The sequence below is a fragment of the Streptomyces sp. NPDC031479 genome (genome assembly GCF_055581065.1).
In genome coordinates this window covers 1-40,387 of sequence record NZ_JBVIKC010000064.1, presented here as the reverse complement: position 1 = coordinate 40,387, position 40,387 = coordinate 1, and the positions used below count along the sequence as shown (strand labels likewise).

35 protein-coding genes and 3 pseudogenes are annotated in these 40,387 nt (G+C 72.6%); 22 read left to right on the top strand and 16 right to left on the bottom strand.

Annotation, left to right across the window (positions count from 1 at the left end; genetic code table 11):
• Nucleotides 1–1,175, top strand: a pseudogene (locus ACZ5D2_RS38025) (hypothetical protein); the annotation flags it as partial.
• Nucleotides 1,172–2,047 (top strand): immunity 49 family protein, encoded by an 876-nt coding sequence (locus ACZ5D2_RS38020; RefSeq protein ID WP_371677296.1) that lies wholly within the window; start codon nt 1,172–1,174, stop codon nt 2,045–2,047. The pseudogene ACZ5D2_RS38025 and the gene ACZ5D2_RS38020, both read left to right, overlap by 4 nt.
• Before the next feature lie 254 nt (nt 2,048–2,301).
• Here the strand turns inward: ACZ5D2_RS38020 and ACZ5D2_RS38015 are convergent, their stop codons facing one another.
• The gene (locus ACZ5D2_RS38015; protein WP_371677297.1) at nt 2,302–4,584 is read right to left on the bottom strand and encodes a S9 family peptidase; all 2,283 of its coding nucleotides are present in this window, start codon (nt 4,582–4,584) and stop codon (nt 2,302–2,304) included.
• A 55-nt stretch (nt 4,585–4,639) separates the two neighbouring features.
• Entirely contained in the window at nt 4,640–5,308 is a 669-nt protein-coding gene (locus ACZ5D2_RS38010; RefSeq protein WP_371677298.1) for a DUF4097 family beta strand repeat-containing protein, read from the bottom strand.
• Nucleotides 5,309–5,569: 261 nt separating this feature from the next.
• Here ACZ5D2_RS38010 and ACZ5D2_RS38005 point away from each other — a divergent pair, with 261 nt between their 5' ends.
• Entirely contained in the window at nt 5,570–6,334 is a 765-nt protein-coding gene (locus ACZ5D2_RS38005) for a GbsR/MarR family transcriptional regulator (protein WP_371677299.1), read from the top strand.
• Nucleotides 6,335–6,398: 64 nt separating this feature from the next.
• On the opposite strand, the gene ACZ5D2_RS38000 is transcribed toward ACZ5D2_RS38005, so the two are convergent.
• Entirely contained in the window at nt 6,399–6,761 is a 363-nt protein-coding gene (locus tag ACZ5D2_RS38000) for an ArsR/SmtB family transcription factor (protein WP_030241747.1), read from the bottom strand.
• Nucleotides 6,758–7,204, bottom strand: coding sequence for an SRPBCC domain-containing protein (locus ACZ5D2_RS37995; RefSeq protein WP_371677300.1), 447 nt, complete (start codon nt 7,202–7,204; stop codon nt 6,758–6,760). The genes ACZ5D2_RS38000 and ACZ5D2_RS37995 overlap by 4 nt, the downstream gene beginning before the upstream one ends.
• A 141-nt stretch (nt 7,205–7,345) precedes the next feature.
• Here ACZ5D2_RS37995 and ACZ5D2_RS37990 point away from each other — a divergent pair, with 141 nt between their 5' ends.
• Complete coding sequence (locus ACZ5D2_RS37990; protein ID WP_371677301.1) at nt 7,346–7,978, top strand: pentapeptide repeat-containing protein; 633 nt, start codon at nt 7,346–7,348, stop codon at nt 7,976–7,978.
• 281 nt (nt 7,979–8,259) lie between these two features.
• Here the strand turns inward: ACZ5D2_RS37990 and ACZ5D2_RS37985 are convergent, their stop codons facing one another.
• The 4 genes from ACZ5D2_RS37985 to ACZ5D2_RS37970 form a co-directional block, all read right to left on the bottom strand.
• The gene (locus tag ACZ5D2_RS37985) at nt 8,260–8,715 is read right to left on the bottom strand and encodes an ATP-binding protein (RefSeq protein WP_371677302.1); all 456 of its coding nucleotides are present in this window, start codon (nt 8,713–8,715) and stop codon (nt 8,260–8,262) included.
• Between the two features lie 368 nt (nt 8,716–9,083).
• Nucleotides 9,084–9,992, bottom strand: coding sequence for an acyl-CoA dehydrogenase family protein (locus tag ACZ5D2_RS37980; protein ID WP_468935945.1), 909 nt, complete (start codon nt 9,990–9,992; stop codon nt 9,084–9,086).
• 5 nt (nt 9,993–9,997) lie between these two features.
• Nucleotides 9,998–11,152 carry an acyl-CoA dehydrogenase gene (locus tag ACZ5D2_RS37975; protein ID WP_371677303.1) on the bottom strand — a complete coding sequence of 385 codons (1,155 nt, stop codon included), beginning with the start codon at nt 11,150–11,152 and terminating at the stop codon, nt 9,998–10,000.
• On the bottom strand, nt 11,152–12,339 hold the full coding sequence (locus tag ACZ5D2_RS37970; RefSeq protein WP_371677304.1) for an amidohydrolase family protein: 1,188 nt from the start codon (nt 12,337–12,339) through the stop codon (nt 11,152–11,154). Before ACZ5D2_RS37970 ends, ACZ5D2_RS37975 begins: the two co-directional genes overlap by 1 nt.
• Before the next feature lie 154 nt (nt 12,340–12,493).
• Between ACZ5D2_RS37970 and ACZ5D2_RS37965 the strand changes: the two genes are divergently transcribed.
• From ACZ5D2_RS37965 to ACZ5D2_RS37945, 5 genes are all read left to right on the top strand, one after another.
• Nucleotides 12,494–14,047 carry an AMP-binding protein gene (locus tag ACZ5D2_RS37965; RefSeq protein ID WP_468935940.1) on the top strand — a complete coding sequence of 518 codons (1,554 nt, stop codon included), beginning with the start codon at nt 12,494–12,496 and terminating at the stop codon, nt 14,045–14,047.
• Between the two features lie 305 nt (nt 14,048–14,352).
• Nucleotides 14,353–14,616, top strand: coding sequence for a hypothetical protein (locus ACZ5D2_RS37960; protein WP_371677306.1), 264 nt, complete (start codon nt 14,353–14,355; stop codon nt 14,614–14,616).
• 185 nt (nt 14,617–14,801) lie between these two features.
• On the top strand, nt 14,802–16,430 hold the full coding sequence (locus ACZ5D2_RS37955) for a CHAP domain-containing protein (protein WP_468935937.1): 1,629 nt from the start codon (nt 14,802–14,804) through the stop codon (nt 16,428–16,430).
• 180 nt (nt 16,431–16,610) lie between these two features.
• On the top strand, nt 16,611–17,867 hold the full coding sequence (locus tag ACZ5D2_RS37950; RefSeq protein ID WP_371677308.1) for a transglycosylase family protein: 1,257 nt from the start codon (nt 16,611–16,613) through the stop codon (nt 17,865–17,867).
• A gap of 675 nt (nt 17,868–18,542) precedes the next feature.
• Nucleotides 18,543–19,994 carry a CHAP domain-containing protein gene (locus ACZ5D2_RS37945; RefSeq protein ID WP_468935933.1) on the top strand — a complete coding sequence of 484 codons (1,452 nt, stop codon included), beginning with the start codon at nt 18,543–18,545 and terminating at the stop codon, nt 19,992–19,994.
• A gap of 56 nt (nt 19,995–20,050) precedes the next feature.
• Here ACZ5D2_RS37945 and ACZ5D2_RS37940 read toward each other — a convergent pair whose 3' ends face one another.
• Together ACZ5D2_RS37940 and ACZ5D2_RS37935 are read right to left on the bottom strand one after the other, a co-directional pair.
• Nucleotides 20,051–21,313 (bottom strand): maleylpyruvate isomerase N-terminal domain-containing protein, encoded by a 1,263-nt coding sequence (locus ACZ5D2_RS37940; RefSeq protein WP_468935930.1) that lies wholly within the window; start codon nt 21,311–21,313, stop codon nt 20,051–20,053.
• On the bottom strand, nt 21,313–21,873 hold the full coding sequence (locus tag ACZ5D2_RS37935) for a sigma factor (protein WP_371677311.1): 561 nt from the start codon (nt 21,871–21,873) through the stop codon (nt 21,313–21,315). Before ACZ5D2_RS37935 ends, ACZ5D2_RS37940 begins: the two co-directional genes overlap by 1 nt.
• A 267-nt stretch (nt 21,874–22,140) precedes the next feature.
• On the opposite strand from ACZ5D2_RS37935, the gene ACZ5D2_RS37930 reads away from it, so the two are divergent.
• Nucleotides 22,141–22,662, top strand: coding sequence for an EF-hand domain-containing protein (locus tag ACZ5D2_RS37930; RefSeq protein ID WP_371677312.1), 522 nt, complete (start codon nt 22,141–22,143; stop codon nt 22,660–22,662).
• 121 nt (nt 22,663–22,783) lie between these two features.
• Here ACZ5D2_RS37930 and purU read toward each other — a convergent pair whose 3' ends face one another.
• The gene (gene purU, locus ACZ5D2_RS37925) at nt 22,784–23,662 is read right to left on the bottom strand and encodes a formyltetrahydrofolate deformylase (protein ID WP_468935925.1); all 879 of its coding nucleotides are present in this window, start codon (nt 23,660–23,662) and stop codon (nt 22,784–22,786) included.
• A gap of 14 nt (nt 23,663–23,676) precedes the next feature.
• Nucleotides 23,677–24,123, bottom strand: a complete 447-nt coding sequence (locus tag ACZ5D2_RS37920) for an SCO4402 family protein (protein WP_371681196.1) — start codon at nt 24,121–24,123, stop codon at nt 23,677–23,679.
• A 197-nt stretch (nt 24,124–24,320) separates the two neighbouring features.
• On the opposite strand from ACZ5D2_RS37920, the gene ACZ5D2_RS37915 reads away from it, so the two are divergent.
• Complete coding sequence (locus ACZ5D2_RS37915) at nt 24,321–25,757, top strand: ABC transporter substrate-binding protein (protein ID WP_468935922.1); 1,437 nt, start codon at nt 24,321–24,323, stop codon at nt 25,755–25,757.
• A 13-nt stretch (nt 25,758–25,770) separates the two neighbouring features.
• Here the strand turns inward: ACZ5D2_RS37915 and ACZ5D2_RS37910 are convergent, their stop codons facing one another.
• Nucleotides 25,771–27,390, bottom strand: coding sequence for a hypothetical protein (locus ACZ5D2_RS37910; RefSeq protein ID WP_468935919.1), 1,620 nt, complete (start codon nt 27,388–27,390; stop codon nt 25,771–25,773).
• Nucleotides 27,391–27,467: 77 nt separating this feature from the next.
• Nucleotides 27,468–28,850 (bottom strand): transcriptional regulator, encoded by a 1,383-nt coding sequence (locus tag ACZ5D2_RS37905; protein WP_468935916.1) that lies wholly within the window; start codon nt 28,848–28,850, stop codon nt 27,468–27,470.
• Nucleotides 28,851–29,065: 215 nt separating this feature from the next.
• Between ACZ5D2_RS37905 and ACZ5D2_RS37900 the strand changes: the two genes are divergently transcribed.
• From ACZ5D2_RS37900 to ACZ5D2_RS37860, 9 genes and pseudogenes are all read left to right on the top strand, one after another.
• Entirely contained in the window at nt 29,066–29,752 is a 687-nt protein-coding gene (locus ACZ5D2_RS37900) for a bifunctional DNA primase/polymerase (protein WP_371677317.1), read from the top strand.
• A gap of 112 nt (nt 29,753–29,864) precedes the next feature.
• Nucleotides 29,865–30,695, top strand: a complete 831-nt coding sequence (locus ACZ5D2_RS37895; protein ID WP_266840863.1) for an ABC transporter ATP-binding protein — start codon at nt 29,865–29,867, stop codon at nt 30,693–30,695.
• Nucleotides 30,692–32,335 carry a transporter gene (locus ACZ5D2_RS37890; protein ID WP_468935911.1) on the top strand — a complete coding sequence of 548 codons (1,644 nt, stop codon included), beginning with the start codon at nt 30,692–30,694 and terminating at the stop codon, nt 32,333–32,335. The genes ACZ5D2_RS37895 and ACZ5D2_RS37890 overlap by 4 nt, the downstream gene beginning before the upstream one ends.
• A 257-nt stretch (nt 32,336–32,592) precedes the next feature.
• Nucleotides 32,593–33,856: pseudogene (locus tag ACZ5D2_RS37885) on the top strand (RHS repeat-associated core domain-containing protein); the annotation flags it as partial.
• A gap of 412 nt (nt 33,857–34,268) precedes the next feature.
• On the top strand, nt 34,269–34,697 hold the full coding sequence (locus tag ACZ5D2_RS37880) for a hypothetical protein (RefSeq protein ID WP_468935908.1): 429 nt from the start codon (nt 34,269–34,271) through the stop codon (nt 34,695–34,697).
• A 169-nt stretch (nt 34,698–34,866) separates the two neighbouring features.
• Nucleotides 34,867–35,685 (top strand): hypothetical protein, encoded by an 819-nt coding sequence (locus tag ACZ5D2_RS37875; RefSeq protein ID WP_468935905.1) that lies wholly within the window; start codon nt 34,867–34,869, stop codon nt 35,683–35,685.
• A gap of 47 nt (nt 35,686–35,732) precedes the next feature.
• Nucleotides 35,733–36,791 carry a hypothetical protein gene (locus ACZ5D2_RS37870; protein ID WP_468935903.1) on the top strand — a complete coding sequence of 353 codons (1,059 nt, stop codon included), beginning with the start codon at nt 35,733–35,735 and terminating at the stop codon, nt 36,789–36,791.
• A 45-nt stretch (nt 36,792–36,836) separates the two neighbouring features.
• Nucleotides 36,837–37,403, top strand: a complete 567-nt coding sequence (locus tag ACZ5D2_RS37865) for an RNA polymerase sigma factor (RefSeq protein ID WP_468935900.1) — start codon at nt 36,837–36,839, stop codon at nt 37,401–37,403.
• On the top strand, nt 37,400–38,410 hold the full coding sequence (locus ACZ5D2_RS37860; protein WP_468935897.1) for a CU044_5270 family protein: 1,011 nt from the start codon (nt 37,400–37,402) through the stop codon (nt 38,408–38,410). Before ACZ5D2_RS37865 ends, ACZ5D2_RS37860 begins: the two co-directional genes overlap by 4 nt.
• A gap of 58 nt (nt 38,411–38,468) precedes the next feature.
• On the opposite strand, the gene ACZ5D2_RS37855 is transcribed toward ACZ5D2_RS37860, so the two are convergent.
• Nucleotides 38,469–38,885 (bottom strand): ATP-binding protein, encoded by a 417-nt coding sequence (locus ACZ5D2_RS37855; protein WP_468935895.1) that lies wholly within the window; start codon nt 38,883–38,885, stop codon nt 38,469–38,471.
• Between the two features lie 195 nt (nt 38,886–39,080).
• Between ACZ5D2_RS37855 and ACZ5D2_RS37850 the strand changes: the two genes are divergently transcribed.
• Together ACZ5D2_RS37850 and ACZ5D2_RS37845 are read left to right on the top strand one after the other, a co-directional pair.
• Nucleotides 39,081–39,926, top strand: coding sequence for a helix-turn-helix domain-containing protein (locus ACZ5D2_RS37850; protein WP_468935892.1), 846 nt, complete (start codon nt 39,081–39,083; stop codon nt 39,924–39,926).
• Between the two features lie 12 nt (nt 39,927–39,938).
• Nucleotides 39,939–40,121, top strand: coding sequence for a DUF397 domain-containing protein (locus tag ACZ5D2_RS37845; protein ID WP_468935889.1), 183 nt, complete (start codon nt 39,939–39,941; stop codon nt 40,119–40,121).
• 96 nt (nt 40,122–40,217) lie between these two features.
• Here ACZ5D2_RS37845 and ACZ5D2_RS37840 read toward each other — a convergent pair.
• Nucleotides 40,218–40,387, bottom strand: a pseudogene (locus tag ACZ5D2_RS37840) (ABC transporter permease); the annotation flags it as partial.

The following is a 40,387-nucleotide window of genomic DNA, read 5'->3' as shown; positions in this document are numbered from 1 at the left end:
GCGGCGCCGCGGACAACGGCGCCCACAACAGCCACACCGAACCCGGCGGCACCACCCCCGGCCACGGCGGCACCGACACCACCCCCACCGGCGGCACCGCCCACGGTGGCGACGGCGGCGGAGTCCCGCACCAGGGCGACGGCGGTGGCATCCCGCACCAGGGCGGCGGCGGTCTCCCGCACCAGGGTGGCTCCGGCCTCCCCGACAACCTCGGCCACGAGCCGGGCCACGGCGCCGACGGCACCGGCCCGGTGGCTCCCGGGCACGGCGAGCGCCCGGAGCTCCCGCCGCACCGGGACAACCCGCACGACTACACGACCGCCGAGCGCAAGCAGATCATGGAGTACCAGGTCCACCGGGCGAACGACCCGGCCGACGGGTACCGCCAGCAGTACTACAACAAGCTCGGACACCGGCTGAGGGTCGTTCCGGACCACACCGGACTCGTCCCGCCGCAGTTGGTCGAGGTCGAACCGGGCAAGTGGATTCCGAAGTCGGAGCTGCCGCCGCCGATCCCGCCGGACTACCTGGCCGACGCCAAGACGGTCGGCCATGACCACCCCACGGTCACCAAAGAGATGACCGACAAGCTCGACAGCGCGGCGAAGGACCGCTGGGACGCCATGCAGGCGGACCGCAAGCCGCACACGGACTACGCCGACGCCAAGGCGGCGCACAAGGCGGCGGGTACCGACGAGACCCTGGCCGCGATGGAACAGGCCAGGGCCGACCACAAGCCCTTCCACGAGGCGCTCTCCAAGAAGAGCGAGGCGTTCGGCGAGGCGATCGCCCGCGAGCACGCGATACCGAAGGAGTTCCCGGGCGCCAAGGAGGAGAAGGTCTTCGGTCCGGCGAACGGCAACGACCAGTTCGACCAGGTCTACAAGCACGGCGACCGGTATGTGGTGGTCGAGGCCAAGGGCAACGTCGGCACCGAGCTCGGTGAGCGGCGCATAGGCGGCGACCGGGTGTCGCAGGGCACCCGTGCGTACTTCGAAGACATCCTCGCGCAGATGGAGAAGCGGGGTAGAACGAACCCGGCGGAGAAGGCGCTCTTCGACAAGCTCGATGCCGCACTGAAGGCAAACAAGATCGACTACGTGGTGGTCAAGGGCGCCGACAACGCCGGTACGTACACCGGGCATACGATTCAGCGCTTTGACATCGGCAAGTGACAGGGGAAGAGATGACGGTCATCGTGGAGAGCCACGCCGGCCCCCAGCCCGAGAGCGCGGACTGGGTCAGGGGCCAGGACGAGCGGCTGGTCGCGAACATCGACGAGCTCGCCGTGCTCCCGGGTCAGCTCGGGCGGGTCTGGAGTCAGGCTGACCTGCACGTGCAGTCCCGGACGCTGGTCGATCCGACGGCCGAAGAGCTGACGACGTGGGAGACGGTGGTCGACGCCGCGCAGTTGGGGGCCGCGCTGTTCCGTACGGCGGGAATGACCGAGGGTGCGACGCAGGTGCGCATCCACCACGAGATGCGCACCCTGCCCGCGACGGGTCCGAACCACCACGCGCGCGCCTCGGCGTGGGTCGAGGCGTTCTGGTACGCGATCATCACGCGTGACCAGGCGCGGATGACGGAGCTGTGCGAGTTGCCGGTCGACGTCCTGCGGGCGTCGGGTGCGGACCACGACGACTACCTGTACCACTGGGTGGCGACGTTGCAGGCGTACTGGCTCAAGCGGCCCGAGCTGGTGGAGGAGCTGACGGCCACCTTCGACAGGTCGCACCCGGACGTCGCGCTGATCGCCGGACGCGAGTACATCCAGCAGGTGGCGTACCCGCCGATCAACCTCTTCTACAAGTTCCTGCGCAAGGACGAGGAGGGCTTCCACGCGGCACTCGTGGAAGCCCTGGAACTCCACAAGCGGTACTGGACGGCCACCCCCGAGCGGGCCGAAGACATCGAGGGCAGGGTGCCGGTCGCGCTCCTGGCCGTGGCCTGTCTCGCCTACGACGGCGGGATCCCGGTCGACGTCGAGTCCCCGTACCTGCCCGTACACCTGCTGAAGCGTTCCTGGCTCGGTGAGTTCGAGGTGTGAAATGAGCCCGGCGCAGGTCTGCCTTGACGTCTACCTCGACGGGATCAGGAACGGCTTGTCCCAGAGACCGTCTGGGACGACGAAGGTCGCCTTGTCCGCGACTGGCATCGCGCATAGGGCCGGGGTGCACGGGGGGGTCCCTCCCCTGATGGTCCCGCCGGCGCCACGATGACGGGTTCGAGCCGACCGGTAGCCGCCTTCGCGGAGGCGGAGGCGGAGGCGGCAGCGGCAGCGGCCGGTCGGGGGACGTGCTGTCAGGCGAACAGGTCCGCGAGCATGGCCGGGCTGATCGCGATCGGGGCCGGGCGGTAGGCGGGGGGCTTCGTGTCCGTCAGTTCGCGGACCAGGAAGTCCCAGCAGCGCTTGCGGACGTAGGACAGGCAGTCGAGGAACGTGTGCTCGGCGCCGGGGACGATGAGCAGCTCGAAGTCCTTGTCCGCGGCGAAGAGCCGGTCGGCCAGGCGCAGGGTGTGGTCGGGGTGGACCTGGTCGTCCATTTCGCCGTGGATGAGGAGGAGTTTGCCTTCCAGCCGGTCGGCGAGGTCGACGTTGGAGGTGCGGGCCCAGGCTTCGGGGTCGTCCGCGCCGTCGTAGGTCTCGACGAAGCCCAGGTTGAAGTGGCGGGCGTCGTGCGGGCCGGAGAGGGCGACGCCGGCCTTGTAGACGTCGGGGTGGTCGAGCATGGCGCGGGCCGCGGCGAAGCCGCCGCCCGAGTGGCCGAGGACGCCCGCGCGGTCCAGGTCCATCCACGGCCGGGTCCGGGCGAGCTGCCGCAGTGCCGCCGCGTGGTCGGCCAGGGAGCCGGCGTCGGCCAGGTTCCCGTACGAGGCGTCGTGGAAGGCCTTGCTGCGGCCCGGGGTGCCGCGGCCGTCCAGTGCGATCACCACGAAGCCGAGTGCGGCGAGCGGCTCCGCGTCGAGGCCCATGCCGCCGGGGTCGAAGCACGGGGCGACCCGGGTGACCTGCGGGCCGGGGTAGAGGTGGTCCACCACCGGGTAGTGGTGGGCGGGGTCGAAGCCGCGGGGGCGGTAGAGGATGCCGTAGATGTCCGTCACGCCGTCGGCGGCCTTGACGCGGAATCGTTCCGGCGCGGTCCAGCCGGTCGCCGTGAGCCTGCTGACGTCGGCGCGCTCCAGCTCGGTCAGGACGCGGCCGGACCAGTCGAGGACGCGGGTCACCGGCGGGGTGTCCACGGTGGACGCGGAGTCGATGAAGCAGTCCCGGCCGGGCGCGAGGGTGACCACGTGGTCGAGTTCGTCGTCGGTGACCTTGGCGAAGCCGGAGCCGTCGAGGGCGGCCCGGCAGACCGTGCGCCGGTACGGGTCCTCTTCGACGAGCCCGGAGGCGGTGAAGTACACCACCCGCTCTGTCTCGTCGACGTGCAGGATCTGCCGCACGACCCACTCGCCGGAGGTCACCTGCCCCAGGAGCGCGCCGGTGCGCAGGTCGTAGCGGTAGAGGTGGCCCCAGCCGTCGCGCTGTGAGTACCAGAGCACCTCGTCGGCCAGGATCTCGACGATGGGCGGTTCGTACGCCCACTGGTTGGGTTCGACGCGGGTGGTACCGCTTTCGCTGAGGACGGTGGTGACCTCGCCGGTGGCCGGGTCCATCCGGTGCAGGGTGAGGGTGCGCAGGTCGCGGGGCCGGTCCAGGTAGTACACGGCCGAGCCGTCCGGGGCCCACCGGGCCCACTTCGTCGCGATCGGCGACAGCTGCGGCATGAGGAGCGGGTCGGCCTGGGCGCGGACGACGGTGCCTTCGGCGACGTCGAGCACGACCAGCCGGGCGAGCGGCACGTGCTCGTCGCCGGGGTAGGCGTAGCGCTGGGTGTGCAGGAGGGGCGCTCCGCCGTCGGCGGGCCGGGCCTGTACGAGGTGGGTCTCGCGGACGTCGCGTTCGTCGGTCTGGTGCGCCAGTACCTTCGTGGAGTCGGGCGACCAGGCCAGCGCGGGCGGCAGGTACGGCAGGCCGATCTTGGCCAGCAGGGTGGTGTTGGCGGTGCATTCGGGGCCGGGGCCGTACTGGTTGCCGGGCTCGCCGTCGGTGGTCAGCGGCCACTCGCGGCCGTCGGACAGCGAGCGGGCCCACAGGTCGTGTCCCCGCCGGGACACCGCGACCTTGCCGTCGGGTGAGGGGACTTCCAGGGGGCTGCCGGGCGGGGTGAACCCTGCGCGCTCGCAGACGTAGCCGTCCAGGCCGCAGCGCCAGTACTCGCCCAGCGCGAAGAACTCGACCGCGTTCGCGGCCGGCTGGAGGTCGATGGCCGCGAACGGCAGGGCCTCGGGGTCGACCGGCTGACCGGAGGCGTCGGCCAGCGCGGCGGCGAGCCGCGCGTGGTCGAAGGCCGGCTCGCGGGTGCCCGCCGTCGGGTCGACCAGGACGAAGCGCCTGCCGGCGCCGTCGCTCACGGCGTACCAGAACCGGGCGCCCCCGTCGATCCACTGCGGCCTGACCTTGTCGGCGGTGACGAGCTCGCCGGGGCGGGCGGGGCGGCTGAGGAGCTGTTCGGCGGCCCGGTAGTCCTGATCGGTGGTCATTCTTGGTGCCCTTTGCCTGAGTTGGAGTCGCTGAAGGGGGGAGAGGGAGTGGTCGTCACAGGCTGCGGGCGGTGATGTCCCCGTAGTCGGTGGTCGCGCGGATGGTGAGGCCGGCGGTGCCCTCGGTGTTCTGGAGGCCGTTCTGGATGCGGCCGTGGCCGGTGCCGGCGTCGAGGGAGGCGGAGACGCCCCGGGCGGCGCCGACGCTCACGTCGCCGGCGCTGGTGCGCAGGGTGAGGGTGCCGTCGTGGGCCTCCGCGACGCGGATGTCGCCCTTCTGGGTGCTGATGTCGGCGTCACCGCGCAGGCGGCCGACGGAGATGTCGCCGGCCAGGGCGGCGAGGCGGGCGCCCGCGGCCTCGTCGAGCTCGATCGAGCCCTGGGAGACCTCGAAGGCGACCTCGCCGAGGGGTCCGACACCGCGGAGTTCGGCGGCGGCGGCCTTGGCCTCGACGCGGGAGCCGGCGGGCAGCTGGACGGTCACCTCGATGGAGCCGGTGGCGCCCAGGACCTGGTTCTTCGGCGCCGGGGTGGCGATCCGCAGGACGCCGTCGCGGAAGTCGACGGTGGTCTGCTGCGCGGCCTTGACGTCGCGGCTCCTGGAGGCGTGCGAGGGCAGGATCTCGACGGTGGTGTCGTCCCGGTCGGTGGCGATGAAACGGACGCTCCCGGCGGGGACGTCGAGGACGGTGGAGATCGGGGCGGGGGTCTGGAACTTCTGCATGATGTTTGCTTCCTTCGACCGACTGCGTTTTCTGACATCGCAAAAGCTACGTTGCGTTCGCATGTCAGGCAACAGGTTCGTTGCGAAGTAATGGTATATCTGCAGGTCAGATACCGAATATCGTTGCAATGATCTGGAGTTTAACGCAACAGTCATGGCCATGAACGTTGCAATGAATTGGACGCGAACGCTATGCTGGAGGCACCGGGGCCACGAAGGGCCGCCGAGGGCCGCCGCAGGCCACGCACGAAGGAGACCGCGATGCCGGGAGGCAGGCTCACCCAGCAGGAACGCCAGCAGATCGCGCTGGGGGTGGCCGACGGCCTCGCCTACGCGGAGATCGCCCGGCGCCTCGACCGCCCCACCTCGACGGTCACCCGCGAGGTCATGCGCAACGGCGGCCCCACCGGCTACCGCGCCGACCTGGCCCAGCGCGCCACCGAACGCCGCACGCACCGGCGCGGCCAGACGACGGCCCGGAGCCCCCAGACTCCCCCGCCGGCGCACGGGCGCGACCCCGAGGCGCTGCGCGCGTACGAGGAGACGTTCACCACCGTCCTCGTACAGTCGGGCATGCCGACGATGATGGCCCGGGTGCTGACCTGCCTGTTCACCACCGACGAGGGAAGCCTCACCGCGTCGGAACTCGTCCAGCGGCTCCAGGTCAGCCCGGCGTCCGTCTCCAAGGCGATCAGCTACCTCGACGGCCAGGGCCTCGTCCGCCGCGAACGGGACGAACGGCGGCGCGAGCGCTACGTCGCCGACAACGACGTCTGGTACCAGTCCATGATGGCCAGCGCCCGCGGCACCGCCGTGCTCGCCGAAACCGCCCGCCAGGGCGTCGGCGTCCTCGGCCCCGACACCCCCGCCGCGGTCCGCCTCGAAAACATCGCCCGCTTCGTCGACTTCGTCTCCGAGAGCATCTCCCGCGCCGCCGACCAGGCGCGCGACATCCTCCACCCGAAGCCCGAGGGCACCCCGGCCGACGCCTCCGACACGTCCGCTCCCGGCCCGGACCGCGGATAGCCGGCGGCCGGCGGCCCGCCCGCGCGTGCGTGCGTGCGGCCGAGGCCGCGGAACGCGGGCCGCCCTAAGGGGCGTCCCGTTCCGCGGCCTCGGCCGTCTCCGCGAGGAGCTTGATGCGTGCCAGACGGCGGTCCCAGTCGGCCGCGAGGGCGGCCATCCAGCGGGCCGTCGCGTCCAGCGCCGCGGGCCGGACCGCGTACCGCACCTCGCGCCCCACCCGTCCCCCGCGCACCAGACCGGCGGCCTCCAGCACCGCGAGGTGCTTGACCACGGCCTGGCGCGAGACGGGGACCCCCTCGGCGAGGGCGGTCGCGCTGGCCTCGCCCCGCGCGGCGAGGAGGTCGAGCAGCAGGCGCCGCGTGGGGTCGGCGAGCGCGGCGAGTACGGAGTCCACGCCCTCCGCGCCGCCCGGCCTCGGGTCCGTCACGCCGAGGACTCCTCGGCCCGCTTCTTGAACGCGTCGAGCACCTGCGGCCAGCCGCCGGTGTTGTCCTCCAGTGCCTTGGCGCGCAGTTCCTCGGCCCCGGGGAGCTCCGCGAAGCCGCTCTCGACGACGCGCAGCCGCGTCTTGTCCCCCTCGGGCGTCAGCGTGAACTCCACGAGGGTGGTGTTGTCCCCGCGCAGCTCCTCGCCCGGGAAGGCGCTGGCCCAGCGGTACGCGACGTACGTCGGCGGCTCGACCTTCTCCACGCGCACCGGGAAGTCCCCGTACTGGGGGTTCTTCGCCAGCATCGACTCGCCCTCCCGGGCGACGGTCCCGGCCACGCTCTCCGGTTCGGCCACCCAGAACCCGGGTTCGGTCACCAGCGACCAGACCCGCTCCAGCGGCGCTTCGATCAGGGTTTCGCGTTCGATCCTGTCCTGGATCATGACGAGCCTCTTTCCTCGACACCATTGATGCAACTCCAGGGTTGCACCTGACCCCCCTCTGACGCAACCGGAGAGTTGCACTTCCCGTGGCGGATACCCTCGTCCGGACGACGGGCGGGCCACAGCCAACAGGGGGTTGCCATGGAGTTCCGGGCCGCCGACCCCGAGGCCGCCCACTGGCTGGCGCGCTGGCTGGCGGACGGGAGCCCCTACGGGGCCGACATGACCGAGCTCGACTTCGGCGGCGCGGACCTCGCCGGGGCGGACTTCTCGGGCGCCCTGTTCATCGGCGCCCGCCTCGCGGGCGCCCGCCTGACCGGCACGGACTTCTACCGCTGCCGCCTCCAGGACGCCGACCTCACCGGAGCCGACGCCACCGGCGCCTGTTTCGTCCGGGCCGTGCTGGACGGGGCCGACCTGCGCGGAGCCGTCCTCGACGGGGCCGACCTCGTCCGCGCGGAGCTCTACGGCACCGACGCCCGCGGCGCCCGCCTGCGCGGCGCCCGCATCCTCGGCGCCTCGCTGCTGAACACCGACCTGCGCGGCGCGGACCTCAGCGGCGCGGAACTCCGGGAGAACTCCTTCAAGGTGCTCCTGGACGACGACACCCGCGTGGCGGGCCTGACGGGAACCGTGTTCGGCCCGGCACGACTGGCCGACGGCCCGGACGGGGCGTCAGGGACCCCCCTCGCCGGAGCCGGACTGGAGGACTGGATCCGGGAACGCGGGGGCGACGTACGGGTCATCGAACCCCTGGGTCCGCCCCGCCCCTGACGCCACCGCCGACCGGCGCCCCGCCCGTCGACCGCTCCGGGTCCCCCTGGACGTGCACGTCCGCCCGGACCCACGGCCCCCGGATCCGGGCCGCGCGGGTCGCGCGACCGGGCGGGAACCTGCGGGTGGCGGCGTGCGTTCGTGCGCACCCCGAGCGCGGCACGGCAGCCGCCACCCCACGACCCGCACTCGTCAAGGCAGGAAACACTCCCTTGGCGTCCCCTCGCGACGAATCGCTCAACACAAGGGTGATCAACAGGTGACGAACCGTCAACACCTCGTTAGAGGTACACGCGCGGTTCCCGCCTCCGGGCAAATTCTTGGTCGGGGCGCACGGCGGGGGCCGCCGGTTCCGCCCGGTCGATCTCGCACCAGATCCGTTTGCCCGCACCCTCGCGCTGCCAGCCCCACCGGTCGGCGAGCCCGTCCACCAGCTCCAGCCCGCGCCCGCCGGTGTCCTCGCCGCAGGCCTGCCGGCGGGCCGGCGCCCGGTCGCTCGTGTCGGCGACCTCGACCCGCACGCCCGGCCCGCCGAACAACATCCGCAGCACGGCCGGACAACCCGTGTGCACGACCGCGTTCGTGACCAGCTCGGAGATCAACAGGACCAGCGTCTCGGCGAGCGGCTCGTCGTCCCCTATGCCGGACCACGCCAGCCTGGACCGGGCCCACCGGCGGGCCCGGCCGACCTCGGCGGGATCCGGTCCTACCTCCAGCTGCACCTGAAGCACCTGCACCGCTCACACCATCCGAACCGGCGGACACTTCGCCTCGCGACGGGGCGGGATCACCGCTCGTGATCCCCTTGCCGAGCAGCATGGTTGACATACAGTCACCACAACAAGCGCTTCGGGCATATTCCAGCGCGAAGGAGTAGGCGTGGTGCATACTGTGCGACGCTCACGCCGCTCAACCGCTCGCATTCGTGGGAGCGTACCGGAGCACACCCCTGCCTCCGGCCCGGATCGGGGCGGCCGAAGGACACAAACCGATATCAACTCTCTGTAATCGGACATGCGTCCCACGTCGTTCCTCCCGTGCCCAGCCCCGGCCGGCCCCGGCCCGACCCGGCCCGCGCGGCCCCGTTCCCGTCACAGCCTGCTACCTACGGCAGCACCGCCTCCTCCAGCAGCCGCTCCGCCAGGAACTCCTCCGCCCGCGCCGCCGTGCCCCACTGCCGCGCCCGCACCCACGCCCGTTTCAGGTGCAGGTGCACGTCCGCCTCCCAGGTGAAGCCCATCCCGCCGTGCACCTGGAGACAGTCCCGGGCGCCCCGCAGCGCCGCCTCGTCCGCCAGCAGTTTGGCCGCCGCGACCTCCGCGCCGTCCGCCGTCACCGCCGCCGCGTAGACCGCCGTACGGGCCACCTCGGCGCGCACCAGCATGTCCGCGCACAGGTGCTTGACCGCCTGGAACGCCCCGATCGGCTGCCCGAACTGCTCGCGCTCCCCCGCGTACCGCACCGCCAGCTCCACCGTCCGCAGCGCGCTCCCGACCTGCAGGGCCGCCGTCAGCAGCGCCCCCTCCTCCCGGTACGCGTCCACCTGCGCGCCCCCGGCCGGCTCCGCCCGCCACAGCGGGGTCAGCGGGTCCGCCGAGCGCACCGGGGTCCCGGCGGGGAGCGGGTCCTCCCCGAGCACCGCGTCGGCGTCGCCCAGGTGCGCCACCAGCGGCCCGTCCAGGTCGAAGGCGGTGACCACGGCCGTCCCCTCCGCCGCGCCGGGGACCGCCCCGGCGGCCAGGTGGGTGGCCACCAGCGGCCCCGGCAGCAGGGCCCGCCCGGCCTCCTCGAAGACGAGGACCGCCTCGGGCAGGCCGAGCCCGACCCCGCCCCGCTCCTCCGGCAGGCGCAGCGCGAACAGGCCCGCCCCGCCCAGCTCCCGCCACAGGTCCCGGTCCAGGGCGCCCCCGGCGTCCACCGACGCCCGCAGGGCCTCGCGCCCGTACCGTCCGGCGAGGAGGTCCCGTACACCCGCCCGCAGGTCCCGCTGGTCCTGCGTTGGCTGGAAGTCCACGGCGCTCACCGCCCCTTCGGAAGGCCGAGGATCCGCTCGGCGACGATGTTCCGCTGGATCTGCGAGGTGCCCGCCGCGATCGTGTACGAGAGGGACGAGAGCCGGTCCAGGGTCCACTCCTCCTCCAGCGAGAGGGAGTCCGCGCCCAGCACCTCCGCGGCCGCGTCGTAGAGCTCCTGGCGGGCGTGGGAGTACGCCAGCTTGAAGACGCTGCCGCCCGTGCCGGGGACGCCGCCGGAGCGCTGCGCCTCGCTGACGTTCCACTGCGTCAGCCGCCACAGGGCCCCGAACTCCCCGTTGAGCCTGCCGAGGGTGCGCCGCAGCACGGGGTCGTCCCAGCGGCCGTTCGCCTTCGCGGTACGGGCCAGCAGCGCCAGGGTGCGCCGGCAGGCGACGACCTCGCCGACGAAGGCGGTGCCCCGTTCGAAGGAGAGGGTCACCATCGTCACGCGCCAGCCGTCGTTCTCCTCCCCGACCCGGTTGGCGACCGGGATCCGCACCTCGTCGAGGAACACCTCCGCGAACTCGGCCGACCCGGCGAGGGTGCGCAGCGGCCGGACTGTGATCCCGGGCGCGTCCATCGGCATGGCCAGCCAGGAGATCCCGCGGTGCTTGGGGGCCTGCGGGTCCGTGCGCACCAGCAGCTCGCACCAGTCGGCGACCTCCGCGTGCGAGGTCCAGATCTTCGATCCGGTGACGACGTACGCGTCCCCGTCGCGCACCGCCCGCGTGCGCAGGGAGGCCAGGTCGGAGCCGGCGCCGGGCTCGCTGAAGCCCTGGCACCACACCTCGTCGCCGCGCAGGACGGGCGGCAGCCAGCGGGCCCGCTGCCCGGCGGTGCCCTCGGCGGCGATGGTCGGTCCGGCGTGCAGCAGGCCGACGAAGTTCGCGCCGACGTAGGGTGCGCCGGCGCGTTCGGTCTCCTCCAGGAAGATCAGGTGCTGGGTCGGGGTGGCGCCGCGCCCGCCGGCGTCGACGGGCCAGTGCAGGCCCGCGTACCCGGCGTCGTGGAGGCGGCGCTGCCAGCCCAGGTCGTAGGCGCGGCGGCCGGGCCAGTCGTCCGGGGAGGGCCTGGCGGGCAGCTCGGGCAGGGTCTTGCCCAGCCACTCGCGCAGCCGGGCCCGGAAGTCCCGTTCCTCCTCGGTGTAGGTGAGGTCCATCAGGTGAGGTCCAGGCCGAGCATGCGGATGGCGTTGCCGCGCATCAGTTTGTGGACGGTCTCGGCGTCGAGGTCCTTCACGTGGTCGAGGGCGACCTCCCTGGTGTGCGGGAAGGTCGAGTCCACGTGCGGGTAGTCGGTCTCGAAGGTGGCGTTGTCGCGGCCGACCACGTCGAGCGAGGCGATCCCGTGCTTGTCGCGGAAGAAGCAGCAGTAGATCTGCCGGTAGTAGTACGTGGACGGCGGCTCGGGGATCAGGTCGCGGACCCCGCCCCAGGCGCGGTGCTCGCGCCAGACGTCGTCGGCGCGTTCGAGGGCGTAGGGGATCCAGCCCATCTGGCCCTCGCTGTAGGCGAGGGTGAGCCGCGGGAACTTCACGAGGACGCCGCTGAAGAGGAAGTCCATCATCGAGGCCATGGCGTTGTTGAAGCTCAGCGAGGCCTGGACGGCGGGCGGGGCGTCCGGGGAGGCCGCGGGCATCTGGGACGAGGACCCGATGTGCATGTTCACCACCGTGCCGGTCTCCTGGCAGACGGCGAAGAAGGGGTCCCAGTAGCCGGAGTGGATGGACGGCAGCCCCAGGTGGGTGGGGATCTCGGAGAAGGTCACCGCGCGGACGCCGCGGGCGGCGTTGCGGCGGATCTCGGCGACGGCCAGGTCGATGTCCCAGAGCGGGATGATGCAGAGCGGGATGAGGCGGCCGCCGCTGTCGCCGCACCACTCCTCGACCATCCAGTCGTTGTAGGCGCGCACGCAGGCGAGGGCGACCTCCTTGTCGTGGGCCTCCGCGAAGGTCTGGCCGCAGAAGCGCGGGAAGGTCGGGAAGCAGAGCGAGGCCTCGACGTGGTTGAGGTCCATGTCGGCGAGGCGCGCCTTGGGGTCCCAGCAGCCGCGCCGCATCTCCTCGCGGGTGATGCCCTCCAGGGTCATGTCGTCCCGGTCGAAGCCCACGGCGGCGATGTTGCGCTTGTACGGGAACTTCAGGTCCTCGTAGATCCACCAGTCGGTCGGCGGGCCGTCGGGGTCCATGGAGATGACGTACTTGCCGCCGGTGTAGACGAGCTCGCCGATGCCCGCCGTGAGGGCCTTGGGGCCGCGGTCCCGGTACTTGGCCGGCAGCCACACGTCGAACAGGTGGGCCGGTTCGATGACGTGGTCGTCGACGCTGATGATCCGAGGCAGTTCCATGGTCTCCCCAATCCGATCTGATGGATCGTCAGAAACAAGCTAGCCCCGCCACCCCTGGACCGACAAGCGTCCGAGGCCTACGCTCTGCGCTTGATCTGACTATCCGTCAGACTCCTTGCCCACCGTCCACTGCCACGCCCAGGGGAGGTCCGGGATGACGGACACCGTGACGGATCCGAGCAGCAGCGCCACCCTGTGGGACCTGGTCTCCTGGCGGGCCGCCCGCACCCCGGACGCACCCGTCCTCATCGAGGCCGCCGACGACCCCGCCGACGACCGCGTCCTGACCTTCGGCGCGCTGCGCGAGCGCGCCGAACGCGCCGCGGCCGGCCTGTACGGCCTGGGGGTGCGCCCCGGCACGGTCGTCGCCTGGCAGCTGCCCACCCGTATCGAGACGGTGTTGCTCTCGCTCGCCCTGGCCCGGCTCGGCGCCGTCCAGTCGCCGGTGATCCCCTTCTATCGCGACCGCGAGGTGGGCTTCGCGCTGCGCGAGGCCAAGGCCGAGTTCTTCGCCGTGCCCGGCACCTGGCGCGGCTTCGACCACAGCGCGATGGCCGCCCGGATCGGCGCCCGCGGGGTCTTCGAGGCCTACGGCTCCCTCCCCGACGGCGACCCCGCCGTCCTGCCCCCGCCGCCGGCCGACGGGACCTCCGTACGGTGGATCTACTGGACCTCCGGCACCACCTCCGACCCCAAGGGCGTCCTGCACACCGACCGCTCGCTCATCGCGGGCGGCACCTGCCTCGCCGACGCGCTGCGGCTGACCCCCGCCGACGTCGGCTCGATCGCGTTCCCGTACGCGCACATAGGCGGCCCCGACTACCTGGTGATGCTGCTGCTGTACGGGTTCCCCGCGGTGCTCTTCGAGAAGTTCGCGCTGCCCGACGCACTGAACGGGTACCGGCGCCACGGCGTCACCGTCGCGGGGGGCTCCACCGCCTTCTACTCCCTGTTCCTGGCCGAACAGCGCAAGGACCCGGGGACGCGGCTCATCCCCACCCTGCGCCTGCTGGCCGGCGGCGGCGCCCCCAAGCCCCCGGAGATCTACCACGCGGTGGTGCGCGAGCTGGGCTGCCAGCTCACCCACGGGTACGGCATGACCGAGGTCCCGATGATCACCATGGGCTCCCCGGACGACACCCCGGAGAACCTCGCCACCACCGAGGGCCGCCCCCCGCGCGCGATGTCCGTCCGCATCACCACCCCGGACGGCGCACCCCTGCCCGCGGGAACCGACGGAGAGGTGCGGCTGCGCGGCGAGGCCGTCTGCCGGGGCTACCTGGGCCGCGAGGACTCCGCGGAGTCCTTCGACGCCGACGGCTACCTGATCACCGGCGACCTCGGCCACCTCACCGCCGACGGCCACCTGGTCCTCACGGGCCGCAGCAAGGACGTGATCATCCGCAAGGGCGAGAACATCTCGGCGAAGGAGATCGAGGACCTCCTGCACCTGCTCCCGGCCGTGGGTGACGTCGCCGTCATCGGCCTCCCCGACCCCGAGCGCGGAGAGCGCGTCTGCGCCGTGATCGAGCAGCCCCCGGGGGCGGCACCCCTGACCCTGCCCCAGCTGACGGCCCACCTCCGGGCCCAGGGCCTGTCCCCGCACAAGCTCCCCGAGCAGCTGGAACTGGTCGACGCGCTGCCCCGCAACGACGCCCTGCGCAAGGTCCTCAAGTACCGGCTGCGGGAACGCTACGCGCGCCCCTGACGAGCCCCCGGCCGGGTCTTCCGCCGGCCCTGCTGACACCAAAGTGCCAGGCCCTTTGGTGCCGGTCGAAAGGCCTTCCCCGGGGCTTCCGGGCCCAGCAGGATAGTGATCACCGGAACGGCGGCGGGAAACGAAAACCCGAAGCCGAGGCCCACGAAGGCCGGCCACCCGCCTCCGGGAAATCCATCCACCCACACGTCGGAAGCCCCGGGGCACAGCCATGTCGAAAACCGCTCGCACACACACCAGCAACCCCGCCGCCGGCGACGTCATCGGCTGGGACTGACCCCGTGCTCCTCGTCCGCATGCCCCTCCACAGCGACACCGGGGCACCGGGAACCGAGAGCGGAGCGAGCCTCCTCCAGGACGCCCTCTGGGCCCACGCCGCCCCCCACCACGCACTCGAACACGCCCGGGTCCGCCCCGCACCCCACGGCCTGCACGTCGCACTGTTCGTCCGCGCCGAGAACACCGCCGCCGCCACCGCGAAGGCCCACGACCTCCTCACCCTCGCCCTCGCCACCGGCGCCGCCCGCGGCTACACCCCGGACCCACTGATCCACCACTGAACCACCGCCACACCGCCACACCGCCACACCGACGCACCACCCGACGGCCGCGACCGACCGCTGTTCCTGCAGGGCAGCTGTCCACCGGCACCGGTGCGCCCCACTTCTTCGGCCTGCATCAGGCCTGCCCGCGGAAACCCCGCGCGGCCCCCACGCCTTCCCTTCACGCCCACAGGAGCTCAGCCATGTCCCGGAACCTCAAGGCCACCGCCATCCGCGTCGCCTCCGCCTCCGCCCTCGCCGCGACCGCCGCCACGATGGTCTTCGTCTCCCCGGCCAGCGCCTCGCCGCTGAGCGACGGCATCTCCGCGACGGCCCGCGCCGAGCAGGGCAACGGCGCCTGTGCCCACGGCGGTTACGTGGGTGGCTCCGAGCAGAACAGCAGCTGCAGCGGCGGTCAGAGAACCCACGCCTGGTGCGCCGACTTCGCCGGCTGGGTCTGGGCCCGCAACGGGGTCACCGGCCTCTCCACGCTGTCCGACATGGCCGACAGCTTCTACGACTACGGCGTCAAGTACGGCACCCTGTCCAACCAGCCGCACGTCGGTGACGCCGTCGTCTACAACCACGGCGGCAGCTACTCGGACGACCACGTGGCCATCGTCACCGGGATCTCCGGCAACTCCGTCACCATCACCGGCGGTAACCAGGGCGGCTTCCCCGGCATCGTCAGCACCCACAGCACCACCGACTGGAGCGTGGGCTCCTCCCCGTGGGGCCAGCGCATCAGCGGCTACATCTCGCCGGCCGGCACCACCAACCCCCAGTTCCCGAACCCGTCCTCGCTGCCCGCCGGAACGCTCGTGAAGTCGCCCAACGGCCCCGACGTCAAGGTGATGATCGACGGAGCGGGCGTCCCGGTCGCCGGCTCCGACGTCACCCCCGACAAGTACGACCTCAGCAAGATCGTGCTGATCGACGACCAGGCCTTCCGTTCGCTGGCGAGCGCCCCGCCCACCGGCACGGTCGTCCACGACCAGGCCGGCGGCAACGCCCGCTACGTGATCATCGACGGCGCGGCCCTCCAGATAGGCGCGGCGGACTGGACCGCCGGCGGCTACAACATCCGTCCCGACATGGGCGTGCCGACCGCCTGGCTGCAGGGCGCCGCCCAGCGCAAGGTGGCGACCGGCATCGTCGTGATGGACCAGAGCGGCAAGGACCCGGCCCGCTACGTGATGGTGGACGGCGCGGCCCTGCACATCTCCGCCGCCGAGTGGACCGCCGACGGCTACAACGAGCAGATGCTGATGGGCGTCCCCGGCGAGTGGCTCAAGGGCGCCGCCGCCAAGGCTCCGGGCAACGGCACCGTGATCATGAACCAGTCGGGTGCGGACAACAACCGCTACGTCCTCGTCAACGGCACGGCCCTGCACATCTCGGCGGCCGAGTGGACCGCCAACGGCTATGACAAGCGCTCCCTGATGGGCGTCCCCGGCGAGTGGCTGACCGCCGCCGTCGGCAAGCAGCTCGCCAACGGCACCATCGTCAAGGACGCCTCGGGCAAGGACTCCACGGTCTACGTGATGGCCGGCGGCAAGGCCGTCTCCCTCACCTACGCCGACTTCACCGGCCTCGGCTACGACAAGCGCCCGCTGGAGGGCCTGCCCGCCGAGTGGCTGACCGCCGCCGCCGCGAAGGCCGTACCCGCCGACGGCACGATGCTCCTCGCCCAGGGCAACAACACCGTCTGGCAGGTCACCGGCGGCAAGAAGCGCGCCATGACCGCCGACGAGTTCGGCGCCGGCAAGGCCAGCTTCGACGACGTGGTCAGCGTCCCGGCCGCCCTCATCAGCGCCCTGCCGACCGCCTGACCCACCGGGTCGGCACCGCCCGACCCACTCGGCCGGCGCTGCCCGAGCACCGCCCACACGAGCCGCCCGGTCCCCACCGGCCGGGCGGCTCGGGCCCGCTCCGCCCGGCAGCCGCCTTCGCCGCCCGCCGCCCCGCCGCCCCGCCGCCCCGCCGCTTCCAGACACCCCGAGGACACCGTCATGAGCTCCGCCGCCCGCAAGAAGTCCGTACTCGCCGTCACCGCCACCGCCCTCCTCGCCATCGCCGCCCCGCTCGCCGCGGGCAGCACCGCCTCCGCCGCCTCCGTCTCCACCTGGGACAAGGTCGCCCAGTGCGAGGCCAGCGGGAACTGGTCGATCAACACCGGCAACGGCTACTACGGCGGACTCCAGATATCGATGTCGACCTGGCGGGCCTTCGGCGGCACCCAGTACGCCTCCCGCCCGGACCTCGCGAACAAGCAGCAGCAGATCCTGACGGGCGAGAAGATCCTCGCGGGCCAGGGCCAGGGCGCCTGGCCGTCGTGCGGCCCCGCCGCCGGCCTCGGCGCCGACCACGCCGACCCGTACCCGTCGGCCCCCTCCTACCCGAACCCGGCCTCGCTGCCGGTCGGCACGCTCGTGAAGTCCCCGAAGGGCGCGGCCGTGAAGGTGATGATCGACGGAGCGGGCGTCCCGGTCGCCGGCTCCGACGTCACCCCCGACAAGTACGACCTCAGCAAGATCGTGCTGATCGACGACGCCGCGTTCAACGGCCTGCCGAGCGCCCCGCCGGCCGGCACCGTGGTCCACGACCAGGCCGGCGGAGCCAACCGGTACGTGGTCATCGACGGCGCCGCCCTGCCGATCTCCGCCTCCGACTGGACGGCCGACGGCTACAACGTCCGCCCCGACATGGGGGTTCCGACCTCCTGGCTGCAGGGCGCCGTCCAGCGCACCCTGTCGAACGGCCGCGTCGTCATGGACCAGACCGGCAACGACCCGGCCCGCTACGTGATGGTCAACGGCACGGCCCTGCACATCTCCGCCGCCGAGTGGACCGCCAACGGCTACGACCAGCGCTCCCTGCTCGGCGTCCCGACCAGCTGGCTCGCCGGCTCCGCGGCCCGCCAGGTCCCCAACGGCACCATCGTCAAGGACGCCTCGGGCAAGGACTCCACGGTCTACGTGATGGCCGGCGGCAAGGCCGTCTCCCTCACCTACGCCGACTTCACCGGCCTCGGCTACGACAAGCGCCCGCTGGAGGGCGTCCCCGGCACCTGGCTGACCGACGCCGCGGCCAAGACCGCTCCCGCCGACGGCACGATGCTCCTCGCCCAGGGCAACAACACCGTCTGGCAGGTCACCGGCGGCAAGAAGCGCGCCATGACCGCCGACGAGTTCGGCGCCGGCAAGGCCAGCTTCGACGACGTGGTCAGCGTCCCGGCCGCCCTCGTCAGCGCCCTGCCGACCGCCTGACCCACCCGGCCTCGAAGGTCCGGTCGCCGCGCCCCACGGGAAGCGGTGACCGGGCCTTCGGCGTTCCGGAGCCCGGACGAGCCCCTGAATCCGGACCCCTCAAGTACCGCTCATGAACACGCTGTTCGAGCTCCAGACAGACCCCCGGCCGGGTCTTCCGCCGGCCCTGCTGACACCAAAGTGCCAGGCCCTTTGGTGCCGGTCGAAAGGCCTTTCCCGGGGTTTCCGGGCCCAGCAGGATAGTGATCACCGGAACGGCGGCGGGAAACGAAATCCCGAAGCCGAGGCCCACGAAGGCCGGCCACCCGCCTCCGGGAAATCCATCCACCCACACGTCGGAAGCCCCGGGGCACAGCCGTGTCGAAAACCGCTCGCACACACACCAGCAACCCCGCCGCCGGCGACGTCATCGGCTACACCCCGGGCCCACTGATCCACCACTGAACCACCGCCACGGCCCCGGGCCGTGCGCTCCGGCCGCCGGCCGTCCGACCGCTGTTCCTGCAGGGCAGCCGTCACCACCGGCGACCAGGCCACCGCGCCGTCCGCCCCCCACCCGGGCTCCGGACGAGAACGCGAACCGGCCCACACCACTTGGCAACACCCGCAGCACCCTTCGTCCTTCTTCCCCGGCCCTGACGCCTCGGGCCGCCCTGTCCTCACGGAGACACCACCATGACCGCGCGTCGCTCCTCCCGCATGCTCACCGTCGCCCTCACCACCTTCGTCGCCGCGCCGATGCTGGCCGTCGCCCTGCCCGCCGTCTCGGCGCAGGCCGAGTCCCAGACCGTCGCCTCCATCGCCCGTGGCCAGGTCGGCGGCACGTGCGGCGACTACAACTGCCAGTACCCCGGCGCCTGGTGCGCCGAGTTCACCCGCTGGGTGTGGAACAAGGCCGGCGCGAACACCTCCGGCATCAGCGCGGCGGCCGTCAGCATCTACCAGTACGGCAAGAACAAGGGGACGCTCCACGGCAGCCCGCAGGTCGGCGACGCGGTCCTCTACGACAAGGACGGCAGCCTGAACGACGGCGACGCCGACCACGTCAACATCGTCGTCGCGGTGGACGGGGACAACATCCAGACCGTCGGCGGCAACGAGAGCGGCGGCGTGCGCTTCCGCAGCTGGTTCAACTGGAAGACCAACTCCAGCCCGGTGGGCGCCGGCCGGGCCCTGGCCTTCGTCGGCCCGTCCGGTCTGGCCGAGACCCCCACCGCCCCGGTCAGCAAGGCCGGTGACATCTTCCACGCCACGCGTCTGGTCGACGGCAGCTGGGAGGGCTTCGCCCCGCTGAACGGCGCCAACGGCGCGTCCTTCTTCAACGCCTCGCAGGAATCGATCGCGGCGACCCCCGACGGCTCCACCCAGACCCTGGCCACCGGAAACGACGGCAACCTCTACCACACCATCCGCTACGCGGACCGTACCTGGCAGGGCTGGGGCAAGGTCGACGGCTACGGCGGCGGCGCCGGCTTCGCCGCCAGGGACCAGGCCATCGCCGGCATGTCGAACGGCGACGCCCAGGTCATGGCCATCGGAAACGACGGCAAGATCTACCAGAACGCCCGCTTCCAGAACGGCACCTGGCAGGGCTGGTCCCCCGTCGGCAACTGGCAGGCCAAGAAGATCGCCGTCGCCGGACTCCCCGACGGCAGCACCCAGACCCTCATCATCGGCAACGACGGCAACCTCTACCACGCCATCCGCTCCACCGACGGCACCTGGACCGGCTGGAACGCCGTCGACGGCATCGGCGACGCCACCTTCCAGGCCGGCACCATCGCCATCGCCGCCCTCCCCAACGGCGACACCCAGGTCCTCGCCACCGGCAACGACGGCCTCGTCTACCACAACATCCGCAACGCCAACGGCACCTGGCAGGGCTGGAACAAGGTCGACGGCTACGGCGGCGCCCCCGGCTTCGCCGCCAGCAGCCTCGCCATCACCGGCATGCCCAACGGCGACACCCAGATGCTCGCCGTCGGCAACGACGGCAAGACCTACCACGCCGCCCGCTACGCCAACGGCGGCTGGCAGGGCTGGTGGGCCACCGGAATGGGCGCCCAGAAGGTCGCCATCGCCGGCCTCACCGACGGCAGCGCCCAGATGCTCGCCACCCGCAACTGATCACCGCACCACCCCGTACGCGGCTCCGGTCCCCGGAGCCGCGTACGCGCGTGCCGCTACAGCCGGCTCAGCGAAGCCGCCGCGAACAGGACGTCGCGGATCGCCTCGCGGTCGCCGGTCTGCCCGACGGCGGCGTCCTCCGGGGAGATGTGCCCGGCGGCGAGCTGGCAGAACTCGACGCCGTCCAGCGCGACCTCCGCCACCGTGTGCTCCCGCGACGGCTTCGCCGCCGGGGAGTCCAGGGCGATGTCCCAGGAGCCGCCGCCCGCCCCCTCGATCTCCAGGTGCAGGGTCCGCCCCGGAGCGCCCGCCGCGACGAGGCCGCGCGGCGGCGCCGCCAGTCCCGAGCGGCGCCGGCCCGCCAGGGCGCCGGGGAGCAGCCGCGCCGCGAGGTCGATCATGCGGTGCAGGTGCGGCCCCGACGGCAGCCCGTACGGGTAGTCCACGGCCTCGGCGATGTCCGAGGCGTGCACCCAGCACTCGAAGGCCCGCTCCAGGAACGCGTCGGCCAGCGGCAGCGCGAAGGCCCCGTAGTCGACGGCGAGTTCGGCGGCGCCCCGGCCCGCGAAGGAGACCGTACGGACCAGGGTGTGGCCCTGCTCCCGCCAGGGATCGCGGACCGCTCCGGTGCCCGGATGGGCGCCGGAGCTCCAGAAGTGCTCCGTGCGCCCCTCGGGTCCGCCCGGGGGTGCGTGCGGCCCCAGCGGATCGTCGAGGCCGAGGGCGGCGGCGACGAGGCCGTCCACCGTCAGCAGGTGGCCGATCACCCCGGACACGGTGGTCCGGCGGGTGCGGCGGCGCTCCTCCTCGAACCACTTCAGCCGGACCGGGGTGTCCCACTCCGCCTCGCCGAAGTCCCTCAGCAGCGCGTCGAGGCGTGCCGTCTCGGTGTCGTACGGGCCCGCCCACACCGGTACCGGGATGCGGGCGGGGCGCTTGCCCAGGCAGTCCTCCAGCACGCGCGAGCGCAGCAGCGGCTTGAGGTCGAGGGTGTCCTCGGGGTGCAGCAGCCCCACGGCGTCCCGCAGCCGCAGCGCCTCCTCCGCGCAGGGCGCGCACTCGGTGAGGTGGTCCTCCACGGCCTGGGTCTCCTCGGCGGAGCAGGCGGCGAGCGCCCACGCCCCGAGCAGGGACTTCAGTACGCCGTGCGGGGGCGGCGGCGCGGGCACGGACGTCGTGGTCGGCGCCGGCGTGGCCTCGGGAGCGGGGGCCGGCGGTTCGAGGTCGTCTCCGGCGGGGCGCGGTCCCGGTATCCGCGCCGCGCGGCCCGCGGCGTACTCGTGGGCGTCGTCGGGGGTGTCTTCGGAGGGGCCGGTCATCAGGTGGTTCCGTATCCGCGAGGGGCAGGGTCCTCCCGGGGGAGGACGTTGGCGGTCGACAGCAGCTGGAGGCCGAGCCGCAGCCGGCGGCGCGCCTCGTCCTCGCTGATCTGCAGGTCGGCGGCGGCCTGCCGGTAGTCGCGCCGCTTGAAGTAGGCGAGTTCCAGGGCGGCCCGCAGCGGCGCGGGCATGGAGGTGACGATGTAGTCGGCGCGGGCGGCGGCGTTGGCGCTGCGCACCTTCTGCTCCAGCTCCTCGTGGGAGCCGCGGCCGAACTCGACCTGGCGCAGCCGGGCGACGGCCTGGCCCTGGGTGATCCGGGCGACCCAGGAGCGCATGGAGCCCTGCTTGGGGTCGTAGGCGTCGGGGTTCTCCCAGATGTAGCCGAAGACCTCGCGGGTGATCCGGTCCGCGGCCTTCTCGTCGCCGAGCACCCGGTGCGCCAGGCCGTGCACGAGGGAGGCGAAGCGGTCGTAGAGCTCGCCGAGCGCGGCGGCCTCACCGCGGGCGAGGCGCTGCTGCATGCGACGGTCCCAGCGCGGTGGAACGTCCTTCGCCATGCTTCCTCCCGCCGTGTGCCGACCCGTCAAATGTAGTGCGCAACCGATGGAACGCGCCTGTTTTGGGGGAACCCCGTCCGTGGACCGCGGCCCACGTGCTAGGGGCGCTGTGGGCACTGGTGTACGCGCCCTGCCGCGCTCCCCGTGCGCGGGTTCGATGCGGCCACCTCCTTGACCGCTTCGCTTAACGCTCAGGCCACCGAGGCCTTACGCTCCTGCCTGTCTTGAACTGCACTCCCTCGCACACGTGAAGGCGGAACTCCGCATATGGACAGCGCAGAATACGAGCGCAAGATCGCCGCCCGATTCGCCACTTTCGACCAGGACGGATCCGGCTACATCGATCGGGAGGACTTCAGTACGGCGGCCAGGGCCGTACTGGCCGAATTCGGCACCACCGCGCGGTCGGACAAGGGACAGGCCGTCTTCAACGGCGCGGAGGCGTTCTGGCAGGGAATGGCCGGGATCGCCGACGTGGACGGGGACCAGCGGGTCTCCCGGGAGGAGTTCGTCACCGGGGCGGCGAAGCGGCTGCGGGACAGCCCCGACCGGTTCGCGGAGATCGCGCGCCCGTTCCTGGCCGCGGTGATCGCCGTGGCGGACGAGGAGGGCACGGGCGCCGCGACGCCGGCGGCCGCGGCCCGGGTCCTGCGGGTGCTCGGCACCGCGCCGGACCTGGCCGGCCCGCTGGCGCGGGCACTGGACGCGGACGGCGACGGCCGGATCTCCGAGGACGAGATCCTGGCGGCCTTCGCGGGCTACTGCGGGGTGGAGGCACCCGACGCGTGACACCGCGCGGCGGGCCGGGCGGACGACGCCCGGCCCCCGCGGGTGCGCCGGAGCGACGGCGGGCCGGTCCGGGGCGCGCGGCCGGCCGGGACCGCGCGGCCCGGCGCCGCCGGGCCGGGGCTCAGGCGAAGACGACGGTGCGGCTGCCGTTCAGCAGGACGCGGTGCTCGCTGTGCCACTTCACCGCACGGGCGAGCGCCTGGCACTCCACGTCGCGGCCGATGGCGACCAGCTGGTCGGGGGTGACCTCGTGGCCGACGCGCTCGACCTCCTGCTCGATGATCGGGCCCTCGTCGAGGTCGGCGGTCACGTAGTGCGCGGTGGCGCCGATGAGCTTCACGCCACGGGCGTGCGCCTGGTGGTAGGGCTTGGCGCCCTTGAAGCTCGGCAGGAAGGAGTGGTGGATGTTGATGATCCGCCCGCTCAGCTCCTTGCACAGGGTGTCGGACAGCACCTGCATGTAGCGGGCGAGGACGACGAGCTGGACGTCCTGCGCGCGGACCAGTTCCAGCAGCTGCGCCTCGGCGTCCGCCTTGGTGTCCTTGGTGACCGGGATGTGCACGAAGGGCACGTCGTACGAGCCGACCAGCTCGGCGAAGTCGGTGTGGTTCGAGACCACGGCCGCGATGTCCACGGGCAGCGCGCCGATCCGCGAGCGGAACAGCAGGTCGTTCAGGCAGTGGCCGAACTTCGACACCATGAGGACGATCCGCATGCGCTCGTCGGAGCGGTGGATCTGCCAGTCCATGCGGAAGGAGTCGCCGATCGCGGCGAAGCTCGCGCGCAGCTTCTCGACGGTGACCGCAGACTCGGCCTCGAAGTGCACCCGCATGAAGAAGAGCCCGGTCTCCCGGTCTCCGAACTGCTGGCTGTCCACGATGTTGCAGCCGGTCATGAAGAGGTAACTCGACACGGCGTGCACGATGCCCTGCTTGTCGGGGCAGGACACGGTCAGGACGTACTGGGGCTGGGCAGTGGCCTCGGGGTGCGGGTCGCTCATGACGGCATAGCCTTTCACACCGCGCGGGTGAGCATCCTCAGTACGTCGACCGAGGTGGGCGGCTCGTCCGGATCCTCCCCGTCCGCCGCCGCCATCCGTACGTGCGCCTCGCGCGCGGCCCGTACCGCCTCGGGCCAGGCGTGGTGTTCCAGGTACGTGGACACGGGCGCGTCGGGCCCGGCCTGGTGCAGGATCCGCAACACCCGCAGGACGGCGAGGTCCACGAGGGCGGCCTCCTGCGCGTCCCGGAAGATCGTGCCGACGTACTTGTCGGCGGACCAGCTGTCGAGCCAGGTGTCCTCGACGAGCCGGTACACGGCGTCGGTGACGTCCCCGTAGCCTTCCGCGCCGGTCAGCCAGACCTCCTCCTGGAACACCGGGTCGGAGAGCATGTGCAGCGCCGAGCGCACGTTCGCGCGCCAGCGCCACCACGGCATGTCGTTGAGGGGCATGCCGCCCATGGTGGAGGAGCGGCCGCCGCGGCGGGAAGAGTTCTTCGAACCTTGGGCGAATGTCACGCTTTCGATCGTACGTTCCCCCGTGGTGCGATCTTGAAGCGCCTGCGGACGGTTGCCCCCCCGGCAATTCACCTGGGCGTCACCCGATGTTGTGTACACCTCACCATCCAGTTCCCCGGCGAGCGGAATGGTCGGTGGACATGACCAATCGCCGACGCGCAACTGCCCTATCCCGCCTGCTCCTTGCCTCGGCGGTGGGCGCGTGTCTCACCACCGCGTGCGGGGTGCTCCCCGGGGGCTCGGGGGGCTCCGGGGGCACCCTCACGGTCATGACCTTCGCCCCGATGGGCACCAAGGCGACCAACATGCCGGGAATGCCCGGGATGGCCAAGGCCTACGAGCGCTGGGTGAACGCCAACGGCGGCATCCACGGCCACAAGCTGCGCGTCCTGACCTGCAACGAGAAGAACACCCCGACCGGCGCCGCCGACTGCGCCCGCCAGGCCATCGCCGAGAAGGCCATCGCCGTCGTCGGCTCGTACAGCCAGCACGGACGCGCCTTCATGGCCCCGCTGGAGGCCGAGGGCATCCCCTTCATCGGCGGCTACGGGGTCTCCTCCGAGGAGTTCCAGAGCCCCCTGTCCTACCCGGTCAACGGCGGCCAGCCCGCGCTGCTGGCCGGCGCCGGGCACCAGCTCGGCAAGGCCTGCGCCCAGGTGTCGCTCGTGCGCCCGGACACCCTCGCCGGGGACTCCATGCCGGTCCTGCTGAACGCGGGGCTGCGGGCCAACAAGATGCCGGACGCCTCCGACATCCGGGCCGCCGAGGACTCCGCGGACCTGACCCCGCAGGCGCGCGAGGCGCTGGCCGACGGATCGGCGGGCGGACCGGCCAAGGACACCAAGGAGGCGCCGAAGGGGGGCTCCAAGGACGGCACGGCCAAGGACGCGGGAGCGGGGGCCGGGGCAGGGGCCGGGGCCGGGGCCGGGGCCGGGGCCGGGGCCGGGGCCGGGGCCGGGGCCGGCGCCAAGGATTCCGCCCCCAAGGAGGGCAAGCCCTGCGTCACGGCCGTCCTCGGCGAGCGCACCGAGACCTTCTTCGACGCCTTCCGCCGCCTGGACACCCAGCACCGCGACCCGCAGATCGCCTCCGTCCTCGGCAGTGTCAGCCAGGCCCTCGTCGACCGCACCGGCGGCAAGGAGAGCCCCTTCGAGGGCTCGTTCGTCACCAGCTGGTACCCGGTCTCGACCGACCCTCTGTGGGCCCCGATGCGGAAGGTGATCACCGAGCAGGCGTTCGGCGACGACACCGTCGACCCCGACGACAGCGGGGCGCAGACCACCTGGATCGCGTACACCGTGCTGAACGAGGTCGTGCAGCGCTTCAAGAAGGACGAGGACGTCACGGCCCGCAAGCTGGCCCACGCGCTCAACGAGTCCCAGGGCGTCAAGACGGCCGGCCTCACCCCCGACCTCAGCTGGCGCTACCAGGACATGCGGGCCGTGGCCGGCTTCCCCCGCCTGGTCAACGGCCGGGTCAGCTTCCAGATCGTCCGGGCGGGCCGCATCGTCGACCAGCCCGGCGAGCCCGCCCAGGACATGACCTCGACCCTGGAACAGGCTCCCCGCTCGGCCTGAGCGCCCGGTCCGGTCACAGCTCGGACGTGTCGCGGCGGGTGAGGCCGTACTTGACGGCGATCGGGTTCCACAGGGCCGCCGCCGCCACCTTGGACTTCGTGGCCTCGCCGCTCGACTTGTTGCCGTCGGAGGCGTTGTCGGTGGCCTTGGCCTTGCCGTCCTTGCAGCCGCCCTTGTCGTGGCCGGCGTCGTCCGCCCAGTCCGCATAGCTGTTGTCGGCGTCCGCGGAGGCCTTCCAGGCCTTGGTGAGGGCGGCCGAGAGCTTCGCGTGGTTCGGGAGCAGGTCCGTCTTGAGCTCCTGGAGCCGGGTGACCAGTTCCTCGCGCTGGCGGGCCGCGTCGCGCAGGTCCTGGGCCGCCTGACCGAGGTTCTTGCAGTCCTTGATGTCGTCCACGGCCTTGATCACCGAGGCCCGGCTGTCGTTGCTGTCCGCGAGGAGCTTGTCCAGCTGGACGGCCTGTGGGCGGGCCGGGTCCACGGGGGCCTCCCCCACCGGTGCGCCCGAGGCGCCCGAGCCGGTGCTCGCGGGGGCCACGGCGCCGGGGTCGCTGTTCGAGGCCTTGCCGTCGCTGAGCAGCGCACCCACCCCGAGTCCCACCACGGCCAGTCCGACGACCCCTGCCGCGATGACGGCGGGCGGCACCCGGCGCGGGGCCGGGGCGGAGGGCGGCGGGGGCGGGGGCGCGTACTGCTGCTGCTGGTGGTGGTGGGGCGGCTGGGGCTGCTGCTGCCGGCGTGGCGCGTACTGCTGGGGCGGCGCGGGCGGCGGCGTACGCCGGGGGGCCGGACTCTGGACGGGGGACATCTGCTGGGTGGGCGCCGCGGCGATGCCCTCGTCGGCCCGGAACAGCGCGTCGAAGCCCTCGACGGGCGGGGGCCCCGGTGCCGCGGGGACGGGCGGTATGAACTGGGTCGCCGCCTCACCCGGGTGCGCGCCGTCGGCCGGGACCGGCGGTATGAACTGGGTCGCCGCCTCACCGGGATGCCCGCCCGTCGCGGGGACGGGCGGTATGTACTGGGTCGCCGCCTCGCCCGGGTGCGGACCGGCGGCCGGGACCGGCGCGATGTACTGGGTCGCCGCCTCACCGGGGTGCGCGCCCGTCGCGGGGACGGGCGGTATGTACTGGGTCGCCGCCTCACCGGGGTGCGCGCCGGCCGCCGGGACGGGCGCGATGTACTGGGTCGCCGCCTCTCCCGCGTGCGCGCCGCCTGCCGGGACCGGCGGGATGTACTGGGTGGCCGCGTCGGGCAGCGGCGGGTAGCCGTAGCCGTGCGGCTGCCCCGGGCCCTCGAAGCCCGGACCCACGACGTGCCCCGCGGACGGGTACCCGTAGCCGGGCTGCCCCTGCGGCGGGTAGCCGTACGCGGGCTGCCCCTGGGGCTGCCCGTACCGCGGCTCCCCCTGCTGCCCCTGCCCCTGCTGCGGCTGCCCTCCGTACTGCTCCTGCCCGTACGCCGCAGGCTGCTGCTGCGGCTGCTGCCCGTACGGCGCGGGCGCGCCCCACGGCTCCCCCGCGCCCGGACCCGGCTGCGCCGGGTACCCCGGGTCCGCGTCGGGGCCTGCCGCGTCGGGCCGTGCCGGATCCGCCGCCCCGGGCCGGGGGACGCCCCCTTGTCCGCTCTGCGTCGTCACCGGGACTCCTCTGCCTTCTCCGACTTCCCGAACCAACGGAACGTCGGACCACGCTACCCGGTCCCGGCACGGGCACGTCAGGCCACCTGAACCTCCAGCCGCGACCCGAACTCCCGGACGGCCGCTTCCTCCCGGTACGGCTCCAGCCGCGTGCGGAAGTCCTCCAGGTACTCCGCACCCCGCCTCGACCTGAGCGTGCCCAGCAGTTCGGCGGCCGTCGTCGCCGTCTGGCAGGCCTGCTCCACCTCTCTCTGCTGTACCTGCGCCGCCGCCAGCAGCAGCAGCCCGATCGCCCGCCGGCGCGCCTTGCCCGCGGGCAGCCCGCGCAGGGCCTCCTCCGCGCGCCGGCCCGCCGCCTCGGCCTGGCCGAGGTCCCGGTGGCAGTGGGCGAGCTCGTCCGCCAGGTAGGCCTGGTCGAAGTGCCGGATCCACACCGGGTCGTCCCCCGACTCCGGCTCGGCCCGCTCCAGCGCCGTGATCGCCCGCCCCGACAGCACCGCCGTGGCGCGGGCGTCGCCCAGCAGCGCGTGCCCTCGCGCCTCGGCGGCGTAGAACATGGCCTCCACCCTCGGGGTGACCTGCCCCCGCGTGCCCTCCTGCGCGGCCCGCGCCAGCTGCGCGATCTCGCGCGGGTTGCCCAGCTCGGCGGCGAGGTGGCTCATGGACGCGGCCAGCACGTAGCCCCCGTACGCGCGGTCGCCCGCGGCCTGGGCCAGGCGCAGGGCCTGGATGTAGTAGCGCTGGGCCAGGCCGGGCTGGCCCGTGTCCACCGCCATGTACCCCGCGAGTTCGGTGAGCCGGGCGACGGCCGCGAACAGGGCCCGCCCCACCGGCTCCCGGTAGGCGCCGCCGATCAGCCCGGAGACCACGGAGTTGAGGTAGTGCACCACCACGGGGCGTACGTGCCCGCTGCCGAAGCGGTGGTCGAGCTCGGTCAGCGCCTGCGTCGTCGCGCGGACGGCCTCCACGTCGGACAACCCCACCCGGGCCCCGCCGTTGCGGGCCACCTGCGGGTCGGCTCCGGTGATCAGCCAGTCGCGGCTGGGCTCGACGAGCGCGGAGGCGGCCACGCTCGAACCGGCGAGGAAGTCGCGGCGCCCGACGTCGCTGCGCCACAGCTCGCAGACCTGCTCGATGGCGCCGACGACGGTCGGGGAGAACTGCAGGCCCACCCCGGAGGCTAGGTTCTTGCCGTTGGCCATGCCGATCTCGTCGATGGTGACGGTCCGGCCGAGTTTGCGGCCGAGGGCTTCGGCGATGATGCCGGGCGCCCGGCCGCGCGGCTGCTGGCCGCGCAGCCAGCGGGCCACGGAGGTCTTGTCGTAGCGGAGATCGAGGCCGTGCTCGGCCCCGCACATGTTGACGCGCCGGGCTAGCCCGGCGTTGGAGCACCCGGCTTCCTGGATGAGCGCCTGCAGCCGTTCGTTCGGCTGACGGGCGACGAGAGGCCTGGCTGCCATTGAAAACCCCCTGAAGCCACGGGAGAGCGTTGGAATGATCACTTCCCGCCTGATGTGCGGAGAATCTTCGTCTCTGCGTCGTGTCGTTACCCAACGGCCGCGCCCCGGCCTCCTACGCGCCCCCGTACATGCACCGGTGCGCCCCACGTGCAGGATCGATGCACCGCCCACCGGCTGGTTTACGCCCGTAACCCCCGGTGACGGCGGGAGTTGTGATGGGCGTGGAAGAGACCATCGGAGTCACGGAGACCGCACCCATCCCCAAGCAGCGGGGGGAGCAGCTGGTGGACCATGCCGTGCGGTACGCGGAAGAGCGGCACTGGGACGTCTTCGCGGGTACGTGGCTGGAGCCCGGCGACGGCCGTGAACTGTGCTCCTGCGGAGCGGCGGACTGCCCGGCACCCGGCGCGCACCCGGCGGTGAAGGACTGGGCGGGGCTGGCCTCGGGCAGCGCGGTCGGCGTGCGCCGGATCTGGGCGAAGCACCCGAGCGCCTCGATCCTGCTGCCGACGGGCCGTACCTTCGACGTGCTGGACGTCCCCGACTCCGCCGGTTTCCTGGCACTGGCGCGGCTGGAGCGGATGCAGCGCACCCTCGGGCCGGTCACCCTCACCCCCGGTCACCGGATGCTGTTCTTCGTCCTGCCCGGAGCCGGGGCGAAGGTGGCGGACCTGGTGCGCAAGCTGGGCTGGCTCCCGCACGCCATCGACCTCGCCGCGCGGGGCGAGGGCGAGTACGTGGCCGCGCCGCCCACCCGCTTCGGCGGGAAGGGGCCGGTGCAGTGGGCCCGTAAGCCCACTCCGGCGAACCGGTGGCTGCCGGACACCGAGGAGCTGATCGACGCCCTCGCGTACGCGTGCGGCAGCGAGGCCGCGGCCGCCCGGGGGCGCCGCCAGGCCTGACACCTGACATTCGTGTCCGTCGGTTCATGACATACGTAACTGCCGCCCTCTCCCCCCTCCTCCTAAGGTGAGGAAAGTAGGACCAACGGGGATGAGAACGAGAGGCAGGCGCATGCCGGACCAGGGCTATGCGGCAGGCGGCACGAACGGGACGGACGGCGCGCGACCCGCGCCGTCCACCGCGGCGGTACGCGTGGAGGGACTGTGGAAGCGCTTCGGCGAGCAGGTGGCGGTCGGGGGGATCGATCTGGAGCTGCCCGCGGGCCGCTTCATCGGACTCGTCGGCCCCAACGGCGCCGGCAAGACCACCACGCTGTCGATGATCACCGGGCTGCTGCGCCCGGACATGGGCCGGGTGATCGTCGCCGGGCACGACGTGTGGGCCGACACGGTCGAGGTGAAGAAGCGCATCGGCGTGCTGCCCGAGGGCCTGCGGATGTTCGAGCGCCTCTCCGGCCGCGAGCTGCTGGGCTACATGGGCCGGATGCGCGGGCTCCCCGGCGAGGAGACCGACAAGCGGGCCACGCAGCTCCTCGACGTCCTTGACCTCGCGGGCTCACAGCACAAGCTGGTCGTCGACTACTCCACCGGCATGCGCAAGAAGATCGGCCTGGCGGCCGCGCTCCTGCACAACCCCGAAGTCCTCTTCCTGGACGAGCCGTTCGAGGGCGTCGACCCGGTGTCGGCGCAGACCATCCGCGGGGTGCTCGAACGGTACACCGCCTCCGGTGCCACCGTCGTGTTCTCCTCCCACGTGATGGAGCTCGTCGAATCGCTCTGCGACTGGGTGGCCGTGATGGCCGCCGGGCAGATCCGCGCCGCCGGCCCGCTGGCCGACGTACGGGGCTCCGCGCCCTCCCTGCAGAGCGCCTTCCTCGAACTCGTCGGCGCGCAGAACCGCGGCTCCGGGGAATCCCTCGACTGGCTCGGCGGCGCACGATGAGCGCCACCGGCACCCTGACCACGACGGCCCCCGTGAGCGGAGCCTCCGAGGTCCCCCTCACCCCGCTGTTCGTCCGGCTGAAGCTGTCCCTGCTGCGCAACGGCCTCAAGGGCTCCTCGAAGCGCAAGGCCGTCTGGATCAGCAACCTGGTCTTCTGCCTCGTCGTCGGCCTCTTCGCCGCCCTGGGCCTGTCCATGCTGCACGGCCACGCCCACGCCGGCACCGCCGTCGTGCTGCTGAGCGCGCTCCTGGCCCTCGGCTGGACCTTCATGCCGCTGTTCTTCCCCACCGGGGACGAGACGCTCGACCCGAGCCGGCTCGTGATGCTGCCGCTGCGCCCGCGTCCGCTGGTACGGGCCCTGCTGGCCTCCTCGCTCGTCGGCATCGGCCCGCTGTTCACGCTCTGCCTGGCCGTCGGCTCGGTGGTGGCGGTGGCCCGCGGCGCGGCCGGCGCGGTGGCGGCGGTGGTCGCCGTACCGCTGCTGCTCCTCGGCTGCGTGGCGCTCGCCCGCGCCGTGGCCACCGCGAACGTACGGCTGCTGTCCAGCCGCAAGGGGCGCGACCTCGCGCTGCTGAGCGGGCTGCTGATCGCGGTCGGCGGGCAGGCGGTCAACTTCGGCAGCCAGCGGCTCTTCCAGCAGGGCGGCCTGGGCCAGCTGGAGCCGGCCGCGGCCGTGGTGCGGTGGCTGCCGCCCGCGACGGCCGTCGGCATGGTCGACTCGGCCGGCCGGGGCGCGTACGCGGAGGCGGCCGGCCAGCTGGTGCTGACCCTGGCCGCGCTGGCGGGGCTGCTGTGGTTCTGGGAGCGCAGCCTGACCAAGCTGATGGTCACCCCCGACGGCTCGACCCTCGCGGCCGCGACGCCGCGCAAGGAGCGGGACGGCGCGGGCGGCGTCTGGTCCTTCCTCCCGGGCGGGCGCACGGGCGCGGCCATGCAGCGCACCCTGCGCTACGTGGTGCGCGACCCGAAGACGAAGTCCGCCTGGGTGACCGGGCTGGCGGTCGGCCTGATCATCCCGGTCTTCAACGCCCTTCAGGGCACCGGGTCCGTGTACCTGGCCTGCTTCGGCGCGGGGATGCTCGGGATCCAGATGTACAACCAGTTCGGGCAGGACACCTCCGCCTTCTGGATGGTCGCCCAGACGATCTCCGGCCCGCGTGACGCGTACGAGGAACTGCGCGCCCGCGCCGCCGCCCTGGCCCTGATCACCCTCCCGTACACGGCCCTGGTCACGGCCGTCACCGCCGCCCTGCTCGGCGACTGGGCCGGCTTCCCGGGGGCCCTGGGCCTCTCCTTGGCCGTGGTGGGCGCGATGCTCTGCACGGGCGCACTGGCCTCCGCGCACTACCCGTACTCCATCCCGTCGGACGGCGCCTTCAAGAACGTCGCCCCGGGGCAGGCCGGCCTGGCCTGGATGGGCATCTTCAGCGGCATGTTCGCCTCGGCGGTGATCTGCTCCCCGGTGATCGTCCTGTCGGTCTGGCTCAACTTCGCCGACGACATGCACGGCCTGCGGTGGATCCTCCTCCCGGCCGGCATCGCCTGGGGCACCCTGTCCACCTGGGCGGGCCTGCGCCTGTCGGCCCCGAGGGTGGCCCGCACCCTCCCGGAGATCCTCATGGCGGTCAGCAAGGGCTGACGCCCGCTCCCGCCCGCAGGGGGGTGGCAGGCCACGCGGCCCGCCACCCCCCTGCGGTGTTTCACGGGACGCCCCGCCCGGCCGGATGCACTCATCGCCGAACCACGGCATTTGCCCCTGCCACCCCGTCATACAAAAGTGCGTTCGATTCACATGGGTTCGGGGGGAGTTCGGGTGGGGTTCGAAGAGGAGTGGGGCTCGCTGCGCGCCGAGGCGGCGGCCTCGCGTCCGGCGGCGGCCGATCCGGAGGCCGAGGCTCGGCAGGCCGCCCGGCCTCCCGTACGAACGCGGCCGGCGCGCGGACCACGTACGCGCACGACCCCCTCTCCCGCCTCGTGCGCAAGGAGACGGCGGACGGCACCACCTCCTACTCCTACGACGCCTTCGGCGAACTGGCCCTGGCGGTCCCCCCGGACGGCACCAGGCTCACCCGGGAACGCGATCCGCACGGCCGCCTCCGCTCGGAGACGGTGGACGGACGCACGACCACGTACGCGTACGACGCCCTGGGCCGCCGCACCGTCCGCACCACACCGGGTGGCGCCCGGTCCGAGTGGACGTACGACGCGGCCGGCCGCCGCGCCTCGCTCACGGCCTCGGGCCGCACGATCGCCTTCGAGCGCGACGCGGCGGGCCGGGAACTGACGCGCACCCTCGGCGCCGGCCTCTCCCTCACCCAGGAGTACGACCCCCTCGGCCGTCCTCACCGATCAGCACGTGATCGGCGAGGACGGCCGCACCCTCCAGCGCCGCGGCTACGCGTACCGCGCGGACGGCGCCCTCACCTCGGTGGCCGATGCCCTCGCCGGGCCCACGGCCTTCACCCTGGACCGGGCGGCCCGCGTCACGGCCGTCGACGCGGCGAACTGGTCGGAGCGCTACGCGTACGACGACGCCGGCAACCAGACCAGCGCGGCCTGGCCGACCCACCACCCGGGCACCGAGGCCCACGGCCCCCGCACGTACACGGGCACCCGGATCACCTCCGCCGGAGCGGTCCGCTACGAGTACGACGCCCTCGGCCGCCGCACCTCAAAGCAACGCCTCACCCCCACCGGCGAGGTGGCGGAGCAGACCCTCTTCACCTGGGACGGCACCACCCTCTGCGAGGAGACGGCCGGCCCGGTCACCCTCACCTGGACCCACGACGGCCTCCACCCCCTCACCCAGGCGGAACGCGTCCTCGGCACGACCGACGAACGCTTTTTCGCCATAGTCACCGACCTGATCGGCACCCCACGGGAACTGGTCTCCGAGTCGGGCGAGATCGCCTGGCGCGCCCGCTCCACCCTCTGGGGCACCACCACCTGGACCCGCGACGCGACGGCCTACACCCCCCTCCGCTTCCCGGGCCAGTACTTCGACCCCGAGTCGGGCCTCCACCACAACTTCTTCCGCACCTACGACCCCGAAACGGCCCGCTACCTCACCCCGGACCCCCTGGGCCTGTCCCCGGCCCCGAACCCGGCGACGTACGTCGACAACCCCCACACGTGGTCGGACCCTTACGGCCTCGCCCCGGAAGGCTGCCCAAGGGACCGTTCGACTTCAGGAAGCCCCACCCGGACCACCCCCCGAGCGCGGCGCTCGTCGAGGCGATGCGGGCGGCACCCCACGGGGATTACATCGACTACACCGAGATATCAAGCTATATCGCAAGGCACGCGTCCGGCGAGGGGAAGATTGTTCACCATGTGACGCCGTCCGGAGAGCTAAGGACTCCGGAGCTGGGCGGATCACGGACGGAAGAATACCTATTCCATCAGATTTACACTGACGGCCGATATGCATACGATCCAACGCTTTCACCCGACCCAATCCCACTCGGCGACTACGAACGGGCACTCAGGAGTAAGAATCCGGGGGAACGAGTCATCCGATTGGATGGCGAATACGATCTCAGGAACCCACACACTCAGAGGAATTGGCGGAAGTGAATCAAGACAACGACCTCACACGAACAGGTCGGACCAGACGAGCGGTGGCGATCCTCAGGCGTTTTGCCCCGCTCGCCTGGTACCGGATGCCTGTCGAGCGTCATGAATTCGGGTACCTGCAGGTGGCACACCTGGGCTGGCGTTTCATCGAGCCTCATGACGAGTTCAGGCCCGTCTTCGAGGAAGCGGTGCGCGACGCGCCCCGCCAGCTCGACTGGCGGTTCAAGGTCAAGAGGAACTGGCTGATCCTTCCCGTCCGCCTCACTGAGGAGACGGCGCGGTGCGGGGACAATTTCAGCGAGGCGCAGTCCCGACTCTTGGCGGATCAGGAGTTCTGCCTCGCCACGTGTGCGGACCTGGAACTGATCCTGCAGGCGTTGGATGCCGCCGCGCCTGCCGCTCCGGCTGCCCCGGAAACGCCCTAGGCCGGGGCCGGGCCGGTAGGTAACGTGGGGATCTTCGGGTGCCGTTGGGGCCCGGAGTACTTCGAGGTGTGCGGCTGTGGTTGTGCGTGAGTTGGCTGCCGTGTGGAGTCTGCCGGCCGGGGATGCGCGGGCATTGTGGTGGAGCGTCGGGGCTCGGGGGGAGCTCGGCGTGGTGCGGGTGGATGGGCGGGGGCTCAAGCGGTCGGACTACATCGCCGGGTGGGTCGGGTGGGGTGCCCCGGAGCCGTTCGACGCCGAGTTGGAGGTGTTCGGCGCCGACGGGCGGCTCCAGCGGCGCGTGGCCGTGCGGGGCGTGCCTCCGCACATCAGCCATCTCGCCCTGCTGCCCGGCGACCGGTTCCTCCTCGTGTCGGGCCGTTCCGGCCAGGACCGGAAGGGCCGTTGGGCCGACAACGCGTACGTGTACGACCGCGACGGGCGCCGCGAGGGCGCGTTCTGCATCGGTGACGACGTCCAGGTCGTCGTCGGCGGTCGCCGCGGCGGGATCTGGACCGCCTACGGCGACGAGGGCATCTTCGGCCACCACCCCGAGTCCCGCGGCGCGCTGGCCGGCTGGAACAGCCTGGGCGACGCCGTCTGGACGCCCCGTACGCCCTTCCCCGCCGGCCCCGTGGAGGGTCTCACCGGCTGCACCGAGGGCGACCGGGTGTGGCTGGCCTGGTACTGCCGCGAGGGGACCTTCCTGAGCCGGATCACGCCGTCCACCGGCGAAGTCACCACCTTCCGCAGCCCGGCGGCCCGGATCGACGGCTGCGCCGTGCGCGGCGACCGCGTCGTGCTGAGCTGCCGTGATCACGACCGGCCCACGGTCAGCCTGACCCGCGCCGTCCTCGTCGGCGGGGCTCTGGAGGCCGTCGCCGAGGAACGGGTCACGGTGCCGGGCCCGGTGGTGAAGCACTGCGGTCAGGGCCGGGACGGGGTGTTGTGGCTGCGGGCCGGGGACTCCTGGGTGCGCGTGGAGGCCTGAGACGGGCGCGGGCGGCCGGTGTCAGTGGGGGTCGCTACGTTCGGGGCATGTCGATCTCCGTACATCTGCGCGACTCCGTGGTGCTGCCGGGTGGGGGCGCCCTCGTCAACGGCTACGGCTTCGAGAGCCGGGCGGGCGGCCCGCGCCGGGCCCTGCTGCCGCACGGGCACGAGCTGGAGGTCCACGACCTGGACGGGCTCTTCGCGGGCGGGCGCGCCCCGGTCGCCACCTTCCCGCTGCCCTGGCCCGGCTGGGACCGCGGGGTCCACTCCGTGAGTCCGGACGCCTCGTACGCCGTGTTCTCGGGCCAGCGCGCCGTCCGGGCCGTCGGCGCGGGAGGGGAGACCCTCTGGGAGTACCGGCACGACTGCTGGGGGCCCGAGCTCGGTCACCCGCACACCGGGGACGAGCAGGAGGTGTGCCGGGGCCTCGAACACGGCTCCTGCCGGGTCTCGGACGATGGCCGCTCCGTCTGGGCGCATGTCGTGATCGGCGAGCAGGAGCACTGGGTCGTCCTCGACGCCGGGGACGGCCGGGAGCTGGCCCGCCTGCCCCTGGACAGCGCCGCCGCCGGCTCGCACCACCTCTCCCACCCGGACGGTGTGCACATGGGCCTGTCCATCGGGATGGGCCAGGACGGCATCCTGCTCCACTGGGCCCGGTGGGACGGCGAGCAGCTGGTCGACTGGGACCTCAACGAGTCGATGGACCGCATCCTGATGGACGTCCACCCGGGCCACCGGGGCTTCCTCACGGTCGAGCACTACGGGAGCGACCTGCGCCTGCACACGCTGGACGGTGACGTCCTCGCCACGGGAACCCCGGATCCGGCCGGCGCGGACGAGGACCAGCCCTGCTGGGACTACGGCTGCGGCTTCGTCGACGCCGACACGGTCATCGCCTCCACCGTCGACTGCGACCACGACGAGGACCCGGAACTGTCCCGCCACTGGCTGCTCGACGCCCGCACCCTGGAGGTCCGCGGCCGCGTCACCTACCCCGGCACCCCCGCCACCGGCTACCTGCTCCCCCTCGGCGACGGCACCTGGCTCACCCACGACGGCAAGACCCAGACCCTCAACCGCTGGACCGAAGCGACGGCATGACGGACGTCACATGCAACGGGTGGGCGGCTGCGGACACTACCCAGTGTGGACCACCAACTGTTCGCGGAAATCTACGATGCCCACGCCGGAGCCGTGTACGCCCACGCCATCCGCATGACCGCGGACCGTGCCGGGGCCGAGGACATCGTCTCCCTCACCTTCCTTGAGGCATGGCGGCTCCGCGATTCGTTCGACCGTGTGATCAGCCATCGGGCATGGCTCTTCGGGATCGCCACGAACGTCATACGGAACACTCGCCGGGCGGCACGTCGCCACAGCGATGCCATGGCCCGCTTACCTCCGCCCGGCACCGTTCCCGATCCGGCGGACACGGTCGTGTCCCGCATCACCGATGCCGATCGGGCTTCGGCCGCCCTGGCGGTCCTGAACCGGCTGCGGCGCGCGGACCGCGAAATCCTCGTTCTCCACGTGTGGTCCGGTCTCAGCCATGACGAGGTGGCGCAGGCCTGCGGGGTATCGGTGGGCACCGTGCGCTCCCGCCTCTCCCGTGCCCGCGCACGCCTGCGCAAACTCGCAGCCGCCCACCTCGCTGAGCCGCGGGCCTCCCGACGCGCCCCCGCGTCTCGAACCGCTCGGGAAGGAAACCTGTGACCGCCGACGACGCACGCCCCGTCCCGACCGACCGCACGGAGACCCTCGGGCGTCTGACCGGGCTTTCCGACGCGGACCTGCCGTTCCACGGGCGTCAGCGGATCAAAGAACACCTCATGCGCGAAACGACGAGCGGCACGCTCCCCGCACGGGCCCGCTCGCGTCGCCGACTGCCGCTGTTCCTCGCGGCCGGGGCCGCCACCTGTGCGGCGGCCCTGGCCGTCGCCCTCGGCGTGAGCGGCTCCGGCGAGCACCACGCCAGCGCCCGGCCGGAACCGGCGGCCGTCCGGCTCTTGGACCGCGTGGCCGTGGCAGCCCAGGCGGTGCCAGCGCCGACCATCCGGGACGGTCAGTTCCTGTACACCAGGACGAAGGGACACTCCACAGCCCTCTCCGAGAGCGAGGGGGGCGCGATGAGAGCATCCCGAACAGATGAATCGGCCGAACGCTGGGTCTCCGTCGACGGATCGGTCGGCACGCTCACGCGCACCGCACGGGGCGAGAAGAGCGACCCCGCGCCGGGAAGGGACACGGCCACCCTCAACGGCCCCACCTACCGCTTCCTGGAGTCCCTTCCGACCGATCCCGGCCGGCTGCTGGAGAGGATCTACGCAGACGCCCGCCTCGACCACGGCTCCGACTCGGGATCGACCACCGGCCCCGATCAGGAAGCGTTCGTCGCCATCGGTGACCTCCTGCGGACGGTCGAAGCACCGCCCGGCGTGAGTGCCGCGCTCTACCGCGCGGCAGCCCGCATCCCCGGCGTCGTGCTGGTACCCGAGGCGACGGATGCCACGGGGCGCCCGGGAGTCGCCGTCGCCCGCGTCCACAACGGCGAGCGCACCGAGTGGATCTTCGACAGGCAGAGCCTGCGCCTGCTCGGCGAACGCACCGTGATGCTCAAGGACAGCGCCTGGGGAAAGGCCGGCACACCGGTGACGTCCGTAGCCATCATCGGCCGGGGCGTCACGGACGCGGCCGGGCGGACACCGGTGCCCGGCGGATGACCGGTCGGCACCGACTCGATGGGCCGAGGCGCTCGCCGCGTGCGGTCCACACCCGGGATCAGAGCGCTGGTGGAGCGCACTCCACCCAGAGCAGCTTCCCCGCGTGCGCCCCGCTCAGGCGGTACGAGCCGTAGCGGTCCGCGCAGAGCCGTACGAGGACCAGGCCGCGGCCGCCCTCCGCGTCCCGGTCCGGTTCCGGGCCGAAGGGGGACGGGATGTCCGGACCGGTGTCCCAGACCCCGACCCGCAGCCGCCCGGCGGCCATCGCCCGCAGCCGGAGCGCGCAGGGGCCGCGGGTGTGGCGGTAGGCGTTCGACACCAGTTCGCTCGTGAGCAGTTCGGCGGTGTCCGCGAGAGCGGTCATGCCGTGGCGGTGGAGCACGGCCCGCAGGGTGGTCCGGGCGATGCCCGCGGCGCGGGGATCGTGCGGGAGGTGGAGGGTGTAGGCCCAGGACGGAGTTACGGTAGCGCCCATGGAAGTCTCCGATCGAGGAGGAGAGTTGGACCCTGTGCATGCGGTGCCCGGTGACCAGGTCGCTCCGTCGAGCGGGGTTCTTCCAGGCGGTGGCCTGAGACCCAAAGTAGCGGGCAGATGTAATGCATTTCATCGGCTCCGCGTTATTCATTACATGACCACTCGTGTGAGTGACCGCAGCCCGGGGAGCAGCCTTTGAGCGCCGTCACGGCGCGCCAGCTCCGCTTCGGCGCGGAGCTGCGCAAGCTGCGCGAGCGCGCCGGGCTCAACGCGACCGAGGCCGCGGGGCATCTGGGCATGCGCCAGAGCCAGATCAGCAACCTGGAGGCCGGGCGGATCGGCGCCAGCCCCGAGCGCGTACGGGCCCTGGCCGCGCTCTACGAGTGCACCGACCAGCCCTACGTCGACGCCCTGGCGGCCATGACCGGCGAGCGCAGGGGCGTCGGCTGGTGGGAGGGCTACCGCGAACTGCTGCCGGCGGCGTGGCTGGACCTCGCGGAGCTGGAGCACCACGCGCACACCCTGCGGGGAGCGATCACCGTGCACATCCCCGGACTCCTCCAGACGCCCGAGCACGCGCGCGAGGTCTTCCGTCAGGCCGTTCCGGCGCTACCTCCACCGGAGATCGAACACCGCGTCTCGTTCCGGGTGAAACGCCAGCGCATCCTCTACGCGGACACCGCGACCCCGTATCAGGCCATCGTCCACGAGGCGGCGCTGCGCATCGCCGTCGGCGGGGCGGCGGTCGCCGGTGCCCAGCTGAAGCACCTGCTGGAGATGGGCGAGCACGAACACATCAGCGTCCGGAGCATCCCGTTCTCGGCCGGTGCCATCCCGGGGTCCGGGCAGTCCATCTACTACGCCCACGGACCGGTCCCGCAGCTCGACACCGTCCACCTCGATCAGTCACACGGGTTGAGTTTCCTGGACGCCGAGCCCCAACTCGACAAGTACCGGACCCTCTTCGAGCGTCTGGAGACGATCGCCCTCAGCCCTGCGCGGACGCGTCAGATGATCCACGCCATCGCCCGGAACCTCTGAAAGGGGTCATCAATGTCACCGGAAGACTGGCAGCGTTCGTCCTTCTGCGCCGAGGGCGACTCCTGCGTCTACGTGGCCAGGCCCCACGAAGACCGGGTGCTCATAGCCGACAGCCCCGCCCCCCGCACCACCCTCGCCCTCTCCCCCGCCGCCTGGACCGTCTTCCTCGGAGCCGTCCGGAGCAACGGGGCCTGAAAACGCCGACGGGGCGGCGTCTCCCGCGTCGGTGGCGGGGTACGCCGCCCCTGGGGCGGGACGGGGTGCGGGGCGTGGCCCGCGCTGTCACGGCGGTTACTTCGGGTCGGTGTTGAACCTGGCGGTCGACCAGAGGTAGCCGAGGACCGTGAGGCCGACGCACCAGGCGACGGCGAGCCAGCCGTTGTTGCCGATCCCGGTGCCGAGGAGGAGGCCGCGGAGGGTTTCGATGGCGGGGGTGAAGGGCTGGTACCGGGCGATGGGCT

Bases quoted from the DNA above. Each gene is read 5' to 3' on its own strand.
- ACZ5D2_RS38015 (WP_371677297.1), bottom strand. From the start codon at position 4,584: ATGACCACCGATCAGGACTACCGGGCCGCCGAACAGCTCCTCAGCCGC.
- ACZ5D2_RS38010 (WP_371677298.1), bottom strand. From the start codon at position 5,308: ATGCAGAAGTTCCAGACCCCCGCCCCGATCTCCACCGTCCTCGACGTC.
- ACZ5D2_RS38005 (WP_371677299.1), top strand. From the start codon at position 5,570: ATGCCGGGAGGCAGGCTCACCCAGCAGGAACGCCAGCAGATCGCGCTG.
- ACZ5D2_RS37995 (WP_371677300.1), bottom strand. From the start codon at position 7,204: ATGATCCAGGACAGGATCGAACGCGAAACCCTGATCGAAGCGCCGCTG.
- ACZ5D2_RS37990 (WP_371677301.1), top strand. From the start codon at position 7,346: ATGGAGTTCCGGGCCGCCGACCCCGAGGCCGCCCACTGGCTGGCGCGC.
- ACZ5D2_RS37975 (WP_371677303.1), bottom strand. From the start codon at position 11,152: ATGGACCTCACCTACACCGAGGAGGAACGGGACTTCCGGGCCCGGCTG.
- ACZ5D2_RS37970 (WP_371677304.1), bottom strand. From the start codon at position 12,339: ATGGAACTGCCTCGGATCATCAGCGTCGACGACCACGTCATCGAACCG.
- ACZ5D2_RS37965 (WP_468935940.1), top strand. From the start codon at position 12,494: ATGACGGACACCGTGACGGATCCGAGCAGCAGCGCCACCCTGTGGGAC.
- ACZ5D2_RS37960 (WP_371677306.1), top strand. From the start codon at position 14,353: ATGCCCCTCCACAGCGACACCGGGGCACCGGGAACCGAGAGCGGAGCG.
- ACZ5D2_RS37955 (WP_468935937.1), top strand. From the start codon at position 14,802: ATGTCCCGGAACCTCAAGGCCACCGCCATCCGCGTCGCCTCCGCCTCC.
- ACZ5D2_RS37950 (WP_371677308.1), top strand. From the start codon at position 16,611: ATGAGCTCCGCCGCCCGCAAGAAGTCCGTACTCGCCGTCACCGCCACC.
- ACZ5D2_RS37945 (WP_468935933.1), top strand. From the start codon at position 18,543: ATGACCGCGCGTCGCTCCTCCCGCATGCTCACCGTCGCCCTCACCACC.
- ACZ5D2_RS37940 (WP_468935930.1), bottom strand. From the start codon at position 21,313: ATGACCGGCCCCTCCGAAGACACCCCCGACGACGCCCACGAGTACGCC.
- ACZ5D2_RS37935 (WP_371677311.1), bottom strand. From the start codon at position 21,873: ATGGCGAAGGACGTTCCACCGCGCTGGGACCGTCGCATGCAGCAGCGC.
- ACZ5D2_RS37930 (WP_371677312.1), top strand. From the start codon at position 22,141: ATGGACAGCGCAGAATACGAGCGCAAGATCGCCGCCCGATTCGCCACT.
- purU (WP_468935925.1), bottom strand. From the start codon at position 23,662: ATGAGCGACCCGCACCCCGAGGCCACTGCCCAGCCCCAGTACGTCCTG.
- ACZ5D2_RS37920 (WP_371681196.1), bottom strand. From the start codon at position 24,123: ATGGGCGGCATGCCCCTCAACGACATGCCGTGGTGGCGCTGGCGCGCG.
- ACZ5D2_RS37915 (WP_468935922.1), top strand. From the start codon at position 24,321: ATGACCAATCGCCGACGCGCAACTGCCCTATCCCGCCTGCTCCTTGCC.
- ACZ5D2_RS37905 (WP_468935916.1), bottom strand. From the start codon at position 28,850: ATGGCAGCCAGGCCTCTCGTCGCCCGTCAGCCGAACGAACGGCTGCAG.
- ACZ5D2_RS37900 (WP_371677317.1), top strand. From the start codon at position 29,066: ATGGGCGTGGAAGAGACCATCGGAGTCACGGAGACCGCACCCATCCCC.
- ACZ5D2_RS37895 (WP_266840863.1), top strand. From the start codon at position 29,865: ATGCCGGACCAGGGCTATGCGGCAGGCGGCACGAACGGGACGGACGGC.
- ACZ5D2_RS37890 (WP_468935911.1), top strand. From the start codon at position 30,692: ATGAGCGCCACCGGCACCCTGACCACGACGGCCCCCGTGAGCGGAGCC.
- ACZ5D2_RS37870 (WP_468935903.1), top strand. From the start codon at position 35,733: ATGTCGATCTCCGTACATCTGCGCGACTCCGTGGTGCTGCCGGGTGGG.
- ACZ5D2_RS37855 (WP_468935895.1), bottom strand. From the start codon at position 38,885: ATGGGCGCTACCGTAACTCCGTCCTGGGCCTACACCCTCCACCTCCCG.
- ACZ5D2_RS37845 (WP_468935889.1), top strand. From the start codon at position 39,939: ATGTCACCGGAAGACTGGCAGCGTTCGTCCTTCTGCGCCGAGGGCGAC.